The organism is Desulfosediminicola sp., from assembly GCF_048381775.1.
Taxonomy (GTDB): domain Bacteria; phylum Desulfobacterota; class Desulfobulbia; order Desulfobulbales; family Desulfocapsaceae; genus Desulfopila; species Desulfopila ganghwensis.
Window position 1 is genome coordinate 449,394 of the sequence record NZ_JBLXGE010000002.1, and the last position, 57,671, is coordinate 507,064.

The window sequence follows — 57,671 nt, forward strand, 5'->3', positions numbered from 1 at the left end:
CGAGTACAACATCGGCGGTGACGGCTTCGAAATCGACAGAATTTTGAAAAAATGCGGCATCACCAATATCGCCACGTTCTCCGGTAACTCCACCTACGACCAGTTCGCTTCAGCCAACCAGGCTGACCTGAGTTGCGTCATGTGTCACCGCTCCATCAACTATGTGGCGGACATGCTGGAGACCAAATACGGCATCCCCTGGATTAAGGTGAATTTTATCGGCGCCGAGGCGACCGCGAAATCTCTCAGGAAAATTGGCGCCTATTTCGCCGACCAGGAGTTGGTTGACAAAATCGAAGAGGTTATCGCTGAAGAGATGCCAAGCGTAAAAGCCATCTGTGAGGATGTTCTGCCACGCACCACCGGCAAGACCGCCATGCTGTTCGTCGGTGGATCGCGCGCCCATCATTACCAGGAACTGTTCAGTGAGATGGGCATGAAGACGCTCTCTGCCGGTTACGAGTTCGCCCATCGCGATGACTATGAAGGCCGGGAAGTCATTCCCAACCTGAAAGTTGATGCAGACAGCCGTAACATTGAAGAGATCGAAGTCTCGGCAGATCCCGAACTCTTTAAACCACGTAAGAGTGAAGAAGAGTTGAAAGCGCTTGAAAAATCCGGTTTTGAGTTCAAGGAATATGAAGGCCTTATCCCCGATATGGACAAGGACACCTTGATCATTGATGATCTCAACCAGTATGAGGCCGAAAAACTCGTAGAGCTGTTGAAACCGGATATTTTCTGTGCAGGCATCAAGGAGAAGTTCTCCATCCAGAAGCTTGGAATTCCGATGAAGCAGCTGCACAGCTATGACTCCGGCGGGCCATACGCAGGTTTCAAAGGGGCGATAAATTTCTATCAGGAAATCGACCGCCTCGTTACCAGCAAGGTCTGGAGCTACATGAAGGCTCCCTGGGAAGAGAATCCAGAGCTGTCTGCTACTTACGTCTGGGAATAATAGAAAAATTGTCTTTTCGTCCAATCTCTTCGTTGTGCTGATGAATTTTATCCTCGACATATAAGGCATATGTCTGCGGTAAAATTCCTCAGCACGCCTCGACCTTGAACGAAAATCCTAATTTTTCGTGGAACTAAGAGAATCACGAATAGGTACTCACATGTTACTACGACATACACCAAAAGAAGTTACAGAGCGTAAGGCTCTGACAATCAATCCGGCAAAGACCTGCCAGCCGATTGGTGCCATGTATGCAGCACTCGGCATTAAGGGCTGCTTGCCGCATAGTCACGGTTCCCAGGGCTGTTGTGCCTACCATAGATCTACCCTGACCAGGCATTATAAAGAGCCGATCTCAGCCGCAACAAGTTCCTTTACCGAGGGTGCATCAGTTTTTGGTGGCCAGGCGAACCTGCTGCAGGCTATCAATAATATCTTTACCGTTTACGAGCCTGAAGTAATCGCAGTTCACACCACCTGCCTCTCTGAAACCATTGGTGACGACCTGCCGCAGATCTTCGACAAGGCGATCAAGGAGAAAAAGGTTCCGGAAGGCAAGACGGTTCTGGGTGCTCCCACCCCAAGTTATGTCGGCTCACATGTAACCGGCTTTTCCAACATGGTCAAAGCCATGGCGGCTCTTGCCCGGAAAAGCGAAAACAGAAACGGCAAGGTCAATATCATCCCGGGCTGGGTAGAGCCATGCGACATGGAAGAAATCAAGCGTCTCGCGGCCATGATGGATGTAAAGATCAACATGTTCCCGGACACTTCCGGAGTCCTGAACGGTCCACTCAATGGCGAGTACCACATGTTCCCTGATGGTGGTACCCCGATTGAGGACATCAAGAGCAGCGGTGATGCAAGCGGTACTCTCGCCCTCGGCGAATGGTGCTCTGCCGATGCGGCACGGACCCTCGACTCCAAATGCAAGGTTCCCTGTTCCGTACTTGATATGCCGTTCGGCCTGCAGGCAACAGATCGTTTCATCGATGCTTTGAGAAAAATCGCCGGCACCTCTGTGGCCGAAGAGGTTTCTGCTGAACGTGGTCAGCTGGTCGATATGATTTCTGATATGCACCAGTATTTCTATCACAAGAAAGTAGCGATTTTCGGTGACCCTGATCAGTTGATCTCCATGGTTGAGTTCCTGGTCGCCATCGATATGTGCCCTATTCACATCGTAACAGGTACACCCGGCAAGAAATTCGAGCGCCGTATTAAAGAGATTACCAAGGACGTCCCGTATGAAGTGAATGTCAAGGCTGCCGGAGATATGTTCCTGCTCCACCAGTGGATTAAGAACGAGCCTGTCGATCTGCTGATCGGTAACACCTATGGCAAATATATGGCCCGGGACGAAGACATCCCCTTTATCCGCTGGGGCTTTCCTATCCTCGACCGCCAGGGGCATCAGTACTTCCCGACTGTCGGATACAAGGGCGGTATCAGGATGCTTGAAAAAATTCTTGGAGTACTTCTCGACCGGATGGATCGCGATAATCCGGAGGAGAAGTTCGAACTCGTCTACTAGGGGACGGGAACACCGTTGATCCAGACTTCGCTGCATACGAACACAGGCCTCTCGCTCAAAATCGCATGCAGCGATTCAACAACAGGCGAATTGATCACCATATCCAGCAGAAAAGGAAAAAGAACATGGGCAGAAACGAACAAGCTGGCGCCGGGAAACTTCCCGATTGCAAACATACGGCACCTAACCCCGGCATAGTTCAGCTCACCGTCGCACCACGGGTCAATCACCGAATCCGTTTTTCACCGCTCAACGGCAAAAATCAATCACTGATTATGCCACAGGCCGCAGTGGAAAAAATCCGGGAGCTGGAACAGGTAGGCTCCAGGATTGATGGAGTACTGATCTACGGACCGGGTGATCCTCTGGCCGAAATCGAACTTCCCCTTGAGACGGTACGATTAATCAGGCAACAGCACCCTGATCTGCCGATTAGTATTCGTACGCTGGGTATCGGAGGCCTGCAACACGCTGACAAGCTTGGCAAGGCAGGGGTAACCGAGGTTGAAGTTCTGGTGGATGCCGTCGAGCCAGCGGTTATGGAAAAAATCTACGCCTGGGTCCGACCTGGCTTCAAAACCCTGAAGCTCTCTGAGGCAACAGCAACATTGGCCAGAGAACAGTCCCATGCCATACAGGCCTTCCAGGACGCTGGCTTAAAGATTCGCATCGTCTCGACCCTCTATCCCATGGTCAATGACGATCAATTTGAATTGCTGGCCAAAAAAATGGCAGAGCTTGGTGCTGACGAGATGGTACTCCATCCGTATGCACCCGAAATCGAGGCCGATATAAGCCTTCCGCAACCCAGCCCGGAGCTCATGGCCACCGTTGTCGGCAAAATCGCCAACATCCTCCCGGCCATAGAGGGCAGACCCGCAGTGATAGAGACAGCAGGTTGTAACGAAGCAGCCAACAATCTGCCAAAACCCAAAGAGGACCGGCCCAACATAGCAGTGGTCAGCTCAAACGGCATGGAGGTGGATCTGCATCTTGGCCAGGCACCACAACTGCTTATCTACGGGCCCAGGGAAGATGGCTTGAAATGCTTACTTGAGTGCCGACCGGCACCGCAGCCGGGAGAAGGAAAAGAGCGCTGGGACATCCTCGCCGGCACCATCCCTGACTGTTTTGCCCTGCTTGCGGCAAGCGCAGGAGATCGACCACGAAGAGTTCTGGACCGGCACGGCATCAACGTGCTTATTACCCATGACAATATCGAAGGCAGTGTCGATTTGCTCTATGGCGGCGAACGCAAAAAAGGCTGCAGCAAGAAAGCGTAAAAGGTTGGACGTTGGACGTTGGACGTTGGAAGAGTAAATAATCATATTACTTTTAAAAAGGATTACATAATGGCAACACCGGAAAAACAAATACTTGTTTGTCAGAGTTTCAGATTAAAAGGTGACCCGAAAGGAATCTGCCACAAGCAGACTGATGGCTTTCTTCAATACATTGAGGAGGAAATCCTCGACCGTGGCCTCGATATGCAGGTCGTTGCGACCGGTTGCCTGAAACAATGCGAGTCTGGGCCTGTGATGGTGGTCCAGCCGGAGAACTGGTGGTTCAAAGGTGTGGACAGCGAGGAAGCTATCGACACCATACTCGACTCCATCGAAGATGGTGAGCCGGCAGCAGAATATCTGATTTCCTGAGCGCATGACCAGAAGCCAGGCAACAATACGGCCCGCCGAAACCAGAGATGTCGAGACAATGGCAGCTCTTTTAGCAGAACTGTTTGATGTGGAAGAGGACTTTCAGGGTGATGCAAAACGACAACTCAAAGGTCTCGGAATGCTGCTTGAATCAGATCAGGCCATTGTTCTGGTCGCCGAGGTACAAGGGGAAGTCGTTGGAATGTGCACCGGCCAGACCCTGATTTCCACAGCCGAAGGCGGGCCGGCCCTGCTGGTGGAAGATGTAGTTATAGACCAAAAGTTCAGGCAAAGAGGTATTGGCAGACAACTGCTTGAATCCATAGCAGACAAGGCGGGCCGCCACTCCATATCACGCCTGCAGTTACTTGCCGATCGCAACAACAGTGCAGCGCTGGACTTTTATCGCAAGACAGGCTGGAACTCTACCGATCTCATCTGTCTGAGAAGTCGCGTTCCATAGCTTGATCCCTAAAAAATAGTCTCTCAGCTTGCCGTTTTTATTGGTTTTACCAGGAGGACTCCATGCAAACAACTCTCATCCAGCCCAAAGAGCTCATTGTCTCCATTGACGACTGGCAGGATTACCTCAGGGATGGGCAACAGTTTCTGAGCACAGCCGTCGGCGCTTTCAGCAAAAAGCGAAAGGCATTTACCTCAGAGGCACTGTATAACATCACAGCCATGGCCATTGAAAAGCTGATAATGGGCTTTCTCATGAAAAATGGTGACCTGGCAGAAAACCACACCATGACAGATCTTGCCGCCGCACTTGAACGACATACCGGACCACTGCCGGATCTCCATAAAAAACTGCTCTTTCTCGACAGCTTCCAGGATATCTGCGACCCGGATGAATACCAGTACGTAGTCCCCGACGAACACCAGGTTTCGGTCATCCTGGATATTGGCCTTGAAGTTCAGCAGCTTATTTTGCCGCTGGTGCAGCAAAACCGGACCAAACCGTCATAAAACAGTTTTGCCGACACCAGAGAACTCTTTTAAAATTATCACGCACCTCATTTGCGACCACATAAACACCATGATGAGCATGAATCCCGAAACCCATCCCGAAACCGCAACCGCAGTCCCATATCGTCCACTTGGCTTGATAAAACAACTGCTCGAACACATGAATCTTGAAGCCACCCACATGTACGAAGACCTCATCTTCGTTGAGCACAACGCTTTTCTGCTGCAGATGGGCGAAAAAGGGGAAGAACTCTACGTCTGGTTCAATAGCGATTCAGTCCCTGAAGATCGACCGGAGATTCTCACCAGACTCGCAGAACCAGCTGGGTGGCTCTCGCTCAAACCCATAGTCAAAGGCATGTTCAGCATGCAGCAAAACGATCAGGATGAATCCTTTCAGCTGGAATTCCTCAGCCAGTCGTCATAACCCGAATACCGTTGCTGTCAAATCAGCTTCATTTCGGATAAAATAGCAGAGTAGCGAAAAAACACTTGTTGCCTGATAATTTCTCGTTATAGTGTCTGTCTCTATCGACGGCATTCATTCGATAGCAAAATAATTGTGAAATTCATCCGGCGACAGAGAGGTTACGCCGGATCTGTTATAAAATCGGGTTCCCTCACCCCGACCAAAAAAAAAGGACTCTTCAATGCTTGTTCTTTCTGCTGCGCAGACTAAGCGCGCCCTGGTTATTCTTGTAAGTTTTCATATTTTCATCATCGCCGCGAGCAACTATCTGGTACAGCTGCCATTCCAACTATTCGGCTTCCATACCACCTGGGGCGCATTCAGCTTTCCGTTTGTCTACCTGGCAACCGACCTTACTGTGCGTATCTTCGGGGCCAGTGAAGCACGGAAGATTATTTTCGGGGCAATGATTCCGGCCCTGATTCTGTCGTATCTGGTATCCGTGCTCTTTTTTGAAGGGGCTTATCAAGGAGCGGCCGGGCTTGCTGAGTTCAATCTTTTTGTTTTTCGCATCGCTTTCGCCAGCTTCACCGCCTATGCCCTTGGTCAACTGGTGGACATTAGAGTTTTCTCCAGGTTGCGCCAGAATAAGCGCTGGTGGGTTGCGCCGGCTGCCTCGACAGTTCTTGGCAACCTTCTTGATACAGTGATTTTTTTCTCAGTCGCCTTTTATGCCAGCACCGATGCTTTCATGGCCACCCACTGGCCGGAGATCGCCGCGGTGGATTACGCCTTTAAGCTGTTCATCAGCCTTCTGCTTTTTCTGCCAGCCTATGGAATTCTGCTGAGAATCATCACTGACAGAATCCTTATTCAACCGTTTAAAAGTGGTGCTCTTGCAGGACAATAAGCCCCGCCCTGCCAAGTCATCCTGTTGTACCTGAAGAGCTAGGTCAGTGATTGTCCGACAAGCACTGACCTGGCCTGGATTTTCCTTTTTCTCTTGCGGTAATATGTTCTTTTTTGCCTGTACCTGCCACCAGCATTTTTCGCGAACTCCAGACCTGCGCCCCCTTCCACTTTCCATGCATTTTCATATTGTTAATATGTATTCTCGACAGTTTTAAAGCATCAAGTGTATACTGCATGAATAATCCTGGATTTCTCAGCGATCTTTTCCGAATGGAAACTACGCTGTAAAAGATTTTTCAGCCCTGAAACAGTATTATGCAATTGTGATATGATACGGTTAAAGCCAGTTATACCTAGCTTACTCTCTGCACTTCGCCTGGTTATTGCCCTGATTTTTCCGGCAGTTCCTGAAAAATATTGGCTGTGGCTGGTCGTCTTTGCAGCTATCAGCGACGTGCTCGATGGCTGGCTTGCGCGTAAATGGCAGGTTATCAGCTGGCAAGGTGCTCTGGTCGACGCAATTGCCGACAAGTTTTTCGTGCTGACAGTTCTGTTTGTCTTTACACTTTCAGACAGATTTGCAGTGTATTGGATTCCCCTCGTCCTGGCTCGCGACTTGCTGGTCGCGGCTACTGCCGGTTTTCTGGCTACCAGGGGGTTATGGGCAGAATTCAAAAATACCAGGTCACGCCCGACAGGTAAAATCGCCACAGGTGGTCAATTCATCCTGTTCGTTATCATTCTGGCAGCGCCGACACAAATACTTTCCGGTTTGATACTAGCCTCCACTTGCAGCATTGTTGCAGCTTTTGATTATGGCCTGCTCTTTTGTAAATTTCTCTCAACCAGACATTCGGCAACACCGAAGAACAATACAGCATAAAGTTACTTTACCTGCTTAAGCACTCAACCTTGATTGCAACCCTCTGTCCTGTTGCTACTCCCCGACAGCGGCACACATTCAGGAGCGGGCGATGTTTGAAACACTCAGGCTTGTTCTCTTTCTTCTCATCGTAAACGCCTTACCACCGCTGATCGCCCTCCTCTCAAAAGGTCGTTTTTCGCAACCTCTGGACTACGGCAAAACATGGTTGGACGGTAAAAGAATTTTCGGCAGAAATAAAACCATCCGCGGAATTCTGGCCGGCATTATTGGCGGCACCCTCCTCTTTCCTCTTCTTGGCCAGCCAATTTCAATCGCCTTTACAGCCGCGCTTCTGGCCATGCTCGGCGATCTCTCCTCCTCGTTCATCAAGCGAAGGATGGCCTTGCCAAGCGGCAGTGAGGTGGCTTTTCTCGATCAGCTGTTTGAATCACTGTTTCCAACAATCTACCTGGCCTCAGTGATACCATTCGGGTTCTTCAAAGCTGCCGCCATCCTGCTCCTGTTTGTTACAGTCGCCTATCTCAGTTCCCGTATCTGGTCCATTTTGACCGTTGCCGACATACCGGAAGATTATCCCCGTACAGTATCCTCCGCCGTTCGCTACAAGGAATGGAAATCATGCCACACGCCCTATGCCCGCTACCATGTCTGGTTCAACCTGACCAATATTCTCTCTGACCAGATCCTGTTGACATTCTTTTTTAAAGCGACAGGCCTGTATGGGCTTGGCGAAAAAAATGCCAGATCCCTCAGGATTGAGGAGAAAATCTATTTTTTCGAATCACTCCCTGAAGAGTTCAACGGTTTTAGAATCGCTTTTCTGACAGATCTTCATCTGGACGGAATGGAGGGAATAGCAGATCTCATAAAACAACAGCTCGATACCGTTGATTTCGATCTCCTCCTGATCGGTGGCGACATACGAATGAAAACGTATGGTTCAATACAACCAGCAATTACAGAACTTCAATCACTGATGGAGGCTGTTGACGCGCCATACGGGACCTTTGGCGTACTCGGCAATCACGATTGCCTGGAGATGCTCCCGGAGATGGAAGATGCCCGGGTAATCATGCTGGTCAACGACTCAGCGCCAATCACCAAAGGCGACTCCACCATCTGGATTGCCGGAGTCGATGACCCGCACTACTACAATCTGGCCGCCCCAGACAAGGCGGTGGAAAATATCCCCGATAATGGCTTTATCATCTTTCTCTCCCATTCCCCGGAACCCTATATACAAGCCTCGTTTACCGGCGCCAGACTCTTCCTGTGCGGTCACACCCATGGCGGCCAGATCTGCCTGAAAGAAGGAAAACCGATAATCACCAACAGCCGCGCTCCGCGATTCACTGCCAGTGGGCCCTGGCACTACCAGGGTATGCATGGATATACCAGCAGAGGTGTCGGTACATCAAGTATCCCTGTTCGCTTTAACTGCCCTGCCGAAATTGTGGTGATAACTCTGGACAAATCGACTTAGTCGTTGGATAACATAAGTTTTTTTGCCTTTGTGCTTCACTGCACATTTTCCTTAGCGTGTAGGCAAAGAAAGCTATGCAAAAGTCTATAAACGGGCTATTAACTCGTCATGCCCTTGCTGCAAATCAATACCAGCTGTCCGAAGAGTTCTCAACGGCCTTCCAGGTCGCCAGTTCTTCTCTTGGGTCACATAACCATCAACCGGCATTTCTCATTATCATGAAAATTCCGGGCTCATCTCTTTTCTAATACCGCCCATGGAACTCTTTGGATACCCAGCAGAAATCGTAATTTTTCTTTTCTTCATAGCTGCAATTGCAGGCATGATTGACACTCTGGCCGGGGGCGGCGGGCTTATTGCCTTACCTGCACTCATCATGAGTGGTGTGCCGCCTCTTTACGCCCTTGGAACCAACAAACTTCAAGGTTCTGTCGGTACGGCGACAGCGAGCCTCATGATGTTTCGTAAGCGCAGAGTCAACTGGCATGATGTCAAATGGCTGATGCTCTCCGCCCTTATCGGCTCAACCATGGGCACCATCGCCCTCCAGTTTATTAACACTGAAGTGCTTACCTTCGTGGTACCGATAGTACTATTCTGCATTGCCGTTTACTTCCTGATTTCGCCAACTCCAAGACAAGACAAGGGCGAGGCCAAGATATCGAACCGTCTTTACCGAAACTGTATTGTGCCGGCAATCGGTTGGTACGACGGCATGTTCGGCCCCGGAACCGGCTCCTTTTTTGCTATGGCAGGTGTATCTTTACGGGGTCACGGCCTGATAGACGCCACCGCCATAGCCAAAACACTCAATTTTTCGACAAACATCGCCTCTCTGATCGTATTTCTTTTCGCGGGAAAAGTCGTCTGGCTGCTGGGGGCCATCATGATGACAGGGCAGATGCTCGGAGCCTGGGCCGGCTCGCATATCCTTTTTAAAATCAATCCTGCCTACCTGCGCGTGCTGGTAGTCATCATGTGTACCGGTATGTTGTTGAAATACTTTTTCTCAGTATAGGCAAACCAGTATTTCGATCCCGTTCCCTTCACATATACACGGCTGGCACAACAGATCCCCTGAGCTGCCGGGATATGCCGGTTTGGAATAGTGTCTGGGCGGAACCCGAAAAGGTACGCCCTGCCTGGACTCCGATTAATCCACAAAACGCTGTCATCTCTTTCGCCTTAATGCTAATAAACTAGAACAGCTGCCTATTCTGGTTTATTTCAGCTATCCCCCGGCTATTATTGCGGTATTTTCCAACCACTCCTTTTCTTTCTCTAATTTTTTCCCCTTGACACCCAAGAGCTAAGGTGGTTATGTAACACGTATTGAGAAATCGTGTTACCTGTTTTTGTTTACGGAGTTGCGTTAGCAAAGGACCACTCGATATGACAACACAGTATGGTAGCAGTAACAATCTGGTTATCGATTCTTTCAGGGCTTCCGGCTACTCATGCCATGACCTGAATATCGCCTGTACAACAGACCTTTGGTCATCATTGCCGGCGATAACCTCCTTCTTTTTATTTCCCCCTTCCAACACCCCATAGTTTGCTATGCATATTTCAGAAGGTGTATTATCCGCTCCCGTTCTCATCACCGGTGGTGCCTTAACAGCAATCGGCACTGCAATCGGTCTGAAGTCTATAGACTACGACCGTGTCATGCCGGTGGCCATTCTTACGGCAACGTTCTTTGTCGCTTCATTGATCCATGTGCCTATCGGCCCCAGTAGCGTTCACCTGGTACTCAACGGCCTGCTTGGAATCCTGCTGGGCTGGGCCTGTTTTCCGGCAATCCTGATTGCTCTGTTATTACAGGCTGTCTTTTTTCAATTTGGGGGAATAACCGTAATTGGCGTCAACACCCTGAATATGGCAGCGTCTGCCCTGGCCTGCTACTACCTGGTCCGCCCCTGGCTTGCCCAACCTAAAACCCGAGCTGCGGCAGCCTTCATTGCCGGTTTTGGAGCCATTCTGCTTGCTGCCATTTTTATGGCGGCTTCCCTGGCCCTTGCGGATATAGGCTTTCTCCGTGCAGCTCAGCTCTCAATTGTCGCCAACCTGCCGGTAATGGTCATAGAAGGCTTCATCACCATGTTCACGGTAACCTTTATTGCCCGGGTCCACCCAGACATTCTCAAAGGATATAAATAATGAAAATGTTCAACTCTATAGCTACGCTGTCTCTGCTGCTCATTCTCATAGCCGGCACAGCGTTCGCCCATAAGGTACGGGTCTTTGCCTACGTTGAAGGAGATGACATTGTCGGAGAGACAGCCTTCAGCGGTGGCAAATCTGCCAAAAACGTAGCCGTCGAAGTGTATAACGATGCCGACAACGCCCTGATCAGCTCAACCACTACCGATGAGAAGGGAGAGTTTTCCCTGCCCATCCCAGATCTCGCCAGGGAACAAAGGCTTAACCTGAAGATTGTCGTCAATGGCGGAGATGGCCACAGAAACAGCTGGCTATTGAATGCAGATGAGTACCTGCCTGCACCTGAAACCAACGACAGTAATCAGGTAGCCCCACCTGCAGCGCAGACACCGGCAGAGGTCAGCCCTGCCGCAAAAGGTGTTCCTGGCCTGCCAGGTGCAGAAATCCGGCAGGCAATAGATGAAGAGACACTACGTCGTATTGTCGACGAGTCTGTAGAAAAACAGTTGAGACCTGTGAAGCATATGCTCGCTCAAACCAAGGAGAAGCAGATATCACTGCAGGATATCATAGGCGGCCTCGGCTATATTTTTGGTCTTGCCGGCGTCGCGGCATACTTCTCATCACGAAAAAAATCCGAGAAAGGAGAACATTAATGATCCGCAACATGATTGTCGCCGGTTGTGCTACCGGTATACTTTTATGCGGTGCCGGGCAAACCATGGCGCACTTCGGCATGGTTATTCCCTCTGAAAATATCGTCACCCAGCAAAAGAAAAATATCGACATCAACCTGTCTTTTTCCCACCCATTTGAACTGATCGGCATGGACATGGTGAAACCGACCCGTTTCTACGTGGTTGCTGAAGGTGAACAGACCGACCTGCTCAATTCCCTGCATGAGGCAGAGGTTATGGGCCACCAGAGCTGGGCAACCAACTTTAAAGTGAAGCGTCCCGGCGTGTATCACTTTGTCATGGAACCGCAACCATACTGGGAACCAGCCGAAGACCTCTCGATCATTCACTACACGAAAACCATTGTCGCCGCCTACGGAGATGATGAAGGCTGGGACGAACCAGTCGGTTTACCAACCGAGATTGTGCCGATGCTGAGACCGTTCGGCAATTATGCCGGTAACAGCTTCACGGGGCAGGTACTTATCGACGGCAAGGCCGCCGCCAATGCTGAGGTGGAGGTTGAGTTATATAACCGCGACGGCAAATACCAGGCACCAGGCGACTACCATGTAACCCAGGTAATCACCGCAGATGAAAACGGTGTCTTTTCCTTCACCTGCCCCAAACCGGGCTGGTGGGGCTTTTCAGCGTTATCAGAGGCCGACTACACAATCAAAAATCCAGAGGGTGAGGATAAAGGTGTCGAACTGGGCGCCGTTCTCTGGACCTACCTCAACGAATACCAATTACAGTGATATTCGAACAATTCAGTCAGGGTAATTCCCTGCTTCATAGAACAGACACCAGGGTCAAGCTGGTCAGCGCCACGGCGCTGACCCTGGTACTGGCACTGACAAAGAGCTACCAGGTCGCATCGTACGGCCTGGTGCTCGCCACGCTGCTGGTTTTCATGGCCAGGCTGAACCTCAAAAGTGTTTTACTGCGTCTGGCGGTGGTCAACAGTTTTACCATCTTTCTCTGGCTGACCCTGCCCCTGACCTATCCCGGCCAGGCTATTGCCACACTTGGGCCACTTGGTATCAGCGGTGCTGGAGTGCATATGGCTTTGCTCATCACCTTGAAGACCAATGGTATCGTCCTGCTCTGCATCGCCCTGCTTGCGACTTCAAACATCGCCGATATCGGCCACAGCCTGAACAGACTGCACTTTCCCGAAAAGCTTTGCCTGCTGCTGCTCTTTTCTTATCGTTATGTATTCCTCATTCATCAGGAATTTCAACGTCTGGTACGAGCCGCCCGCCTCCGTTGTTTCAGGCCCGCCACCAATATGCACACCTACCGTACCTATGGGTATCTTTTCGGCATGACCCTGGTGAACAGTTGGCATCGCGCCGAGCGGGTCAATCAGGCGATGACGCTGCGGGGATTCCATGGTAGATTTTACAGCTTGAATGAAAAGTCCTGTTCCAGATCAGATCTGGTCTTTGTAGTTGCTATGATCTTCGTCGCCGCCGGACTCGGCTCGTTTGAGCTGCTTGTGTTGTAGTTGCCAATCTTCCTCAAGGACACACCTGATATGAAACAACCGGCAATCCTCACCCTTCGGGATATAACTTTTTGCCATTCCATACAATCGACCCCGGTTCTTGACGACTTCAACATGGAGTTTCGCCAAGGGCAGCGGCTGGGCCTGATCGGGCCTAACGGTTGCGGCAAAACAACCCTGTTTCATATCATCATGGGTTTACACGAACCCACCTCGGGGTCAATTCTTTTTCGCGGTAAAGAACTCTCCGACAAAAAGGATTTCGATATTCTACGCAAAGAGATTGGCCTGCTCTTTCAGGATGCCGATGATCAGCTTTTTTCCCCGACTGTCCTCGAAGATATCGCCTTTGGCCCGCTCAACCTGGGTGCAACCCCGCAAGAGGCGAAGGATATCGCCGTCCGCACATTGAATAACCTCGGCCTCGATGATTTCGCCAATCGCATTACCCATCAGCTCTCCGGCGGTGAGAAAAAACTTGTCTCGCTGGCAACCATCCTCGCCATGGAGCCCAAGGCTGTTCTGCTTGATGAGCCGACCAACAATCTCGACCCCGCGACCCGCCACAAGCTTATCCACATTCTGCGAGACCTCGATGTCGCCTATATCATCATTTCACATGATTGGGATTTTCTCTCGGACACCTGCGACGACATCTACTCCATGCAGAACGGCAAGGTTACCGACTGCGGCAAAGCCCATCTGCATAACCACAGCCACGCCCACGCTCATGGTGAGCAGCCGCACCGCCATGGACATGGTCGTGCGTAAGCTGCTTTTCTTCTGTTTACCCGGATATGTTCTGAAAAAATTTATTCAACCAGTTCGATCTCAACTCTCCTGTTTAGGCTACGCCCATTTGTGGTATTATTTGAGGCCACAGGCACATTGCTGCCATAGCCTTTGACCATTATCTGTCCGGGATCAACTCCCCTGCCAAGGAAATAACTCCTCAGCATATTGGCTCTGGAAAGTGAAAGACGATAGTTGTAATTCAGAGAACCATGGGAATCTGTGTGGCCTGAGATCTTGATTGTCGCGCTGGGCCGCTGTTTTAAGTGGGCAACCAGAGCCTCTAGACCTGCCAAGTCACCAAAGTCAAAGTCGCTCGAATCATGATTGAACCGCAGTATCAGCACTCCCTGTGGTACTTCTGATGCAATATTTTTCATCCGGAACCGCACCATAGGTCGTTTTTTTGCTGTTGTCGAATCACCGCTTCTTGAGTTGTTAACCACTGCGGACAGGACCGCAACAGAGGTTAATGTATCCTGAGGCGAGTCGGCCCGACTCATCTGGCCTTGCTCTATCTCATTCAGCTCGGTCTCAGTAGTACTTGGCACACCATTCTCATCAACAGCCCCCCCTTCTTCGCTCTCCCCGATCAGGATTTCATCCGCTCCAATTGTGCTCTTTTCGCCCACAGGCTGATCTTCAACTTCTGCCACGCCCCCTGTAACTGGTTGTCTGGAATCTTCAGTCAGGTCTTCCGCCGCAACCTCGGTTGAGCCATCACCTTGGTCAGTTATAGTGCTCCCTATAACGTCTTGTGCTGATTGGTCACCTTCCGGTTCTGTCTCAAATCTTTTTAAATTATTGCCTGATTGGAGTTCGATCTCTATCGGTTCCTTGACCGGTTTGTCATGGAAATGCATTTCATTGTCTTGAGCTTCCACTACATTTGAACGTACTCTCGTTTCGGTTCCTTGCCTTTTGTCGCCCGGCTCACCTTCTGCCTTGTCGGCTCGCCTCTCGTCCGGTTTCAGCGTTGTCGTCTGTTCATCAACCATTTCTGTAATGTTTGGCCGCTCAGGCACCAGTTTCTCGGTCAACCACTTGTATCCTGTCAGGAAGGTTCCCGGTGCCAAAATATAGAAAATCATTAAACCACCAAACAGTATGGCCGCAGTGGTCATTATTCCTGATAGTAGACGATTGGCCTTCTCCTGCTTGAGATCAGTCCGAAGATCATCATTACCACTGGCATATTCAGCTGCTGGAGCAGAGGGTCCGGGGTTTGCCTTCCCCCCCTCGTCTCTGGCAACAGCTACCGCGGCGACTGCCGGCTTAGTCCGTCTGGGCTGGATGGCAGGAGGAATCGGTCGAGGCGGCGGCACTGCTTTTCTGGTATATTGCGGGATTTTCAAATCATGGGCACAGATCCGCACCATGTCCGCGTCAATAACACGCCTCTCCTTCACATAACCGTTGAGCAGGCAGTGATCGCAGATGATATTTATCCGCCTGGGAAAGCCACCTGAGTAGGCGTGGATTTCGCGCACAGCCCTATCGTTAAACAATCGCTCAGTCGTGCCGGCAATTTTCAACCTGTGAACTATATACCTGCCGACCTCCACCTCCGAGAGCGGATTGAGGTGATAATTGAGGGTAAGACGCTGGGCCACGGCCCTGTTCTCAGTCTGCTCCAGCACCTGATTAAACTCATCCTGGCCAATAAAAAAAATATTGAGAAGATTGTTTCCGTCCTTCTGAATGTTTGACAGGAGTCGAATCTCTTCCAGCAGATCCTGGGTAAGGAGCTGCGCCTCATCAATAAGCAGCAGCACTTTTTTATTTTCCGCGTAAGCAATCTCCAGTAGATCACTGAAATACATCAAAAAGCGACCCTTACTCTTAAATTCCTTCTTTATGTTGAATGCCCGGGCTACATAATTAAAGAAATCGTTCAACTCCAACCTCGGATCAGGAACAAAGGCATGCAACACATCTGCACTCAGATTCCTGATCAAGGTGTTGATAAGAGTGGTTTTTCCTGTCCCGACATCTCCTGTCAGCAACATAAACCCCTTATTATCGAGCACTCCATAGGTCAGGGTTGCCAACGCCTCTCTATGCTTTTCGCCCAGCCAGATAAATTTAGGGTCCGATGATATCTGAAACGGCTTCGACTCCAACCCATAGTAGGAAAGATACATTTGTCGTTCACCTGAGTGTTATTTAAGTACAACATATTGAGAAATTTCTTTGCAACGTATGCTGAACAGACACGATCCATGCTTTATAACAAAGCAAATCTACATCGATTCCATTGAATATTTGACAAACTGATCCGAAAGCCTCTCTAACACATTATCTACCCTGGAATATCATTGCAACAGTTTGATAGAAAGAGAGATTTATCTTAACTTTTCATATCAGACCTGCACTCCGCTGCAACGCACCTCCATGCTTCAGACATTTTTGTTCCTCGCCTACATAAATGTCTATCATCATACATCATCCTACTCATCACAGAAATTCTTCACACCTCCCAGATCCCCTCGATATCCCTCTGTATTTACGATCTTTGAACATTCTCTCCGACAACTGGCACAGTGGTTGCTCTTCTCACTGCAAAGTCAGTGAACGTAACCATGCGAAGAGACCGAAAGGAAACACTATGGAACCATTACATATACTTAAAGAGCGAAAAGCCCAGATCCACCGCAAAGGCGATGCACCTTTTGCCCTTGAATGCAACAAGGATAGCCTCGCAGGTGCAGTAAGCCAGCGGGCCTGCGTCTTTTGTGGTTCGCGGGTCGTGCTCTACCCCATTGCCGATGCAGTTCACCTGGTACACGGGCCAATCGGATGTGCTGTCTATACCTGGGATATACGAGGCGCACTTTCTTCAGGCCCCGAGCTGCACCGGCTCTCTTTTTCCACTGATCTTCAGGAGATGGATGTGATTTTTGGTGGTGAGCCGAAATTGTACAAGGCACTCATTGAGCTTATCGACCGGCATCAGCCGAAAGCCGCTTTCGTCTACTCCACATGCATTGTCGGCCTCATCGGCGACGACCTCCAGGCGGTCTGCAAACGTGTTGAAAAAGAAAAAGGAATCCCCGTACTGCCTGTCATGTCCGAAGGATTTAAGGGCAACAAAAGAGCGGGCTACAAAGCCGCCTGCAACGCCATGGAAAAACTGGTCGGCACCGGTGACACAAGTGGTATTTCCAAACACAGTATCAATATTCTCGGCGACTTCAACCTGGCTGGCGAAATCTGGCTTATCCGCGACTATTACCAGCGTATCGGTATCGAAGTGGTCGCCAATATTACCGGCGACGGCCGAATCGACGATATCAAACGGAGCCACGGTGCCTCACTCAACGTCGTCCAGTGTTCCGGTGCCACCATGGATCTGGCCAACATGATGGAAGAACGGTTCAACATCCCCAACATCCGCGTTTCCTACTTCGGCGTCGAAGATATGGCCGAATCCCTTTACGAGGTCGCCCGCTACTTTGATGATGCGGAGATGATGGAAAAGGCCCGCATACTGGTTCGTGATGAACTGGAAACTTTGCTTCCCGAACTCCAGCAATATAAAGCCGCTCTCACCGGCAAGCGTGCTGCCATCTATGTGGGAGGTGCCTTCAAGGCCTTCTCCCTGGTCAAAGCTTTCCGCCTGCTGGGTATGGATGTGGTCATGGTCGGCTCCCAGACTGGTACTGCCGAAGACTATGAAGAGCTTCAGGAAATTACCGATGAGGGAACCATCATCATCGATGACGCCAACCCGCTGGAGCTCTCAGCCTTCATCCGCGAAAAGGATGTGGACATCTTTGTTGGCGGCGTCAAGGAACGCCCCATCGCCTACAAGCTCGGTGTGGCCTTTTGCGATCACAACCACGAGCGCAAGGAGTTGCTGGCCGGTTTCAGCGGCATGCTCAACTTCGCCAAAGAAGTATACAGCTCGGTTATGAGCCCCGTGTGGCAGTTCGTTCCCAGAAGAGCAGAGGAGGAAATCTCATGAGCAAGATGCCTAATTACATATCGACCACCAACGCCTGCAAACTCTGCAAACCACTTGGTGCTTCACTCGCCTTCAGGGGTATTGAGGGGGCGGTCCCCTTCCTGCATGGTTCGCAGGGCTGCGCCACCTACATGCGACGATACATTATCAGCCATTTCAATGAACCGATAGATATCGCCTCTTCTTCTCTTGGTGAGAAACATGCGATTTACGGTGGCTCAGCCAACCTGAAGCTGGGCTTGAAAAATGTCACAGCGAAATACTCCCCGGAGCTGATTGGCGTGGCAACCACCTGTCTGACCGAAACTATCGGTGATGATGTACAGATGATTATTCAGGAGTACAGGGACGAATTTCAAAGCGGTGCCGGTGAACCACTCATCGTCTCGGTCTCTACCCCGAGTTACTCAGGTTCGCACATGGAAGGATTCCATGCCGCCACCAAAGCAGTGGTTGAGCAGTTAAGCAGTGGAGGTGAACGGAACACCACCATCAACATCCTGCCGGGATTCATTTCAGCCGCCGATCTCAGATATCTCAAAGAGCTGGTCAGCGACTTTGATCTCAGCGCCACCATTCTCCCTGATTACTCTGAGACTCTCGATGGTGAAGCGCTTAACGAATATCCCCTTATTCCCAAGGGCGGTACCCCCTTATCCGCTATTGCCAGGATGGGGTGTTCGAAAAAAACTCTTGAGTGCGGGCGAACCCTGCCCGACTCAACCGCCGGGACAAGTTTAAAAGTGAACCATCAGGTGCCCTTGACCCGACTGGGCCTCCCTATCGGTATCCGCGAGACTGATACCTTTATGTCTGCTCTTGCCGAGGCAAGTGGCAATCCTGTTCCTGAAAAATATGCCACAGCCAGAGGACGTCTGGTCGACGCTCTGGTCGACGGCCATAAATACATCTTCGGTAAACGGGCCATCGTTTACGGAGAGGAAGATATGGTGGTCGGCATTACCGCTTTACTGGCCGAAATCGGTGTCCACCCGGTGCTCTGTGCTTCCGGCGGCAAAAGCGGCAAGTTTAAAAACAGCATCGAAGCAGTGCTGGAAGGGCTCAACTGCGAGCTGCCTGAGGTTCATGAAAATGTCGACTTCTTCGACATAGAGGAGCGCGCGACAGAACTCAAGGCAGACATGCTGGTTGGTCACTCCAAAGGCTACACCTTTTCCAGAAAAGCCAATATCCCTCTTATCCGCGTTGGTTTTCCAATTCACGACCGCGTGGGAGGACAACGGCTACTGCACATTGGTTACCACGGAGCCCAGCAACTGTTTGACACCATCACCAACACCATGATCGCCAAAAAGCAGGACGACTCCGACGTTGGCTACAGCTACATGTAGAGCACAGGAAATTATCGACTCAAGCAATATTCAATATCGCTTCAATACCGTTACATATTGCGACAACAGAGGCTCACAACTCCGGTCAGCCTCACTGATAAAAGGCCAATACCATGAAAGAACTCAACACCAGGGAGTATCATCGTCATCCATGTTTCAACCCTGAGGCAAAGGGCAAATACGGCCGTGTGCATCTGCCGGTGGCCCCGAAATGCAACATTAAATGCAACTTTTGTGATCGTAAATATGATTGCGTCAATGAGTCCCGGCCAGGCGTCACCTCTTCCATACTCAGCCCCGCTCAGGCCAAAAGATACATGCACAAAGTGCTGGAAAAAGAACCTCGAATCAGTGTAGCGGGTATTGCCGGGCCTGGAGATCCATTCGCGAACCCGGAAGCCACAATGACCACTTTACGTATGATTCGTGATGACTTCCCTGACACCCTGCTCTGTCTCTCCTCAAACGGAATGGGTATTGGCCCGTATATCGACGAAATTGCCAGGCTTAATGTCAGCCACGTAACGATAACAGTCTGTGCGGTTGACCCTGTGATTGGCAGTCAAATCTACAACTGGGTGAGCGACAACAATATCATTTACCGTGGCTTGCAGGCTGCGGAATTGCTCCTTAAACGACAGCTTTCCGCAATTCGCAGACTCAAGGAACATGGTTTGACCGTGAAAATCAACTGCATTGTCATACCCGGCGTAAACGACCATCACATAGAAGAGATCGCCGTGAAAATGAAAGAACTCGGGGCTGATCTTTTCAACTGCATGGCACTGTTTCCCAACGTCAATACGCCATTTGGTCATCTGGAACAACCCAGCAAAAAAGTGATGGAGGAGTTGCGCGCCACCGCCGAACAATACCTGCCACAGATGCGACACTGCACCCGTTGCCGGGCTGATGCCGTTGGCCTGCTTGGTGAGGATCGCACCGAAGAGTTCAGAAGTTGCCTAAGTGATTGCTCGAGCCATAAAACCACCAAGGCTGAAGAACGACCGTATATCGCAGTGGCAAGTCAGGAAGGAATACTGGTCAACCAGCATCTGGGAGAAGCCACCACTTTTCAGATTTGGGCCAGATCAGGCGGCACGCTCAAACAGATCGACGATCGGAAAGCCCCGACAACCGGCGGAGGCATCCGGCGGTGGCACCAGTTGGCAAAAGTACTGGGTGATTGCCAGGCTGTGTTGATCAGCGGCATAGGGGTGACCCCTGCTGATATTCTGACAAAAGCCGGCATTACGCCTGTTGAGGCTGCAGGCTTTATCGAAGAAGCGCTTCACACCGTCTTCGATGGCGGCAAGACTGAAGGTCTGAAAGGCCGCCGTAAATCATGTGCCTCAGGCGAATGCCTCGGCTCGGGTACAGGTTGCGGTTAAGCCGGAGAGTTACCAGACACACCATGATCTCAAGCTGTGTTTATTTTTTGAAGTAGCAGATCTATTACCTTCTCCTGCGGCACAACTCCCAGGTCTCTCATTCTGCCAAGAGAACCTGGTTCGAATTTCTCATGAGCATTTTGTCGAAATCAGAAGATAGTATGAGTTTTTCAGGCATTGCTGAAATCCGCCCCTCTTTTCTTCAAAATGCTCACCGAAGGTCAGTCCATCCAGTGTCATCTTCTACAGTATTTCGGCAGTAAACATAGTCCACTATGGTTTACTGCCAAAAACTTCGAACCCGACACTGCCTGAACTGATGAGAAGTTCGAACTGGAGCTGCCGCATTTCCATAAAAAATCCCCCGGAGCCTGAAAACTCCGGGGGATTTTTTTTAAATACCTTCTGCTACGATAGTGCTCTAAGCAGCTTACTGCATGTTGCTGGTGAACTGAGCTCGTCTGTTTCTGGCACGCCCTTCCGCGGTGTCATTCGGATAGGCAGGCTGTGTCTCACCATAACCAACAGAATCAAGGCTGGCCGGGTCAATTCCAACATTCTGTATCAGGTAGTTCATAACTGAATTAGCACGTCTTTCAGAAAGACCCTGATTGTAGGTCTCGGCACCGATGCTATCGGTATGACCTTCGACCGTGAGTTTCAGGCCCGGATTGAGATCGAAAATACGCTTAGTATCGTCCAATACTGAGAAGTACTCAGGCTTGATGTCATACTTATCAAAATCAAACAGCAGGTCGTTACCAAACTCCCAGCATCCTCTCTCGTTGACCTGCACACCTTTTGGCGTATTCGGACAGTCATCCCGAATATCAGGGACCCCATCACCATCACTGTCGATCAGGGTGTATGCTGAAAGGATATTCTGCCAGGCCCAACCATCGTAAGCTATGCTCACGCTATCTCCAAAAATCACCTCGTCACCAACAACCCTCGCATAGGACGGCACTTCAAGTATTTCACGAGCATTCTCAGGAAGCAACTCAAGACCATAGGCTGTGAAAATATTGTGATAGTATGTTGGCGGATAGGCGATATTATCATCATTGAAGACAGCCTCTCCGTCACCTACTTTCGCATAGGTTTTGGGAACCATACCTGCGTACTCAGGCATCAACTCAATGCCATACGCTTCCATGATCTGATTGAACTTATACGATGGATAAGCGGTGGACTCGTTCTCGAAGGTTACTGTTGCATCCTCCGGCATCTCAATAGCCATGGCAGGTGTACTGAGAGCCAGAGCTGCCAGTGAAACAAATAGTGTTTTTTTCAGCATACTGTTCTCCTCAATTCGTTTATTACGTTTTCAACCAGCAGATATTCAGGCATCCCAGATGGTGATCGAACCCTGAACTTAGAGCCCATTGCATCGCAGGGACCCGGTTTCAGCGCCAAGCGCAGACTCGCAGGCTGATTTCAAAACAGACCAGCAAACGCCAGGTCAACTGCAACACGCTGCCCTCATAACAATCCAGCACAGAGATCTAGAGGACAGAAGTTCAATCGAAATCAGACCAACATAACTTTTCACCCCAACAAACTTGCTTTTCGGAGCCGCAACACTCGACTCGCCGTAACCTGTTGATATTCACAGGAATGAACAAAATGAGCATTGCGTGTGTTAGGTAACGATAATCAATTACACTCCACAATCAAGGAGCTTTTCACAAACATTTCAGTTGCTTCTGAGCCTTTCCTAACACTATAAAATACTGATAATCTGATATTTATTTGTATTATTGAGAGCCCCGGAGCTATTGGGGGCAAAAAAAATAAATTATGGGGTTCTTCATTAGCACATATTGAATCAGCAGATTGCCAGACATGGACAAAGAAATACCGTTTATCTGCTTAGTCACACTTGAAACTCAATCAAAATCTTATAATCTTCTCACTTCAATCCTAACACACGAAGAGCCTATGAATCCAAATGTTTTTGCAGGAGGCTGCTGGCAGCCAACTCTCTCTCCGGATGTTATTTCCCCACTATTTGCGGCAGAGGTAACCGGAAAATTTCAATTTTCCCTCCTGACTTGTGAATAGCGCCCCCCTCAAAATCTCCCTGCCACCACTGCGTGTCATAAGTATTTTTTTCCAGAACCATCCGACAACCGCATTCCCCCGCCAACTCAGGCACAGCACCTGCCGGCCCAGACCACTCCATGCCTATCTATTCTTTTTTCCGATGCTTTTTTCAATATTATTTGTTTTAATGGCTAGTGACATATTCATCCCCAAAAGGTCATTCTTTTTGCTTTCAGGCTTTGCCAGACTATTTCGTATCGCCACACAGCTTTACACGCACCAATCTTGTCCATGTCGAAATACAGATATACCCCTGCTTCAAAGTAGCGCTTAAGGAATCCATACCACTGAATCTGCCCAGTCAGATTTAACCGGAGTTCGGCAGCTATCCGCGCATGCCCGGAACACTCCTTTTCTTCAACAGGCAACAGAAATTGTAATTCGCTCGGATAAAGCATTCCCATACTCCTCAAAACTTACACAGGAGGCTCTTCAGAATGATTTTTTCCAACAGGATTTCAAGAAGATGGAGCCAGACCATCGTTCTGGCTGCGGTAATGCTGATTGCTCCCAATCTATGGGCTGGTCGTCTTGGTCCGCATCTTGAGAGAGTGATCGAAACCGAAGGTGCCCGCTTTGCCGGCGGTAAATTTGCCTCCACATTCACCCGTACAATAGACGGCAAAAAAGAAGGCTTTGCCCATGTCTTCATTGATGCCGATATTGCCTCGTTAAAAAACCTAGAAGCTCTGGGGGCCGAGATCAACACGGTGACTTCAAGCGGTGTTATGACCGCTGTAGTCCCTGTCAACAAGCTTCGGGCCATAGCCGCAGTGGCCGGTGTTCACAAAGTCACTGCAGGACAACCCGTAAAGAAGATGATGGATGTGAGCGCCACCGCAACAGGCGTCAATCTACCTGACACGAGTTACCCCCGTTCCGGGGATTCAGGAACCGGCGCGATCGTTGGTGTCATTGACACCGGGATTGATATTGAGCACCCTGATTTCATAGATGCGTATGGCGATACCAGGATAATTGCCGTATGGGACCATACCCTGGACTCTACCGATGTAACCCAGACAGTTTCTCCTCCGGCAGGCTTCAGCTATGGAACAGAATGGACTTCACCATTGATCAACGGGGGTTACACCACCTGCGCGCACCGCGACAATGACGGCCACGGTACCCATGTGGCGGGTACGGCCGCTGGTAACGGCGGTGCTCCCAGTTATGCCGGGCCGTATACAGGCCTTGCCCCTGACGCCGAACTGCTGATCGTAAAATTCGACTTTGATAACGAGAAAAACCGCAACTCAGACACCGCCGTGGTCGACGCCATCAACTGGATTTTTGAGAAAGCTGCCGCAGCCGGCAAGCCATGCGTCATTAACATGAGTATGGGCAGCGACTATGGCCCTCACGATGGTACCACCGCTGAAGAGCGTGGTCTTGATGATCTCACCGGTCCCGGCAAGATTGTCTGTATAAGTGCTGGAAACGCAGGAAGTAGCTGGGAAGGCCCCTCTTTCGATACCCATGGCGGCCCAATTCATGGCTCGGGCAATGTCCAGACCAGCCATGACATCGTCATTTCCACCAACAGTAATTATACACCCACTTCGGCTGACGACTACGCCTTCTTTGACATCTGGTATCCAGGCGATGTCACAACCTACGTCCAGATTACCAGTCCGAGCGGTGTTACCTACCCGCAAAGCTACACCGGCAGTAACAAAACCCTGTGGTACACCGATGGCAAATCCGGTGGTTTCGCCACTCCGGAAGGAACGGTTTATGTGGAGAATATCTCCGGTGCAAACTCCTTCTGGGAAGCAGAAAACGGTGACAACAACATCTATATCGAAATTTCTGATTTCAGTGGCGTCAATCCCGCCTCCGGTACCTGGGTCGTCAACATCTACTCCACCGCAAGCGGCGATGTAACCTACCATGGCTGGCAGGGTTTCAGCGACAGCCTGAAACATTCCTTCGTCTGGTATGACAGCGGCAGCGCTTCCCATGTGATCGGAGACGTCACCGATCCCGACCTGGCCGACAATTCCATGACTATCGGTAAGCCCGCCACGGCAATTTCGGCTATCTCCATCGGCGCATACCAGACAAAAGCCACCTGGCCGGGACGACTCTATGATGACTGTGAAGATCCATCGTCTGCATATTCATATATAGACATGGATTACGCTACCCCGCCAATCACCTATTACAACGACTTCCACCTCCAGGACATCGCCTATTTTTCCAGTCGAGGTCCAAGTCGTGATGGCCGCAGTCAGCCATTTATCTCTGCCCCCGGTGTGGGCATTGTGGCCTCCCTGTCCCAGGTAAACCATGCCATACCGGGTTACAACTATTTTCGATGCATGAACCGTGTTGAGTACGGTGGCTACTATACCACCCTGCAAGGGACGAGTATGTCCTGCCCCCATGCGACAGGTTCAGTTGCTGTCCTGTTGGGCGCAGCCTCAGATCTGGGAATTACCCCGGCACCGGCAGACATGAAAGAAACTCTGCGCCAGGGCGCCCGCACCGACAGCTATACACACCCCGCTGCCACTGATCCAACTGAAGCCAACGACGATTGGGGTTACGGAAAAATAGATGTGACTACCTCTCTCGACTATCTGGGTACAACTCCTTCAGATCCGCCCCCCGCTCTTGACACAGTTGTGCCGGACAGTGCCGGCTGGCGTGACACCGTTACCGTGACCCTGTCCGGTTCCGGTTTTCAAACTGGAACCACTGTCGACTTTGGGGCGCTTATTACTGTTAATTCCGTAACAGTGGTCTCTGAAAGCGAAATAATCTGTTCAATCAGTGTAGTACACAAGGCCGTTATCGGCCCCCGTGATGTTACCGTCATCAATCCTGACGGCCAGAGCGCTACGCTGGTCGGAGGATTCACGGTAGTCAAGTAAGATAGTCCTCTCCGAGGCCCCTCCTGGCGTACCATCTCCTCCCAGATGGTGCGCCGCTTTTTCCCCACTTCAGCTCCTCCTCACCCGCAGACTCCATAAATCAAAGAAAAAACGTGATTTTTCTACGACCACTCACCAGATTCTGACATATTAACGTCGTTATATGGTAAAATATAACGACAGCGTAAGATACATATTCCGCCCCCTATTCTCTATCTCCCTGAATAGTTCCTGCATTTCATGGGGAGTTAAGCTTTCAAAACGATGACGTAACAATGCAGCTGTTCACTTCACGGGTGGTTTTATACCCCGAATAATTATGGAGAGTGAGTTATGGCAGAAAATATCTACTGGGCCGACACCTATGTTCAAAAGATCTGCAGTTCAGCCCAGGCAATTCGGAAAATACGGCATGGCCAGCGTATATTCATAGGCTCTGCCTGTGGCGAACCCCAGGAACTTGTCCGGGCCCTCGCCCATTGTTCAAAAGAGTTCAGCGGACTTGAGATTGTCAGAATGATGAGCATGGAAACCTCATCACTTATCGATATCGCCGACCAGACCCATGATGCCAGCCTGAACATCCGCTCCATATACCTGGGGTCTACCAGCAGCGAATCACTCTCCCGGAATAAACGCTTTATCACACCGATGAATATGTCCGAAGTGCCCTCACTCTTTACCAGCCGCAGGATGCCGGTGAACGTAGCCATGATCCAGGTTTCCCCCCCGGATGATTTCGGCTGGATGAGTCTCGGCATCTCTGTCGATGTCACCTACGCCGCGACACTGGCTGCCGATTTCGTCATAGCACAGGTCAACGACAGAATGCCCAGGGTTATGGGCCACAGTTTTATCCATGTCAACCAGGTCGATGTTGTTGTCGAACATAACGAAGAGCTGCTGACCATAGCACCAATTGAACAATCTGAAACAGCCGCCCGTATAGGCAAACAACTTTCCAGATTAATAGAAGACGGCTCCACCCTGCAGGTTGGACTCGACGCTGCCTCCCAGGCCACGGTGCAGGCACTGGAGGGGAAAAATGACCTCGGCTTTCACTCCCAGTACCTCACCGAAGACGTAATGCATCTCTATTCGCAGGGGGTGATCACTAACCGCTGCAAAGGATACAACGACGGCAAGCTGGTTGCTTCAGCCGCCCTTGGAAGCTCCAACCTCTACGAATTTCTCCACGACAACCCCGGTATAGAGTTCTACCCCTCCGATTACGTGAACGACCCATTCACCATCGCGCGCCACAACCGGATGGTCACCATGAACCGGGCCCGTGCTATTGATCTTACCGGGCAGGTTCTGGCCGAAGCCATGGCCCACACACTCTATGCCGGAGTGAGCGGTATACCTGATTTCGTGCGGGGAGCCCGCGGCTCCAAGGGTGGAAAATCGATTATCTTTTTACCTTCAACCATCAACAACGGTTCAATGTCGGCAATCACCCCATCCGTAGCGGGCGAAGCCGTGGTGGTACCGCGCGGAGATGTACATTTTGTGGCAACCGAATTCGGCGTCATCAACCTCTTCGGTAAAAGTCTGCAGGAACGGGCCATGGCACTGATCAGTATTTCTCACCCTGATTTTCGCGATGAACTGCTCGACTCAGCCAAAGAAGTCGGTCTGGTTGCGCGTGACCGCAAACTGGGAACAGCCGGAAAAGCTGTTTACCCCGTCCAGTTAGAGGATTTTGTTTATCGGGATAATCTCAAGATAACCATCCGTCCTGCCAAGCCGGTGGACGAACGAAGGATTCAGGAGCACTACTATGGCCTTGACAAAGATGATGTCGTACGCAGATTTTTTCACGAAAAAACAAGTTTTATCCGTTCCGATGTGGAAACTAAATCGCAAATTGATTATATCAGAGAACTCACGCTTATTGCCCTTGTCGGTGAAGCGGGTTTTGAGAATGTCATTGCCATTGGTGAATACCTCCTCGAAGCTGAAACCAACATGGCGGAAGTAGCTTTCTCCGTCAACACCCAATATCAGGGACTCGGCCTGGGTAAAGCACTGCTGAAGAAGATCTCAGTGGCAGCACGTGATAACGGAATTGCAGGACTTGTTGCCTATACGGTGCCGACCAACAAGGCAATGGTGAACCTGTTTAAATCACTTCCTTATAAGGTTGTGACATATTTTGAAGATGATGGTCTCAAATTGACCTGCAAGTTCGATGAGCTCAAGGAAGGACTCGAGTAGGACCCACCATAACATATTAATGATGCAGGATATGTCGCAACTATCCTCATCCTGGTAGATTAGCTGTAGAGGGTATCATGGCAAACAATCTGTATGTGGCTGCAACTGAGCCACGAAGTGGCAAATCAGCCATTACGTTGGGGCTGATGGAGCTGCTTAGCCGCAACATCAAAAAAGTAGCATTTTTCAAACCGCTTGTCCTGGTTGAAGACAGAAACAGAGAACGGGACAACACCATTAACCTTATCAAGAGTCAGTTCAATCTCTGTTTTGATTACGAGGAGATGTGCGCCTACACTTTGAATGAAGCCAGTCAACTCATTTCCCTCGGTAAGCAGGCGGAACTGATGGATGGCATCATGGCCAAGTATAACGCCCTGGCCGCCAAAGCTGACTTCATTCTCTGCGAAGGTGCCGAGTTTGAGGGCGCCTCAGCTTCTTTTGACTTCGACATCAACGTCGATATCGCCAACAATCTGGGTTGTCCGGTCATTCTCGTCGCAAACGGTAAGATGAAGAGTCCGGATGACGTTGTTCGCTCCATCAAGGTCTATCATGAGTCCCTTGAAGAGCGCAGCTGCGATATTCTTGCTACCATTGCCAACCGCGTCGATCCGAGTTATGTCGAGCAGGTGCAGGAGTTGATGAAGGTCAAGGTTGCACGTGGTCTCACTTACGCTATTCCCAACGACGAGAACCTCGGTAATCCCTCAGTCGGCGAAGTTGCCCGCCTGCTCAATGCCGAAATCCTCTATGGTGGTGAAAACCTTACCCGCCACGTCCGCAGCTTTACCATCGCCGCCATGCAGCTCAGGAATCTGCTGGAGCGTATCGACTACGGCACCCTGATTATCACCCCGGGTGACCGCTCTGACGTGGTTCTTGCCTGTCTGGCCGCAGTACACTCCATGTCCATGCCCAACATCTCGGGCATCATGTTGACTGGCGGACTGGTCCCGGAAGAGGCTGTTCAGAATGTGATCGAAGGGTTCCAGGACACAGTGCCAATCATCTCCGTCAATGAGAACACCTACGAAGCAGCCATCAGGGTTGAGCACATCCACGCTGCGATCACTCCGGACAACACCCGCAAGATCACCCAGGCCCTCGCCGTGTTTGAGCGCCATATCGACATGGATGAGTTGAGCGACAAGATCATCAAGACCAAGACCACCATCGTCACTCCGAAGATGTTCGAGTCCCAGTTGCTGCAGCGTGCAAAATCTGATAAGCAGCACATCGTTTTGCCTGAAGGTGAGTCCGACCGTATCCTCCAGGCCGCTGAGATTCTGCTGCGCCGCGAAGTGGTTGACCTGACCCTCCTCGGTAACGAAGACAAGATCAAGGAACGCATCAGCAGCCTTGGTCTTCACCTCGACAATGCCCAAATCATTGAGCCTGCCAAGTCACCGCACTTCGAGGACTATGTCCAGACCTACTATGAGTTACGCAAGAGCAAAGGTGTAACCCTCGACAATGCCCGCGATATCATGGATGACCTCAACTACTACGGTTCCATGATGATTTATAAAGGGCACTGCGATGGCATGGTTTCCGGCGCTGAACACACCACCGCCGACACCATTCGCCCCGCTTTCCAGTTTATTAAGACCAAGCCGGACTGTCCCATTGTCTCCAGTGTTTTCCTGATGTGCCTCAACGACAGGGTACTGGCGTATGGTGACTGTGCGGTCAACCCCAACCCAACCGCAGAAGAGCTTGCCGAAATCGCCATCTCTTCTGCCCAGACCGCTGCCATCTTTGGTATCGATCCGTTGGTGGCGATGCTCTCCTACTCTTCCGGAAAATCCGGAAAAGGTGAGCAGGTTGAAAAAGTGCGGCGCGCCACCGAGATTGCCCAGGAACGCGCCAAGACTGCTTTCCCCGGACTTGAGATCGAAGGGCCGATCCAGTATGACGCTGCTGTCGATCCGCAAGTCGGTAAAGCGAAAATGCCTGACAGCAAAGTTGCCGGTAAAGCCACTGTTTTCGTATTTCCGGATCTCAACACCGGTAACAACACCTACAAGGCTGTTCAGCGTTCCGCCAATGCGGTAGCCGTTGGTCCAATCCTGCAGGGGCTGAAAAAACCAGTCAACGACCTGAGTCGTGGCTGTCTGGTACCGGATATCGTCAATACTGTGGCGATTACCGCAGTGCAGGCCCAGGCCGAAAAAAAACAAATAAGCGGCAAGTAATAAAATCCGATTACCAATAAAACTCCGCTTCACGAAGTGAGGCGTGAGGAGTAAGGGGGATAGGGCTAACAGCTTAAAACCAAAACCATCCTATCATCCCGATATGCGAACCAAAAAAAGGGGCTTTCCTGTTTCAGGAAAGCCCCTTTTTTTGGCCAAGTCAGCCCTCAACATCCAACATCCAACTCGCCGTCACACCCCTGTTTCTATATCAGAAATTGTCGACCGGGCAACCTCCCTAACCGCTTTCTCAGCAAATGCCTGGGCCAGATTATTATCAATCACATAAATACAGATCTCTTTCGCACCCTGGCGTGAGTATTTGTATTTTCTGGTGAGGTTCTCAATCATGTAGGTAACGTCTTCCTGGATCTTGGTGTCGTAGGTTCTGAAGGAATCTGAATCAAAATCCCGAATTGCCATCCGGAAGTTCTCGTTTTGCAGGAAGGGCACCAGCACCTTCTCCTTGAGATTATGGACGTATCGTCCGTAGAGATGGATGAAGAGTGAAGTCTGGGTTATATCCAACTCATCACGAAGAATCTCCTGGGTCAGGGCTGAAGTCGTGTACGCCTTCTGGACATTATTCCTGAAAGCGTTGGCCTCACTCTCGGTTACCAGCAATCGTGCCTCGACCCTCCTGAAAAAATCGGCCGTAATCTCTATAAAGTCTCCAGTATAGGTGCATCTTTCGCTGGCACCCTGCTCAAAATTAACAGCGAACATATAATTCTGAATATCGCGGGAGATCTGCTCTTCGTTGTAGTAGTAGAGCGCCTCTTTTACCTCCTGCAACACAGTGTAATTGTACATCCTGAGCAGGGAATCAAGAAAACCTTCGGGCAGTAGCTCTTTGTCCTGCTTACAATACTCACGGAAGAATGTGCCCAACATGGACATATCTATCATCTTGTCGTCACGGGCAAACCTGGTGTAAAACTCATTGAACATCCGTATCGAATCACGCCCGGAAAGCCCTATCCAGCCATCATTTTCAGATTCAGCGATAACCTTCTTTCTTCTCTTGGCCGTGAACTTTTCAACATCATTGGCTTCAAGCCATTTCGGAATATTGCCGGTGAAGATTTCCATCTTCAGCAGCAGCAAATCCTTGTCACAGAACAGTTCATACTTCTCGGGATCACCGATCCACTCGAGCAGCGCTTCCGATTGGCAGCGCAACCTCGTTGCTATAATTACCCGGGCAAAGTTATGCAGCACCCTGGGCAGAAAACTCTTTTCGATTGCTTTGCCAAAGATCTCCAGGTAAATCTGCACCTCGGTTTTGAGGTCGAGAATATACGGGATTTTTATGTATTCGATACGATCAGAAAACGCCTGCAGGTCGTCCAGAATTCTCCGGTCTTCCGGATTCATCAGGGCAAAAAGCAGTGAGTTTACCCGCTCTTCCAGATCCTCAACCTTATGGATACCGTCACTGATGATATTGTGCAGTTCCATCAACCGATCCGTGTTATGGGACTTCACATCCATCAGGGCGTATATGCCGTTGTTGGTCTTGGCATACCGTGAATAGAGGTACGCTACCTGCTGGGAGCCTGCAAAAAGAGCGTTGAGGTTTTTCTGGATCACATCATTGTGGATCACATTATGCCTGAGCGGTTTATCACCAGGATTAAAAACCGAAATACCCTCTCCCAACCTCCTTCGAATGGCATAGGGGCGGGCATAGACATACCGCATGATATGTTCGGGATCCTGATATTTTTTTAACAGCCCCTGGTATATTGAGGTGCAGATAGTGCAGGGCTCATCCCGGAATATCCACTCATACTTCTTCTCGGTGAACAGCTTCCACTTGAACTCTCCATTTTCAAAGAGATCTTCCAGGAATTGGCGTCGAACATCTTTCGGTATGATCAGCAACGGGTTGTCATGGCTCGGACAGGGCACGTTGAAATAGTTTGTTGTCTGATCTTTTACATTTATGAAATTCTTTATCTCTGTCGCCGCCCGTTTCTTGCCATCATTTTCAAGGATTGATGCGATCCGGTCTGTGAACGAGCTGAGAGTCTGTCCTCCTTCCTCATAGTCATCCCTGTTTAAACGCCAGACGACTTCGTAGCGAGCCCCTTCAGGGGTGTTGGCATATTCCTCGAATTTTCTGAGCAGATTATTTAAAAATGTCGATTTGCCACTGCCGTGGGGCCCTTCAAAAATGTAAATTTTATTCTGCTGGGCGCCAACAGAGACTGAATCCACATGACGCATCAACCTGTTGGCAAAGAGACGATCTGCAAAAAACGGACGATCGGAACCTTCAACGAAAAGACGGTTACAGTTGTAATCGAGGTAGTCTATCGACTCTGCATCATCCTTATATTCATCTATTCCCTCACAAATAAAGGTACTGATCATATCGACATAGACCTGGTATACATCACGAATATTGCGCTCAGGCTGGGCTATAACCTCCTGAAGATAATCAGAAAATGTGATTAGCGCCCGCTTGGCCCAACTCCCCCTGTGCTTTCTGAGACTCTCCAGGGCTTTGTTCAGTTCTTGCATCGAAACACCTGTATATTGGCTTTGCCTTTATCCCGTCATGTTTATGTTGGCACCTTATACCCCGACTTTCATGAACATCAGCTCAAAACCCTTCTATCCCCTGCAACAAGATGAGCTTGAAACTGTACTCTTCATTGTTCCCGCGAGACCACCTTGCCCGCTTGAGTTGCGAGAAGCGGACAAGTAAGATCCGGGCTCAATCGAAACGTGCAGTTCTCTATTCCGCCAACTCCCGTGAAAGTTTACGCCCCTTCATTGTGTATTTGAACCGCTTCCAGACATACTGTTTCCGCATTTTTTCTTCAGGTCCGGCAAGAGACGGTGTCTCATCAACTTTTATGGGAATTGGCTCTGACGAGTAGAGGGCCACCGGCCCGCCCCAGAGGAACTCCACCCCCATTAAAGACCCGTCCACGAACTCACGCAGCAGTGGCTTATTTTCAAATTTATGGTCTAGCACCAAAGTACCAGCTTCGGTCACATCAACCGTAACCGACGGGGGGTGATAGAGCTGTTCAGCCACCATTTTTCGGTACTCATCCGCTTCCCTGCTTTTCACATAGTACTGCCAGGTCATCCGCTCCTTGTTCAGCTTTTTCCCCACCACAAAAAGCTTGTGCTTATCAACAAAATCCTGGTCGATGAAAGAATTTACAAACATTGAGTCTGCGTAATTTTCACGTACATAAAAAATATAATCACGACCTTTATTCTTTTGCAGGTCATACTTGCTGCGAGCATAACTGTCATAAAGCCTGCTGAACTCAAGGTCAAACTTCCCCTTGTTGGCCTTTTCCTCAAGATAGTAAAAGAGCCGCATGCCAAGGGCATAGGGGTTTAAGCCAACCCGCGGCATCGAGGTCACCTTGGCATTGATTATGGCGAACTCCACTTCATGACCTTTGATCCTGTCGTCACGGAGAAACAATTCTTCATGCCAGTAGCTGGCCCACCCTTCATTCAATATCTTGGTTCTGATCTGGGGCTGAAAATAGAGCGAGGTAGTACGGATAACCTCTATAACGGTGGCCATCCAGCGATTCTCTTCCTTTTTTAAAAACGGTGAGTGTTCTATCAGGAACTGCAGGATATCCATACGGGAGCGACCGGCATCTTGGGCGACATGTTTTTTATAGTAGGATTCCAGCTCAGTGTATTTTGACTTCACCGTCTCCAGAAACAGTTGTTCCCCTTTCTCCGGATTCTCCTTGATCTTCTTGTTGTAATCCTCTATCTCCTTCACGTAGCCAGAGATGCTCTTCTTCTGATGTTTCTGTAAAAAGACATCAAAATAATAATCCAGCATAGTTATCCTGCGACCATCCGGCCGGGCATAACCTGCCAATGTTTCGTAATAACCAACAAGGTTATCCACCGCCTTGGCAAATTCGATCACATAATCGACCCAGTGTCCTTTTTCTGAACGCAGCATGGCAATAAGCCGCTTGTCCGAAATGGCCTTGCTGGAGAAATCATAGTCCCAGGTATGGCGGAAGTAGATATTGTTCTGGAAAAAATCGATATGGCCAATAACGTGATAAAAAATCATCACGTTCAGCCAGTCCGGGTTATTGTCGTTGTAAAACGAGATCGGCGGTCTGGTATTGATTACCGTTTCATACGGATTTGATGGATAGAGCTCATACCTGCCGGTTTCTTTCAAAATTTCAACATCCTGCACCCAATAATCATAAAGGGTCGGAATCATGTTTTTCGGGCCGAGCTCGAGCATATCACGGTTGGTGACGATATACTCAAGGCTCTCATCCTGAAAGGTTAGCCCCGCATCACGGGCGCGTTCCTTACACCCTTCCATGATTTTCTTGGCATGTTGACTGATCAGTTCCATATTATTTAGATCCTGATGGGTCTTCGATATTCCGGAAATTACGCGATGAGTTTCTTTATACCGTCAATAAGTCTGGTTTCTGTGGCATCCTTACTCAGCACATCAAGACGCAAATTGTTTCGCCATTCTTCAAGCAATCCCGATTTACGCAGATAGGTCTCAACTTCTGTCTTACCCGAGATGCCATACCCGTTCTCGGCGATGGTCACCCCGATTCGAGCAGCATAGCCCAACATCTTTTTCAGCTCAGGAATCGCCTCATCACCCCTGGTATCCCAGTCATCCCCATCTGTACCGTGGAAAATATAGATATTGTAATCCTTCTCCAGGCTCTCATCTTCCACAATCTTGTTTACCAGCTTATAGGCTGCGGAAACCTGTGTCCCCCCCGCCACCTTGGAGTTGTAATAGGTGTTGAAGTCGTCCACTTCCTTAGCCTCGGTGTCGTGGAGCACGAAACGGGTTTCAACCTGCTTTTCATACTGGAAAATCAGCCATGAATAAATGAGCACATGCTGATTCACCACCAGTTCCGTGGGCTTGCCGCTCATGGAGCCGGAATAGTCGCGGACAAAGAACACAACCGCTTGTGATTCATAATCTTTTTCTCTGGAGAGAATCCGATAGACCCTGTCACGGGGCGACATGAGCAGGTCCGTAGTGTCTATCCGACCTTGACCGGAAATCCGTTTCAGCCCAATGTTGGTCTGAATTATGCGCCTGAGAGTCGCTTTTTTATCGAGAACCTGACCAAAGCCACGGTTCTTGTCTGTGAGATCCCAGGTATACCTGGTAAGAGAACGTTTTTTGCCTTTATCGCGAAGATTGGGCAGCGCGAACTGCTCGGTCAATACCCTGCCGAGGTCATAGGCATTGGACTCTATCTCGTGGGATGCAGCATCGCCCTGGCCTGCACCTGTTCCAGCGCCATCTTCCTGGCGAACCGGCTGCTCACCGATTACCTCTCCCTCTTCCCCTTCACCAGAACCGCCGTCGCTGCCACCTTCTCCTTCACCCTCCTCTTCTTCGTCAAGTCGCACCTTGTCATGAATCAATTTCTCTTCGACGGTAGTTGGTACAACCACCACTTTTTCATCACCGTCGCGGCCGGGCTTGACCAGCTTGCCAATCCGGATCTTTCTGGGAAACCCATCCTTTTCCCGCTGGGAATCCTTTTCCAGCAGATAGTCGAGGGAATGCACCGAACTGATTGGCGTAGGTTCCGGAGCTGCCCCACCATGCAACATCTGGTAATCGTTATAACCATACATGGACAGAGGCCGGATTGGTGGCTGCAGGTTATGGTACAGATCAACATCTCCTGCTTTCTCAGCCGCCACCAGTTCACGCCTGATCATCTCATCCTGCTCTTTCGTCAAGCCACGCGCTTTACAGCTGACATAGAGTTCACGTAATTTTTTCATGATCTCCGAGGTGTTACGCCAGTTCGTCTGTCTCGTGCTCAATGACACAGCGACGCTGGCAATCCACTAGTTTTCGTCCACCTGGGTACAGAAATACTCGATGGTCTTCTGGGCACAGGTTGGGCAATAACCGAGCTTATTGAGCATGGTATCGATCATCCTGTCATACAGCTTCTGGTTCTCCTCGTTTGTCCGGTTGGCCAATGCTCCGATGAGACTGCCGGCCCCGGCAATATCAGACTTCAACCGCACATCGGTTACAGCCTTGACCAGCTCCAGATTGTCCATAAAGTCATAATTCGGATCAACGGAGATCTTCTGGCCATATACCTTCCTGATCGAGGTTCTGAACGAATCTTTCTGCTCTCTTGTCTTCAGGCCGAGCCGGTCTTCCACCGAGTCGATATACCGCTCGTCAATCTTGATCGCCAGCAGTTCACCGGTCTGGGGATTTTTATACTTCCACATTTTATCCGCCCCCAGATTCTCTGCATCGATGCCTATGATCATGTTCACATAGTTCAAAACATCTTTTCGTATCGCCAGCGGTTCATCCATATACGCATTGAACATCTCTGTCAGAATACGTTCCCGGTACAGGCCCCGTGCTATTTTCAAATCGTCCAGGAATTTTGCCCGATCATTTGCCTCGCTCACGTAGTCGAGAACGATTCGCTCCAGAGACCTGAAGACATCATAGGCAAACATACATTTGCCCTCGTTGGTCTCACTTGATTCAAGCATCAGCTGCATTGTGCGGCCGAGATTTCGCTGCCCCAGCCCCTTCTGGCCAAAACGTTTGGTAATGTCATGATCCTGATTCAGGATATCAATTACCTCAGAAAGAGTTTTAAGACTCTTCTCTCCAGCGACCTCCCCCGACGCCAGCTTCATGGTTTCGATAGGTGTCAGTTTCTCGGATCTTGGCAGCCTGGTGAGAACCACCGCTACTGAAGCTGCGTAATTCAGGTTCGGGTCCTGATGCATCACATCGCCGGTCAGGGTAGTCTTCGACTCATCACCTATAGCGTAAGCAGTCAGATCACTCTGCAGTTTATAGTTGGTATTATGCGAGACATAGCAGATACGGCAGCGATCGATAATGGGCGCCTCTTCCTTTTCTGCCAGAAAGCGATTGAACTCAGAGTTGTTTGAAGTAGCGATGATAAGCGTATCAATCGGCCATCTATAACCGTCAATCTCAATGGTCCTGTTCTGGATTACGCCCAGATAGACCTGCACCAGATCTTTCTTGTTTTTGTAAATCTCATCACTGAAATGAATACCTCCGCCAGCCACCCTTGCCAGGGCGCCACGCCGCAAATCAAAGCGAAATGGATTATTGGTGTCAGTGATATGCAACAACCGCTGAATAGACTCCTCCCCCAGCAGATCTACCGCCGAAGAGGTGATTTTATCCTTGGCAGGATATTTACCGGTCACCGTGCCCAGGCTCTCAACCAGAGGCACCCTCACGATATCGATAAACTCGAGCATCTTGTCGACCTGGCCGTCCGTATAGTCCCGTATATCGTTCCAGATATAGGCGGAGCAGGCACCAAGCGGTCTGTAGTTTTCATACCACTCGTCAATCATGGCGCTGGTCGAGCGATATTTTTTCTGCAGGTACTCTTTTGACTCCCCTTTATTTTCCAAGAGGTTCATCGCCAAAATCATGGGATCTTCGTAAGTCTGGGACTCAATAATTTTGATATTGCCGTAGTCCCCGATCTTATCGAGATATTTGAACCGAAAGGTATACTTGTGGTTTCCCGGCTCTGCCAGGAAATCGCGATACATGGCACACAGGTATTCGACCAGAAAGGTCTTACCATTTCCAGGTTCACCCACCAGCACATATGCCATCTCTTTGGATGAACCGCCCTGGGCCGCATCTTTCACGAAGGAGACAAAGGAATTAATCTCATCGTACATGCCGATGATATGTTTCCTTCCTTCTCTGAAGATGTTGAAGTCAAAAGTGGTTTTACCGTTTACCACCACCTTGTCTATTTCCCGGTCGAGGATCATTCGACTGACACTTTGAAAGGCGTTTTCAAATACTCGCTCTCCCTTTTTGACCGCACCAATATGGTTATGGAGTGTATTCGTCCCTTGGGCTGGCATTATTCCCCTCCTTTGTACGATAGTTCGTAGAAGTTTGAGCGTTAGGTCATATAATTAATTATCTGCACAGATTCACTTGGAATACAAGTTGACACATATAAAAAGAGGCACAGTAAATTACTGTCTCCAACGCAAACCTGCCATCTGGCAGCAAAGCTGTTTGCCGTTTTAGTGTAGCACATTTTTGCCAGGCAGAGGTACTGCCTCAAGCAATTTTAGAATGACGTTCCTGAAGTACAATCGACAATCTTATTTGAGCATATGAACGTTTTATATTGACAGAGTTGATCAAAATTGAGAAATTAATGGATGAATTAATTACTACAATGTCAGAGTCTTGCTGAATTCTGTTCTTACAAAATTCGCAACGCATCATTTTTGATAGAGAAACAAAGGATAATGTAATGAAAAAAGTGTATACAACCGACAAAGCACCAGCAGCCCTTGGTCCATACTCGCAGGCAGCCTCTGCCGGAAATCTGGTGTTTATCTCTGGTCAACTGCCGATTGATCCTGCCACCGGGAAGTTTGTCGAAGGCGACATCGCGACCCGCACTCACATGGTTCTGAAAAACCTCCAGGCTGTCGCCGAAGAGGCCGGAGGATCCCTGGATAATATTGTGAAAACTACAATTTTTCTTACCGATCTCGATGATTTTCAAACTATGAACGCCGCCTACGCCGAGTACTTTACCGACTCACCACCGGCACGTTCCACCGTTCAGGTAGCAGCCTTGCCGCTGGGATCGAACATCGAGATTGAAGCCATTCTGGCGCTGTAATTACCAGTTAGTTATAACAACGCCCCGAGGTACTATTTTTATGAATTTTACGGTCAAAGACATTCTGCAGATGGAGGTAACTCTCGCCCTCGGCTGCACAGAACCGGTCGCCGTCGCCCTTGGCACAGCAGCTGCCGCGAGCATACTCCCTGAAAAGCAGTTCGACTCCATTGAGGTTCTGGTAGACCCCAACATCTACAAAAATGGCATGGCCGTAACTATCCCTAACAGCGGTGGCCTGGCTGGCATAAACACCGCAGCCGCCCTCGGAGCCTGCGGATGTGACCCGTTGCTGGGCCTCGAGTTATTTGAATCGCTCAACGAAGAATCCGTCCAGCAAGCCAGGGATTTACTCAAGGCTAAAGCTGTAACGGTGAAGGTACGGGAGGAGCGCGGGCTCTACATAGCAGCCAGGATTGTCTCCGGCGATTCAATGGCAGAATGTACCATAGTCGATCTGCACAACAACATTGTCAGCCTCAAGCTCGATGGCAACGAGGTGACCGATTCGCCTCTAATCGCCACCTTGCCTGAAAACGCCGGCAAAAATAAACTTGCCGAGCTTGAAGAATGGCTGAGGCAGCTCAGCCTTAACGATCTTTACGACCTGGTTGATGAACTTGATGAAGAAGATCTCGCTTTCCTGCAGGAAGGTGTCGAACACAACCTGCGCCTGGCCGAATACGGCTTAAAACACGGCAGCGGTCTTGGTATCGGCAAAGGTATCGACCGATTGCTCAAGCAGAAGCTTCTGGTCAACGACATGGCGACCTCGGCCAGAAGGCTGACCTCGGCTGCAGCAGACGCCCGCATGAGCGGCGCCAAGCTGCCGGCTATGAGCTCTGCCGGCAGCGGCAATCACGGTCTCACCGCCATTCTGCCCATCTGGGCCATCAAGGATTTTATCGACACCGATGAAGAAACGGTGCTCAAGGCGATTGGCCTCAGCCATATCATCACCGGCTACGTCAAGGCACATACCGGCAGGCTCTCAGCGGTATGCGGTTGCTCAGTGGCGGCAGGTGCAGGCGCCACCGCCGGCATCGCCTACCTGGTTGGAGGTGACGCCAACCACATCGCCGGCGCGATCAAGAATATCCTGGAAGATCTGGCCGGGGTTATCTGCGACGGCGCCAAAGCCGGCTGCGCCATCAAACTCAATACCGCAGCCGGTGCTGCGGTGCAGGCTGCGCTCTTTTCCCTGCAGGGTATCAACGTCAAAGACACCGACGGCATTATCGGCACCTCCCCCGAAAGCACCATCAGAAACATGGGAACTCTCAGCCACGAAGGCATGAGCGCCGCTGACAAGACCATCCTGCAGATCATGATCGACAAGGAAAAGAACAGAGCTTGATGCAGCTGCCCATCCCCGGTCTGACTCACTCGACCGGGGGAGTTCTCCTGCTGGAAGAAAAGTAGAGGTTCTGTAACAGCAACAAACTATCCAGTCACCTCTTTGTTCTGCTCAACAGGCAAAAAGAAAGGCGCATACCCGAAGCCGGGATGCGCCTTTCTTTTTATTCCTCAGGGTGCCTTCTCTTATTTCATGCACCACTCATAGGCGTTCTGGAACATCTTCATCCATGGAGTAACTTCAAGATGCTTCAGTCCCTCGGGCAAATAATGTGCCTGCCATGAAAGGAAAACACGCTCAGGATGCGGCATCAGCGCCAGGTGGCGGCCGTCGGCAGAGCAGAGTCCTGCCAGACCTTCCGGTGAGCCGTTGGGGTTGAACGGATAGCTCTCGGTAGCGTTACCTTCGTCATCCACATAGACCATCGGGGTCATATTGTTTGCCTTGACCTTATCCATGATCTCAGCATCCGGGAAGTGGAGCTTTCCTTCGCCATGGTCGACATGGATTCCGAAAACGGTTCCTTCCATGCCTTGCAGCATCATGGCATTGGACTCCTGCACTTTCACGGTGGCCCAGCGGGACTCGAAACGACCTGACTCATTATGAATGAAGCGCGGCTGCTTCTCCGCCGGGATATCAAGCTCAGGCACCCAGCCAAGCAGGCCGAAGAGCTGACAGCCGTTACAGATACCGAGGGTAAAGGTATCTTCGCGGTTATAGAAATCCCTGAACATCTTCTGCAGACGCTCGTTAAAGCGGATGGTGGCTGCCCAGCCCTTGGCGGAATCGGGCACATCGGCGTAGGAGAAGCCGCCTACTGCAGCGAGGCCTCTGAACTCTGCGAGGTCGATGGTGCCGGCCAGCAGGTCATTCATGCAGATATCCCAGGGCTCGAACCCTGCGGCGTAAAAGGCACTGGTCATCTCGCGATCTGAATTGGAACCCTCATCACGCAAGATAGCTACCTTCGGCTTATCACCAGCCTCAAGTCGCTCAACCGGAGTCGCAGTGGGCTCAAATGGCAGTACATAGCCTGGACCTTTACGATCGTAGATATTGCACTTTTCCTGCTCTACACAGTTCACATTGGCCTGCAGACGCTCGAGCTGGTAACTGGTCTCTTCCCAGAGGCCACGCAGCACAACCATCTCTTCAGCAAGAACTGAACCACCATTAACCGCAACCTTGATCTGCTTTTCAGTTGTGGTGTTACCGAGCACCGCATTGGCGACACCGGCAGTTTCAAGCAACTGCTGTACAGCCGCAAGATTTGCGTCGTTGCACTCAACCACCATACCGACCTCTTCTGAGAAGAGCGCTTCGATGGCACCAGACTCCGTTGCCAGATCGATATCAATACCGCAGTTACCGGCGAAAGCCATCTCGAGCATGGTGGTGATAAGACCGCCATCACTCCTATCGTGACCGGCACTGATGAGTTTTGCCGCAATCATCTGCTGCACCGCATTAAAAGCCGCCTTCAGACCTGCAGGGTTTTCCACATCGGGGCTGTCCGCACCAAGCTGGCGATGGACATGGGCCAGAGCTGAACCGCCCAGGCGATTTTTGCCTCCGGTCGGATCGATGAACAGCAGTACGGAATTGCCTGGGTTCTTGATATCCGGTGTCACCTTGGCGGTGATATCCGGCATGGTGGCGTAAACGGAAATGGTGAGTTCACGCGGAGATTTTACAGTCTCTTCACCGACCATGGTGGCCATTGAAAGACTGTCTTTGCCTCCATCGACCGCGATACCCACCTCGATCATGGCGTCGCGCATGGCTTTGGCAGCATCATAGATGGCCGCACCCTCGCCCGGCAGTTTCGGTGCCCACATCCAGTTGGCTGAACATTTCACCTGGTCGATTGCATCAATTTTGGCCCATACCAGGTTGGTCATAACCTCACCAACCGCCATTCTGGCACCTGCCGCAGGGTCGACAAGCATCTTGATCGATTGCTCACCGATCGCAGTGGCAATACCGGTTTTACCGAGATGACTCTGGGCCACAACTGCCACATCGGCCACGGTCAGCTGCAGCGGGCCACAGCACTGCTGCTGGGCAATAAGGCCGGTTACCGCACGATCCACCTTGTTGGTGAGAAAACGCTTGGAACCAACCGATACCAGACGCAGCACCTTGTCCAGTGCATCACGTACGGTGAGGTCTGCCGGCAGCTCAACAGGATTGGAAGCGATCCTGGTACGGTTATCGGTAAAGGTCTTCTGGGGTATTTCACCCAGCAGGGCATCCAGATGGATATCCACCGGAGTAGAACCATCGTTGGAATCATGTACCACGAATCTCAGATCGCCGGTCACTTCGCCCAGCACTTCGCAACCAACCTTCTCACGAGCGCAAATCCTCTTAAATTCCTCAATATTCTCAGGACGAATCAAGAGCCCGCAGCGCTCCTGGTATTCGGCAACATAGATTTCCAGCACAGACATGGTGGGATCACCCACCCGAACGTTTCTAATCTCAACCCGACCGCCGGAATTCTCAACCAGCTCTTTCATTACGTTGGCGGGACCACCTGCGCCCTGGTCGTGCATGACGTCGATCAGGGTCTTGTCACCCATCTCGTTACAGGCACGAATGACACGGCTCATCTTCTGCTCCATCTCAGCGTCACCACGCTGGACGGCATCGAAATCGAGCTCGGACTCGTTTTCACCCTGCATCATCGAAGAAGCCGCGCCACCACCGAAACCGACTCGATAGGCCGGGCCACCCACCTGCACGATGAGCATGCCTTTTTCTTCTTTTTCCTTCTCGGAGTGGCGATCATCAATCTGGCCGATACCGGCGGTGAACATGATCGGCTTCAAAAAGCCCCAGCGCTCCCCGTTATCAAGACGCATATCAAACGAACGGGCGAAACCCTGGATCACCGGCTCACCGAACTTATTACCATAATCGGAGGCACCGTTACTCGCCTCGATCATAATCTCCAGCGGACCGGCGAGGTTATTAGGGACCGGTGCATCGTCTTCCCAGCTGAGAGGGTATCCTGGAATATTGAGATTACCGACGCAGTAGGCCGCAGTTCCTGCCACGACATAGGCCCCTTTGCCCGTACCCAATACGTCGCGGATACGGCCACCCGTTCCTGTCTCGGCACCCGGGAACGGTGCCACGCCGGTGGGGAAGTTATGGGTCTCGGCGGTGAGCAACGGATTATAGGTCGCATTTACTTTTTTAAATGGAGAGGGCTTACCAGGCTCAACCGGATGCAATGTGGTGATTTCGTAGCCCTTGATGGCGCTGGAGTTATCTTTAAAAGCAATGGAGGAACCTTTCGGGTTGGCCTTTAAGGTATCGACCACCAGATCAAAGAGAGTATCCGGATACTCTTCGCCATCGATTACCTGCTTACCCTTGAAGTAACCGTGGCGTGAGTGTTCAGAGTTGGCGTTATTGAGATCCATGATCTCAACGATGGTCGGGTTACGCTTCAGTCTGCCCACGAAATAATCGTAGTAGAGGTTGCGATCCCATTCATCCATGGAAATACCCGGAATATTCAGCAGGCCGTCAGGCCCCTCGCTGATCAGGTCTACATCGTATACCTGTTCCGGATCCACGCCTGTCTCAAAGCTTGCCAGCGGCTCCGGGTAATGACACTCGGTCATCCGGTCATGATTGGCGTCGATAAACTGCTGGATATCCTGGCCCTCCGGCACAATGTAACGGCGGGATCTCTCAACCCTGGTAATAATGTCAAGGCCGGTCGCCCTGCAAATGGAAACCATATTCGACGACCAGGCGGTGGCGAAATTCATGCGCGGTCCAAGCTCGACAACACGGTCACCCGCCAGAACCGGAGAGGTGGAGACAGTCTCCGCCAGAAAGCCATCGGCCAGGATCAAGCGTACCCGTAGCACTTCTTCATCCGTTAACTCGCGGCTGGATTCTATGTTAAAACAGTAGGCCCGGCTATCGTCAATCTTCCGATACAAACGTGTGATTTTCACACTCATTTTCGCATCCTTTTATTTGGAGGTATTCCTGCAGTTACAACAATTTTCCCAGACTGGTTTGGACTGCGGGAGATGGTTTTTAAAGTGAAGATACTTCAGCTTTGCTGGTGAGTAACATCTTAGCTGCAGAAAAACATCTCAACATAGCATTTTTTACCAGAAATATCTTGCTCAAAGTGTATTTAGCGGTGGTTTTCAATCAGAGTATCAGCCCTCTGAGATTATTGCAGAGAGTCAGTGAAACAACTATCAGCCTTGAATATCTCATGAAATAATTGTACGTTCCCGAACGTATTTAGCTGACTCGACGAGCAGACAGTTTCATTTCTACCCGCTTTTTTTAATACATCAGGATAACAATAGTCATGACATTACAATCTTCATCCTCAAACTCCGCAGGTCTGCTTCTTTCCCCGGACCACCAGATCGTTTGTGCCAAACTCAGCAGATTGAACGCCCCTGACGTCAGTCAGCGCGCCGCCGCCCTTATCCTGCTCGATCAGGGCACGACCCAGGCTGAAACCGCCGAGCAGTCAGGACTGAGCATCGGTCAGATCCGCTACCTCGTTAAGCGTTTTAAAGAAAAAGGTATGGAGATGTTTCCCGCAGACGTTCTAAAAAAGGCTGCCGACAGCGAGCCGGTGTCATTGAATGCAGCGCCTGAAAAAGCAGCTGAAGCTCAGAAAGCGATTGCCCCGGATGGCGCCGAAGCAACCCCAGAGTCTACCGATACCTCTGCACGCAAAAGCCAGGATCCCTCTGCCCCAAGGCCTGGCAAAATCAGCAAAAAGGGCTCTAAAAAACGCCCTAAACGACCAAAGCCGATTAAAAAGAAAAAGAGCAAGCGCAAGCGCAGAAAGAAAAAACAGGGCTGATGCCCCAATCTCTCTTTTTTCAGTCTGACGCACTTTTCATCCGCACATTCGACATTGAACTGCTGCGCTCGACAATTTTGTCGAGCGCAGCACCCATCCTGCCCATCCGCCGGCACTTCCCCACCGATACCTGCACACACTTCCTGCACCTTATTCTCCTGATTTATCGGTCTATTCTTCAAAAACACTTCATTAATATCACGTTGTGGCAATCCGGTACGGGATTTGTATCGGCAACACAGATAATAACCTGAATTTCATACCGGCATTGAGCCAGAACCATCAGCTGCGACTTTGCCCGAACCAATGACAATTTTGCTCGATACCACCGATCTGTTTTGTCTGCAACTCAACCTATCAGGAGATAACACATGAAGAGAATCACCCTGCTTTTTCTGGCTGCCACCCTGCTTTTCACCGGTCAGGCCTTTGCCAAAACCTATGGAAATGGTATCAGCGAAGGCGAATCCACCGCCATCTCTAGAATTCTCGATGCACCTGACGAATATCTCGGCAAAATAGTAAGAGTTGAGGGCCTTATAATCGAAGTGTGCGCCAAACGAGGCTGCTGGATTTATGTGGCAGGAGATCGCCCCAATGAAAAGATCCAGGTAAAGGTCACCGATGGTGAAATCGTCTTTCCCATGAGTGCTACCGGCCGGGTTGGCATTATAGAAGGTATTGTAGACGAGGTGAAACTTTCCCGGGAAGAGCTCATCAAGTACCAGCAACATCTTGCAGAGGAAAAAGGTAAACCATTCGACCCCGCCTCGATTGATGAAGGAACACGCTTTATCCGCCTGATCGGCCTTGGCGCTGAAATTAACGAATAACCGGTGCCCCATATGAAATGGCGTCGCTGGAACAACATAATCCACCGGGATCTCGGCTACCTCTGCTTTGGACTCACCATTATCTATGCGATTTCGGGAATTGCGGTAAATCATATTGCAGACTGGAATCCCAATTACCGGATTGAACGAATTCAATCTACCATCAACCCTGCCCCCTTAGTCGGACTGACCGGTGATGGTTTAATCAGGAACATACTGACCCAACTCAAAGAGAGTGGCGAAATCAAGGGAAGCTATCAGACAGACGATACGACTCTGCAGATTTTCGTGGTAAACAACAACATTACTGTCAACCTTCGCAGCGGAGAAGTTTTCGAGGAAAAGAACCAACCGAGAAAAGGGCTGTACCAGATGAATTTTCTGCATATCAATCATGCCAAAAAGCTCTGGACCTGGGTAGCTGATCTCTATGCGCTGGCGCTGATGATCGTTGCCGTCACCGGGCTTTTTATACTGCGTGGTAAAAAAGGCCTACGCGGCAGAGGCGCCTGGCTGACCGGGGCCGGAATCGCCCTGCCTATATTTTTCCTCTGGCTCTATCTGTAAAAATCCCCTGTAAAACAGTAGTTCATTCTTCCCTCCCCGAGCCCTGTGCTAGTTCTCTTGCACAGGGCTTTTCAGGTCCTGTAACACCCTTCCCTCTCTATTATTTTTTGGTTAGCGCCCACCCCTTTGCCTACATTTTAATTGACAGATGTGGCACCGCACCACTATCATTTAGCCGGTCAGCTAAATGAGGTTCTAATACAATGATTGAAAACATAATCACACTAACCAAGGCATTTGCAGATGGTAACAGGATGAGAATCCTGATGGCGCTGCAGCATGCAGGCGAACTCTGTCCCTGCCAGATCACCGAATTGCTTGAGGTGAGCGGTGCAACGATTTCCCGACATCTTGGGGTTTTGCAGCGATCTGCAATAGTCGAGAGCAGGAATGTCGGCAAATGGGCCTATTTTCGCCTCAAAGAAGATCAGGAGCACCAGACGATGATCACCTGGCTATCGTCCCAGCTCGAGTCAACGGAGCAGATACAAAGGGACAGAGAGGCACTGACTGCGATTCTCGCCCTTGACCCTGAAGATATATGCAGAAAGCAACGAGGGACGGAATGTTGCCCCGTACCGTCTGAAGAAGGAAAGGAGGATAAATAGCGTGCCCGTTAACAAACCGAATGTCCTGTTTCTCTGTACGGGAAATTCCTGCCGAAGCCAGATGGCTGAGGGCTTTGCCCGTCACCTGAAAAGTGACAGGATGAACGCCTTTTCGGCAGGAATAGAATGTCACGGCTTAAATGAGAATGCCGTGGCTGTTATGGCGGAAAAGGGGGTGGACATCTCAAGCCACACCTCAAAAGTAGTCGAGGAACTGGGCCAGATTGAATTCGATTACGTGGTGACGGTATGTGGTCATGCCAACGAGACCTGCCCCATGTTCAGAGGTGACTGCAAGGTTATCCACGTGGGTTTTAACGATCCACCCCAAATGGCCCTGGCCTTTGAAGATAAAGAGCAGAAGCTCGAATGTTATCGAAAGGTTCGAGACGAAATAGAAGTATTTATCAAGACTCTGCCTGACAACCTGCCGGGCTATACGGAGAAAGGAAATGACTGATCAGCACAACTCAAACGAGCGTCGGATGACTTCGATTTTCGAACGTTATCTTACGCTCTGGGTAGGAGCCTGTATTGTCGGCGGCATCCTGCTTGGCAAGATTGCACCCGACTTTGCCCACACTCTGGACGGGATGGCAATCCATGTCAACGGGGCCCCGGTGGTTTCTATCCCCATCGCCATCTGCCTGTTTTTCATGATGTACCCGATCATGGTCAAAATCGACTTTGCCTCAGTGGTCAAAGCTGGCAAGAGTGCCAAGCCGGTTCTGCTGACCCTCTTTATCAACTGGGCGGTAAAACCTTTCACCATGTACGCCATCTGCATTTTCTTCCTTGGCTTTTTGCTCAAGGGCTTTATCGGGGAGGCCGCGACGGATCTGGTAAAGATTCCCTTCGGGCTTGATCTTGATGTCGGCGCAATTCATGGCGCCGGTACAGTGGTAATGCACGAGGGCCTAAAGATGCTCGAAATTCCGCTGTGGCGCAGCTATCTTGCAGGCTGCATTCTACTTGGCATCGCACCATGTACCGCGATGGTTCTGGTCTGGGGATATCTCTCACGCGGAAACGACGGCCTCACCCTGGTGATGGTTGCGGTAAACTCCCTGCTCATGCTGCTGCTCTACGGTGTCCTGGGTGGATTTCTTCTTGGCGTGGGCAGACTGCCGGTACCGTGGCAGGCATTGCTGCTCTCCATCTCCATCTATGTGGCACTGCCATTGGTTGCCGGATATTTCTCAAGAAAGTGGCTGATTCAGACCAAAGGCAAGGTGTGGTTTCATGAAAAGTTCCTGCACGTCCTGACTCCGATCACCATTATCGCCCTGCTCACCACTCTGGTGCTGCTCTTTTCTTTCAAAGGCGAAGTGATCCTGCAGAACCCACTCACCATTCTCTGGATCGCCATTCCGCTTTTCATCCAGACTGTGCTGATTTTTGCTCTTGGTTACGGCCTGGCGAAGGTCTTGAAGCTTTCCTATGAAGATGCGGCACCCGCTGCGATGATTGGTGCTTCAAACCATTTTGAAGTAGCCATCGCTACTGCGGTTATGCTTTTCGGCCTCTCCTCGGGTGCAGCCCTTGCCACGGTTGTCGGTGTATTGATCGAGGTGCCGCTGATGTTGATGCTGGTACGTATCTGCCTTAAAACCCAGCACTGGTTTAACCATCAGTAACTCGTATTCAGAATGTCATTCTCCCCACTTGAGGGGGGAAAGACAACAACCATACCCCTGTTTTTTTTAATCAATTCAGGCAGGGCCGGATTCATTTTTATTGGCCGTAAACTATAGCAGGCTATGTTTACGGCCAAAACACCGAATAAGCTGGTGGTGTACCGTGGCTGATGAGAAAGCCGGATTCAGCCTCTGCTCAAGATCATATGTTCAACCTGGGGACCGACTTTTTTCCAGTCAACGCAGGGACGGGCAAATTTTCTCGGAAAGATCAATGGACAGCCAAAAGCCGCATCATCTATATAAAGTTCGCCATACGCCTTGGGACTGGCGGTCCAGCTATCCTGATCGGGATTTCGGTTAATGCCATACAGCTCAACCCCTTCACGCCGCAGATAATCCACGGCATCCGTAAGCAACATTCTCCCCGCCTGATCCGAGCGCATGGTGAAGAGGATTATTCGGCCGCCACATTTATGAAGCCTCTTCAGCCACTGGATAGCTCCCGGCACCGGTTCACCAATATCGGGATATCGATGGTCGACAATGGTTCCATCAAAATCTATGCACAAATACATTTCCCCTCCCGCACATATATCTCATGAAAATAACCAGCAAGCTATTTTCATGTTTTGTAATTGCAAAATATTAAGCCTACTGCCTGAACATTTCATACGGGTACAATACCCAAAGAGCAGCTCTATAGTGTGTTGAAGATTCGCCCCTGTGGACCATGTCGACAAGAGCTGCTCTGCGGCAGACCACTTCAACTCGTTCTATAAATCGGCTGAACATCGCTTGATACCAAATCCTTTTGCTACAGTACGTAAATGTGCTGCATTTTGCAATCAATAGCACACACCATCACCCTGTTTATCGTTGTCATTTTGACGTCTTGAGTATGCATAGCCTGGCAAACATGCTGACCTGATCACCACTTTGTTGTATAGTGATGCTTTAAATCGCAATCTTCTAAATTTAACTTATGGCATCAGCTTCATTACGCTTTAGCATTCTACTACCATGACGCCCATACCAAGCAGAACAGAGCATTACCGGACCATGCGCTTCAACCGTATGGAAATTGCAGGCTCGCTCGGCGACCTCGGAACCCTGTTGCCGTTGACCATGGGAATGATCCTGGTCAATGATCTCTCCGCGGTTGGCACTTTTTTCGCAATAGGACTCTTTTATCTGCTGGCCGGATATTATTTTAAAATCCCGGTTGCCGTACAACCTATGAAAGTGATCGCCGCCTATGCCATAGCCACGGGCATGACCGCGCAACAGGTAAGCAGCTCAACCCTGCTGATCTGTATATTCATGGCCATAATAGGTCTCACAGGGGCTATCACCCATATCGGCAGACTGATTCCCAAATCTGTGGTTCGCGGCGTGCAGCTTGCGACTGGCGTGCTACTGATGAACCAGGGGATTCACTTTATACTGGGAACTTCCGCCTCGCAACAGGCCACCGGCCTTGCCGAACCGTTTTTCCGACTGCAGCACATTGGCCCTGTACCTGTTGGCTTTCTACTCGGTATCGTGGGCTTTTTCATAACCCTGGCCCTGCTGAACTCCAAACGTTTCCCGGCCGCTATCATCCTGATCTCGCTCGGCCTGCTGGCGGGATTCTGCTTCGGTGACTACGAAAATCTCATAAAAATCCAGCCCGGCATTTATCTCCCCCAGATTCTGCCCTATGGCTTTCCCTCTTCTATCGACCTGAGCTTTGCGCTCTTTGCCCTGGTGCTGCCGCAGATCCCCATGACTCTCGGCAATGCCGTTGTCGCCGCCACAGAACTCTCCAAAGAGTACTTTCCGGGGGCAGCAGAACGGGTGAGTTACAGATCAATGACTCTCAGCATGGCCTTTGCCTCCGGTCTCTGTTTTTTACTGGGAGGAATCCCACTTTGCCACGGTGCCGGAGGGCTTGCCGCCCACTACCGCTTTGGTGCCCGAACCCATGGCTCTAATATTGTCATCGGCACCCTGTTTATTATGATGGCAATTTTTCTCGGCCCCCATGCCATCGCCTTGCTGCATCTCTTGCCTATGGCGATTCTCGGCGTGTTACTCCTCTTTGCCGGTGTTCAGCTCGGCATGAGCATTATTGACATTGAGGAACGTGCAGATCTCTTCGTTCTCTTGATAATGCTGGGCCTCACCCTTGTTCTGAACCTGGCCTGGGCATTTGTCGCAGGTGTTCTGCTCGCCCACGCCCTGCGCTCGGGCAAGCTGCATATTTAAAGTGTTAATGCCATGAAACCCTATTCCATCCCGGCGGCCCCGGTAGTCGTTGAACAGATTGTCAAACGCAGCCAGTTCATCTGTTATATAGAGCATTGCCCCACCAAGGCCGACGCCGATGCGTTTATACGCCGTATCAGCGAGAAGCATCCAGACGCAAACCATAATTGCTGGGCCTGCGTGGCCGGTAACCCCGGCGACCCTGCCGGGTATGGTATGAGCGATGATGGTGAGCCCCGCGGCTGTGCCGGAAAGCCCATGTTCAACGTACTGCATCATTCCGGGATTGGTGAGATCTGTGCCGTGGTCAGCCGGTACTTCGGTGGCATCAAGCTGGGAACAGGAGGTATGGCCAGGGCCTACAGTTCAAGTGTTCAACTCGCCATGGATCAGTTGGACACAAGAGTAAAGATAAACTATGCCAGGATAGCCCTGACTCTGCCCTATTCATTACTTAAAACAACTGAACACCTGATCTCGGAGGTGGAAGGTACAGTTGCAGACGCGGAGTACGCCGCTGACATACAGCTTATTGCTGAAATTCCGGAGAGTATGGAAGAGTTGTTTCAGGAAAGAATACGTGAAGCAAGCCAGGGAACAATACTTTACCAAAAAGACTGACGGCTGGGCGAAAGCAAGCGAGAATCTGCAAAATGGAGCACACTCAACCGGCTCATTTCTCCGATACTGCTTTCTCCTGCCGGCGCTGGATCAGCTCAAATAGCTGAGCCGGCCCACCCCGGAATATACAATACAGCCCAAGGCCGATCACAAAGAGCGCGGTGAGCACGGAATCGTACCCTGTGTTGGAAAGTAAGCCAGTTCCGCGCAACAATTCCCAGCCTGAATACATCATCACCATGCCGATGCCTATGCGGCAAAGGTTCATAACCACGAAAGTGACTTTTTCTGCAAAACCCATGTTTCCTCCTGCAGAGGTCTGTTTTCCGGTCCGATACAATTCGACCGCAACAGCACTCTATAAGAGAAATTTAATCATGGACGTATAACTCGTCGACTTCATCCCAGGCGTCCGGGTTTCCTTTTCTCAGCTGAACCAGCTGCCTGAAGTAATATACCAGGGCCACGATATAGCGCAGCTTGCACTCGATCGAGCAACGCGGATCACCGGGCGACATCTCATAAACCTCTTCATCACTGAGCACGATGATCTTTTCGATCTCACTCAGCAGTTCGAGTTTTCTGATCCGCAGGAAGCGCTCAAGAGGCAGCACCACCGTCGGTGCATAGTTAAGCGCCTCCAGTCTTGCTGCGACCTCTGCAACTGTCCTGGCGTCGGCGATATCATTCAAGGCCCGCACCTCGTCCTGGAGTGCGCTCACCTCAAGCAAAAAATCAGATGCCGTTATCATCATCTCCTCCCTATAACACTCGCTAACATCTCAATCCATTACCACAGATGATTTTTGCACCTACAATGAACAACTCTCAATCAACATCCATAATACGCCGCTACAGTCTCTTCTCAGTATACAAATTCCATTGGGAATTACCCGGGTCATACTGATAATAAAGTCTGTATTCAGTAGCCTTTCTCTTCACCAACTCTATACACGACATTATAAAGACATAATTCCCGCCGGATCGCCCCATGTAGCGTACCTTAGGAGACCTAATCCCACCACGGTCAAGGCCTGGGTAATGTTTCGTAAAGATATCTTTGTAATTTTCCACCAGGTAGTCACTGCCACTGTTTACCTGAGCCTGTTCCCGGAGACGGGCGTTTTCTCTTCTGGCCTCTGCCTGCATCGAAGAAAGTGCTTTATCGGAACTGAAGCCGCTGCGGCTGATAAGCACCACTATTGACCTGTTACGATCAGCCGCCTGCTGATATTTTTTCTGCTGCTCCGCTGCGGCAGCCTCTGACCTGAGACTATTCACCCGAGCCAAGAGCCTCAATTTCTTAATCTTACTTAAGGTGGAAATGGTATTTTCCGGCAGCACCCGACGGTCTGTCTCGAGGATGTTTACCACCTCATCATAATATTTAGCTGCGCTCTGCCATTTGCCCTCATTATAGCGTTCATTCGCTGCACCAAGTGCCCTCTTAAGACGCGTTTCTGCAGCAAGACCCTTCAACTCCGAAAGCTCTGTCTTTAATTCATTTTCTTCGGCAAGCAATATTGCAGAATCAAGCTCTGCAAGTGCCCCTCTGAGGTCTCCTGTGGCAATCATGGAGGTGGCCGTCGTTCGCAGGCTGTCAATTTCGGTCAAAGCGTCGGCTTTGGCGAAAGAATAATAGATCCCGTTATGGGCAATGTTCCCCGCAAGCCCCTCCCGTATCTCTGTTGACTCGATGAATGACGCCAATCTGCTGGCCTGCTCCTCCCTGTCGAGCTGAAGCATGAAAACCCTGTCGAGTTTAATCAGAGCCCGCTCAGCACCTTCCAGCGCCTCACTGAATTGCCGCTGATCCATGAGCTTTCGACCATCTTTAACCGAGTTTTCCGCACCACGGATATACATCATATCGTGATAGTAAACACCGGCCCCGGCCAGAGTGGCCAGCAAGCCCATCGTGAGAACGAGACGCTTGAACACGATCCCAAAGGAGGATTCGCTCCGTTTCTTCTCGGCCTTGTCCGGGTCCATATGATATTTAAGCTCGGCGAGAGGAAGTTTACCTTCCTTTTCCCCATAGAACCTGGCGGCCTCCTGATTGAAGGTGCCATCACTGCTGTATATTTCACCGCGAATCATATCGGCGATGTATATTACCAGATCGGCCAGCGATTGATTCCTCTGCCACTGGTCAGCGATACGGACTGCCTGCTCATCAACGTCTGGATGGTACGTGGCGGTAAGGGGTTTTACCGTTGGCGGGAAATGTGGATAGCCAAATGGAAGTTCTATCTGGATGCGATGCCGCCTTCGCACCTCGATCTTGCCTTTATCATTATATCCGTAACCGAACAGCTTATATTCAATAATGTACTTCTCGGGCGGCTCCTTTTCTGTCGAGACTATGGTGATTTGCGGGTAATGCCGCAATCTCTTTTTAAGAGCGTCATAGTCGTCGGCATAGGCGCCATGAGTCTGTGAATTGTTCATCCCTTTCAGATACCTCTCCTCGTTCCGGCGTGCATATCCACCATCTCTTTCCCCTCGATGCACACTCACCCAAAATTCGATTTATTGTACCAGAGGCTACGAGACAAGGAAACCTTAGAAAATTTTAAACTTTTTCAGTTGTTCCCTCAGCAGCCCGATGATTTTCCAATCTCTGATTTCATAGCTAACACAAAGTAACGACTCAAATTACCCGCGATCCTGATCAACAATTGAATATTGGCAGGATTTACCTGTATAATAGATCATATACCCACACCTATCTACGGATAGGCAATGCCGCGGCAGATGATTTTTTTTCTGCGATACGGTATTGCCCAATACCACGTAGCACTTCAGGAGGGATGACCATGACAATTCTACAGGAATTAAACGATTTTCAGAAAATGTGGACCTGGCTCAGCTCACACCCCGCACATGACCAGAACTATTACATACAGCACGTAATCAGGCTGGACACCCCCTGGAAAAACTCCTGCCCACTGTGTCATACAGATTCAGGCAAATGCCGTGAATGTGACCCGTTATGGCAATCAGATTCAGGAGGGCTGTGTGATGATCAGGACTCTCCGCTGAGCCGGTGGCAACAGACTTCGATACACGACCCGGACAACAGGACCTGGTTTGCCAACAGGGTCTCTCTGCTGGCCATGCGCGCCATCAGATCCCGCCGCCAGCTGGAGCAGAGCCAAACAGAACATGCTTAAAAAAGCACCTCACCTTTTCCCATGCGCTGAACGAACTGTAAGAATACGCTCTGGTTGCCGTAGCAGGGTTTCCAGAGCGGTCTGTCTTTTGCTGGTATCCTGTTGCCGGATTGCCATTGCCAGAGCTCGTCTGGTTCCGACGAAAACCGCCAACTCGCGCGCCCGGGTGAGCCCTGTATAAATCAGGTTGCGGTAAAGCATCTTGAAGTGCTGGGTCAGAACCGGCAGAATTACCACCTTAAATTCACTCCCCTGCGATTTGTGAATGGTTATGGCGTAGGCCAGATCCAGCTCGACAACATCTTCCCTTTGATACCGTACCTCCCTGCCGTCCGGATAGAAAGCAACTACACAACTGAGGGTATAGGTATCTATCTCGATAATTTTGCCGATATCTCCGTTGAAGACCGCGAGATCATAGTTGTTGCGGCGATGAATGACCCTGTCCCCCACCCTGAAAACACGCTCACCAACCTGCAACTCCGGTTTATCTTCGGCTGGAGGGTTGGCCGCCTGCTGGATAACCTTGTTGAGATTATTGGTCCCGAGGCTGCCGCGGGTCATGGGGGAGAGAATCTGAATTTCACTTTCCCGGCCATAATATTTTGGAATCCATTCCAGATAGAGCTTCACCACGGTGTCTACAGCCATCAGGCCGTAATGCAGGGTGGACCAGGGATGAACCTTTTTCAAGACCCTTTTGAGCTCTTCTATGCCACCTTCGGCTTTGGCAAGTTGCTGCAGATCAACATGGGCAAATTTCTTTGGCACCTGAAATTCTTTCTCATAGGCAGAATGAATCACCTCCCCGGTGCGGAAGTCATATGGAGTTTCATTGGTTGATAGCCCCTCAAGCTGGTTTATCCGCAACTTGAATTGATTCTTTACCCTGGTAACGAAACTCATCTGCTCCTGGGTCGGCTCATCTGAGTCGAGAAAAATGCAGTCGGTACCATCTTTCCAGACTTCAGGATGCTTAAACGGCGACTCAATCATCGGAGTCTCGCCACTGTTCATCTGGTGGGCAAAGCCGATAATCTTCGATTCCCTCGCTTGCCTGAACACCTGGGTCAGGCGAAAACAGGGTACAACACCGGAGGCAATGATATCATGTAACACATTACCCGCCCCAACGGAGGGAAGCTGGTCGGCATCACCGATAAAAAGAGTCTGACAACCTTCCGGCACCGCTTTTAACAGTGACGCGGTGAGCGATATATCGAGCATCGAGCATTCATCGACGATCAGGAAATCCGCCTGCAACGGTTGCTCCTCGTTACGTTTAAAGGCTCCACCCTGCCATTCCAGAAGCCTGTGCAGGGTTTTCGCTTCACGGCCGATCACCTCCCCCATACGCTGGGCGGCCCTGCCCGTTGGCGCAGCCAGCAACACCCTGTTGCCCATGGACTCAAGCAGATGAACGATAACCTGGGTGGTGGTGGTTTTTCCACAACCCGGACCACCTGTTAAAATAGCAAAGCGGTACTGCACCACCTGGCGCACCGCTGCCATCTGCTCATCACTGAGCTGAATCTTCTGCTTTCCACAGTAATCAGTAACCCAGCGTTCAACCCGCTTTTCATCAACACGTACCCGGGCCTTCATGGCGGAGAGTCTCGCTGCCACGGTTTCTTCATCGTAAAAGAGCGATTTCGAATAGTAGCAGGAGATTTCTTTCCCCTCAGATTCAGCAAGTTTTCTCAGCCTCAGATGGTTTTCTTCCTCCATCTTGAGCAGGATCGAATCAATTCGATCCTCAAGATCAAGGCCAAGCAGTTCCTCAATTTCGGCCAGGATCTGCTGCCGGGTAAGATAGCAATGGCCCTGCTCCCTGCTGGCAGCAAGCACGTGTCTGATGGCCGCTATAATACGCTCTTCGCTATCTTCTGAAAAACCGATACTCAGCGCCACTTTATCCGCCGAGAAAAAACCGATCCCATAAAAATCGTTCGCAAGACGGTATGGGTCGCTGCTCACCGTCTCAATGGCTTTGTCTCCATATTTTTTGAAAATACGCACGGCAAAGAGTGTTGAAATACCATGGCCCTGCAGAAATATCATTACATCCCTGATCATCCGGTGTTCTGACCAGGCGTGCTTGATCATGTCCAATTTTTTGGCGGCGATACCGCCAACCTCGGTGAGCCGATCAATCTCACCCTCAAATACCTGCAGCGTCTCATCGCCGAAATGGGCAACGATCTTCTTTGCTGTTTTAGGCCCCACCCCTTTAATCAGGCCTGAGCCAAGGTACTTTTCCAGAGCTGCTGCCGAAGCAGGTTTTTTTTCAATGGCTTCAGTCGCCTTAAACTGCCTGCCATATTGGGGATGATGGGTCCAGCAACCATGGAACTCCATGGTTGCCCCGGCAAAGACCTTGGTCTGGTGCACTGTGACTGTCAGCTGCTCTCCCATATTCTGATAGGACTGCACCCGAAGCACAGACCACCCGTTGACCGGATTATGGTAGGTAACGCGCTGAACTATTCCCTGGATTTTTTCAGAAATGACTGTCATGGGTTGAGAAAAACATATCAATCCCCATTCGAAAAGTGGAAAGTATGAAAAATGAATCCGATGCCCCCTGAAGCTCAGCTTTAGGAAGTAAGGGGTGAGAGGTTAAGGGTAACAGTTTCGAGCTAAAAAAGAATTCACTGCAACTCGATAAGATGAATCGATAGCGAATTTACTTTGAAGTGTTCGGTATCACCCTTCAATACCTTGACGCCTGTCCTTTGAAAGAGCCGCCATCAGCCCGGATAATATCAACCTGACTCACAGCGTCGTCTATGTCTGCGGCACTCATCTCATCCTCACCGACACAGTACAAATCACTATCATTAGCCAGGTGGCATGATTCAGCGACCGCCGTAATGGTCCTCGCCCTCTTGATGTGGTTTTTGTAAGCAAACATTGCAAATTCTGCCAACAGGCCAATCATGACCACTACCACCAGCAGTTCAATCGAAGTAAAACCTTCCCG

Annotated in this window: 50 protein-coding genes (1 of these 50 only partly in view); 35 read left to right on the plus strand and 15 right to left on the minus strand. The window is 50.4% G+C overall.

The window, feature by feature from the left end; genetic code table 11:
- From nifD to ACN5NT_RS04955, 8 genes are all read left to right on the plus strand, one after another.
- A protein-coding gene (nifD, locus tag ACN5NT_RS04920; protein WP_136795462.1) for a nitrogenase molybdenum-iron protein alpha chain crosses the window boundary here: on the plus strand, positions 1 to 958 show its 3' portion. It extends 680 nt beyond the left edge of the window; the window shows 958 of its 1,638 coding nt (coding positions 681-1,638); its start codon lies off the left edge, out of view; it ends in the stop codon at positions 956 to 958.
- A gap of 160 nt (positions 959 to 1,118) precedes the next feature.
- A complete protein-coding gene (gene nifK / locus ACN5NT_RS04925; RefSeq protein WP_136795463.1) occupies positions 1,119 to 2,492 on the plus strand; it encodes a nitrogenase molybdenum-iron protein subunit beta in 1,374 nt (457 codons plus the stop codon).
- Between the two features lie 125 nt (positions 2,493 to 2,617).
- On the plus strand, positions 2,618 to 3,775 hold the full coding sequence (locus ACN5NT_RS04930; protein WP_419174677.1) for a NifB/NifX family molybdenum-iron cluster-binding protein: 1,158 nt from the start codon (positions 2,618 to 2,620) through the stop codon (positions 3,773 to 3,775).
- 69 nt (positions 3,776 to 3,844) lie between these two features.
- The gene (locus tag ACN5NT_RS04935; protein ID WP_136795544.1) at positions 3,845 to 4,147 is read left to right on the plus strand and encodes a (2Fe-2S) ferredoxin domain-containing protein; all 303 of its coding nucleotides are present in this window, start codon (positions 3,845 to 3,847) and stop codon (positions 4,145 to 4,147) included.
- Positions 4,148 to 4,151: 4 nt separating this feature from the next.
- Positions 4,152 to 4,610, plus strand: a complete 459-nt coding sequence (locus tag ACN5NT_RS04940; RefSeq protein ID WP_419174678.1) for an N-acetyltransferase family protein — start codon at positions 4,152 to 4,154, stop codon at positions 4,608 to 4,610.
- A 62-nt stretch (positions 4,611 to 4,672) separates the two neighbouring features.
- Positions 4,673 to 5,119, plus strand: a complete 447-nt coding sequence (locus tag ACN5NT_RS04945) for a hypothetical protein (RefSeq protein ID WP_136795466.1) — start codon at positions 4,673 to 4,675, stop codon at positions 5,117 to 5,119.
- Positions 5,120 to 5,198: 79 nt separating this feature from the next.
- Positions 5,199 to 5,546, plus strand: coding sequence for a hypothetical protein (locus tag ACN5NT_RS04950; protein WP_419174679.1), 348 nt, complete (start codon positions 5,199 to 5,201; stop codon positions 5,544 to 5,546).
- 223 nt (positions 5,547 to 5,769) lie between these two features.
- A complete protein-coding gene (locus ACN5NT_RS04955; RefSeq protein ID WP_419174680.1) occupies positions 5,770 to 6,438 on the plus strand; it encodes a 7-cyano-7-deazaguanine/7-aminomethyl-7-deazaguanine transporter in 669 nt (222 codons plus the stop codon).
- A 43-nt stretch (positions 6,439 to 6,481) separates the two neighbouring features.
- On the opposite strand, the gene ACN5NT_RS04960 is transcribed toward ACN5NT_RS04955, so the two are convergent.
- Positions 6,482 to 6,676, minus strand: coding sequence for a hypothetical protein (locus tag ACN5NT_RS04960; RefSeq protein ID WP_419174681.1), 195 nt, complete (start codon positions 6,674 to 6,676; stop codon positions 6,482 to 6,484).
- 92 nt (positions 6,677 to 6,768) lie between these two features.
- Here ACN5NT_RS04960 and ACN5NT_RS04965 point away from each other — a divergent pair, with 92 nt between their 5' ends.
- The 9 genes from ACN5NT_RS04965 to ACN5NT_RS05005 all read left to right on the plus strand — a co-directional run bounded on the left by ACN5NT_RS04965 (position 6,769) and on the right by ACN5NT_RS05005 (position 13,930).
- Positions 6,769 to 7,323, plus strand: a complete 555-nt coding sequence (locus ACN5NT_RS04965; RefSeq protein ID WP_419174682.1) for a CDP-alcohol phosphatidyltransferase family protein — start codon at positions 6,769 to 6,771, stop codon at positions 7,321 to 7,323.
- Positions 7,324 to 7,414: 91 nt separating this feature from the next.
- Positions 7,415 to 8,809, plus strand: a complete 1,395-nt coding sequence (locus tag ACN5NT_RS04970) for a CDP-archaeol synthase (RefSeq protein WP_419174683.1) — start codon at positions 7,415 to 7,417, stop codon at positions 8,807 to 8,809.
- Between the two features lie 256 nt (positions 8,810 to 9,065).
- Positions 9,066 to 9,827, plus strand: coding sequence for a TSUP family transporter (locus ACN5NT_RS04975; protein ID WP_419174684.1), 762 nt, complete (start codon positions 9,066 to 9,068; stop codon positions 9,825 to 9,827).
- Between the two features lie 374 nt (positions 9,828 to 10,201).
- Positions 10,202 to 10,363 (plus strand): hypothetical protein, encoded by a 162-nt coding sequence (locus ACN5NT_RS04980; RefSeq protein ID WP_419174685.1) that lies wholly within the window; start codon positions 10,202 to 10,204, stop codon positions 10,361 to 10,363.
- A gap of 6 nt (positions 10,364 to 10,369) precedes the next feature.
- Complete coding sequence (gene cbiM / locus ACN5NT_RS04985) at positions 10,370 to 10,969, plus strand: cobalt transporter CbiM (protein ID WP_419174686.1); 600 nt, start codon at positions 10,370 to 10,372, stop codon at positions 10,967 to 10,969.
- Positions 10,969 to 11,628 (plus strand): hypothetical protein, encoded by a 660-nt coding sequence (locus ACN5NT_RS04990; protein WP_419174687.1) that lies wholly within the window; start codon positions 10,969 to 10,971, stop codon positions 11,626 to 11,628. Before cbiM ends, ACN5NT_RS04990 begins: the two co-directional genes overlap by 1 nt.
- Entirely contained in the window at positions 11,628 to 12,407 is a 780-nt protein-coding gene (locus tag ACN5NT_RS04995) for a DUF4198 domain-containing protein (RefSeq protein WP_419174688.1), read from the plus strand. Before ACN5NT_RS04990 ends, ACN5NT_RS04995 begins: the two co-directional genes overlap by 1 nt.
- Entirely contained in the window at positions 12,404 to 13,159 is a 756-nt protein-coding gene (gene cbiQ / locus ACN5NT_RS05000) for a cobalt ECF transporter T component CbiQ (RefSeq protein WP_419174689.1), read from the plus strand. The genes ACN5NT_RS04995 and cbiQ overlap by 4 nt, the downstream gene beginning before the upstream one ends.
- Positions 13,160 to 13,189: 30 nt before the next feature.
- Complete coding sequence (locus tag ACN5NT_RS05005) at positions 13,190 to 13,930, plus strand: energy-coupling factor ABC transporter ATP-binding protein (RefSeq protein ID WP_136795477.1); 741 nt, start codon at positions 13,190 to 13,192, stop codon at positions 13,928 to 13,930.
- Between the two features lie 41 nt (positions 13,931 to 13,971).
- Here the strand turns inward: ACN5NT_RS05005 and ACN5NT_RS05010 are convergent, their stop codons facing one another.
- Positions 13,972 to 16,095 carry an AAA family ATPase gene (locus ACN5NT_RS05010; protein ID WP_419174690.1) on the minus strand — a complete coding sequence of 708 codons (2,124 nt, stop codon included), beginning with the start codon at positions 16,093 to 16,095 and terminating at the stop codon, positions 13,972 to 13,974.
- A gap of 464 nt (positions 16,096 to 16,559) precedes the next feature.
- Between ACN5NT_RS05010 and nifE the strand changes: the two genes are divergently transcribed.
- From nifE to nifB, 3 genes are all read left to right on the plus strand, one after another.
- Positions 16,560 to 17,918, plus strand: coding sequence for a nitrogenase iron-molybdenum cofactor biosynthesis protein NifE (nifE, locus tag ACN5NT_RS05015; protein ID WP_419174691.1), 1,359 nt, complete (start codon positions 16,560 to 16,562; stop codon positions 17,916 to 17,918).
- A complete protein-coding gene (locus ACN5NT_RS05020) occupies positions 17,915 to 19,270 on the plus strand; it encodes a nitrogenase component 1 (RefSeq protein ID WP_419174692.1) in 1,356 nt (451 codons plus the stop codon). Before nifE ends, ACN5NT_RS05020 begins: the two co-directional genes overlap by 4 nt.
- A 113-nt stretch (positions 19,271 to 19,383) precedes the next feature.
- Complete coding sequence (gene nifB, locus ACN5NT_RS05025; RefSeq protein ID WP_136795481.1) at positions 19,384 to 20,661, plus strand: nitrogenase cofactor biosynthesis protein NifB; 1,278 nt, start codon at positions 19,384 to 19,386, stop codon at positions 20,659 to 20,661.
- Between the two features lie 430 nt (positions 20,662 to 21,091).
- Here nifB and ACN5NT_RS05030 read toward each other — a convergent pair whose 3' ends face one another.
- Positions 21,092 to 21,958, minus strand: coding sequence for an OmpA family protein (locus ACN5NT_RS05030; protein ID WP_419174693.1), 867 nt, complete (start codon positions 21,956 to 21,958; stop codon positions 21,092 to 21,094).
- Between the two features lie 548 nt (positions 21,959 to 22,506).
- Here ACN5NT_RS05030 and ACN5NT_RS05035 point away from each other — a divergent pair.
- Positions 22,507 to 22,725, plus strand: a complete 219-nt coding sequence (locus tag ACN5NT_RS05035; RefSeq protein WP_419174694.1) for a hypothetical protein — start codon at positions 22,507 to 22,509, stop codon at positions 22,723 to 22,725.
- A gap of 185 nt (positions 22,726 to 22,910) precedes the next feature.
- On the opposite strand, the gene ACN5NT_RS05040 is transcribed toward ACN5NT_RS05035, so the two are convergent.
- A complete protein-coding gene (locus ACN5NT_RS05040; protein ID WP_419174695.1) occupies positions 22,911 to 23,165 on the minus strand; it encodes a hypothetical protein in 255 nt (84 codons plus the stop codon).
- Positions 23,166 to 23,204: 39 nt separating this feature from the next.
- On the opposite strand from ACN5NT_RS05040, the gene ACN5NT_RS05045 reads away from it, so the two are divergent.
- The 3 genes from ACN5NT_RS05045 (at position 23,205) to pta (ending at position 30,064) form a co-directional block, all read left to right on the plus strand.
- The gene (locus ACN5NT_RS05045) at positions 23,205 to 25,646 is read left to right on the plus strand and encodes a S8 family serine peptidase (protein WP_419174696.1); all 2,442 of its coding nucleotides are present in this window, start codon (positions 23,205 to 23,207) and stop codon (positions 25,644 to 25,646) included.
- A gap of 333 nt (positions 25,647 to 25,979) precedes the next feature.
- Positions 25,980 to 27,866 (plus strand): GNAT family N-acetyltransferase, encoded by a 1,887-nt coding sequence (locus tag ACN5NT_RS05050; protein ID WP_419174697.1) that lies wholly within the window; start codon positions 25,980 to 25,982, stop codon positions 27,864 to 27,866.
- 77 nt (positions 27,867 to 27,943) lie between these two features.
- Entirely contained in the window at positions 27,944 to 30,064 is a 2,121-nt protein-coding gene (gene pta / locus ACN5NT_RS05055; RefSeq protein ID WP_419174698.1) for a phosphate acetyltransferase, read from the plus strand.
- Between the two features lie 192 nt (positions 30,065 to 30,256).
- Here the strand turns inward: pta and ACN5NT_RS05060 are convergent, their stop codons facing one another.
- The 4 genes from ACN5NT_RS05060 to ACN5NT_RS05075 form a co-directional block, all read right to left on the minus strand.
- Positions 30,257 to 32,593 (minus strand): serine protein kinase PrkA, encoded by a 2,337-nt coding sequence (locus ACN5NT_RS05060; RefSeq protein ID WP_419174699.1) that lies wholly within the window; start codon positions 32,591 to 32,593, stop codon positions 30,257 to 30,259.
- A gap of 217 nt (positions 32,594 to 32,810) precedes the next feature.
- Positions 32,811 to 34,442 (minus strand): SpoVR family protein, encoded by a 1,632-nt coding sequence (locus ACN5NT_RS05065; RefSeq protein ID WP_419174700.1) that lies wholly within the window; start codon positions 34,440 to 34,442, stop codon positions 32,811 to 32,813.
- A gap of 38 nt (positions 34,443 to 34,480) precedes the next feature.
- Positions 34,481 to 35,866 carry a DUF444 family protein gene (locus tag ACN5NT_RS05070; protein ID WP_136795489.1) on the minus strand — a complete coding sequence of 462 codons (1,386 nt, stop codon included), beginning with the start codon at positions 35,864 to 35,866 and terminating at the stop codon, positions 34,481 to 34,483.
- A 66-nt stretch (positions 35,867 to 35,932) separates the two neighbouring features.
- Positions 35,933 to 37,993, minus strand: a complete 2,061-nt coding sequence (locus tag ACN5NT_RS05075; RefSeq protein ID WP_136795490.1) for a serine protein kinase PrkA — start codon at positions 37,991 to 37,993, stop codon at positions 35,933 to 35,935.
- A 404-nt stretch (positions 37,994 to 38,397) separates the two neighbouring features.
- Between ACN5NT_RS05075 and ACN5NT_RS05080 the strand changes: the two genes are divergently transcribed.
- The gene (locus ACN5NT_RS05080) at positions 38,398 to 38,775 is read left to right on the plus strand and encodes a RidA family protein (protein WP_136795491.1); all 378 of its coding nucleotides are present in this window, start codon (positions 38,398 to 38,400) and stop codon (positions 38,773 to 38,775) included.
- 40 nt (positions 38,776 to 38,815) lie between these two features.
- Entirely contained in the window at positions 38,816 to 40,132 is a 1,317-nt protein-coding gene (locus tag ACN5NT_RS05085) for a serine dehydratase subunit alpha family protein (RefSeq protein ID WP_419174701.1), read from the plus strand.
- A gap of 185 nt (positions 40,133 to 40,317) precedes the next feature.
- On the opposite strand, the gene purL is transcribed toward ACN5NT_RS05085, so the two are convergent.
- Positions 40,318 to 44,121, minus strand: coding sequence for a phosphoribosylformylglycinamidine synthase (gene purL, locus ACN5NT_RS05090; protein WP_419174702.1), 3,804 nt, complete (start codon positions 44,119 to 44,121; stop codon positions 40,318 to 40,320).
- Between the two features lie 365 nt (positions 44,122 to 44,486).
- Between purL and ACN5NT_RS05095 the strand changes: the two genes are divergently transcribed.
- The 6 genes from ACN5NT_RS05095 (at position 44,487) to arsB (ending at position 48,641) form a co-directional block, all read left to right on the plus strand.
- The gene (locus tag ACN5NT_RS05095; RefSeq protein ID WP_419174703.1) at positions 44,487 to 44,996 is read left to right on the plus strand and encodes a helix-turn-helix domain-containing protein; all 510 of its coding nucleotides are present in this window, start codon (positions 44,487 to 44,489) and stop codon (positions 44,994 to 44,996) included.
- Positions 44,997 to 45,367: 371 nt separating this feature from the next.
- Positions 45,368 to 45,829, plus strand: a complete 462-nt coding sequence (locus ACN5NT_RS05100; RefSeq protein ID WP_419174704.1) for a DUF4920 domain-containing protein — start codon at positions 45,368 to 45,370, stop codon at positions 45,827 to 45,829.
- A gap of 12 nt (positions 45,830 to 45,841) precedes the next feature.
- Entirely contained in the window at positions 45,842 to 46,396 is a 555-nt protein-coding gene (locus tag ACN5NT_RS05105; protein ID WP_136795496.1) for a PepSY-associated TM helix domain-containing protein, read from the plus strand.
- A gap of 203 nt (positions 46,397 to 46,599) precedes the next feature.
- The gene (locus ACN5NT_RS05110; protein ID WP_136795497.1) at positions 46,600 to 47,004 is read left to right on the plus strand and encodes an ArsR/SmtB family transcription factor; all 405 of its coding nucleotides are present in this window, start codon (positions 46,600 to 46,602) and stop codon (positions 47,002 to 47,004) included.
- A gap of 1 nt (position 47,005) precedes the next feature.
- Positions 47,006 to 47,464: an arsenate reductase ArsC gene (locus tag ACN5NT_RS05115; protein ID WP_419174705.1), complete on the plus strand. Its 459-nt coding sequence runs from the start codon at positions 47,006 to 47,008 to the stop codon at positions 47,462 to 47,464.
- A complete protein-coding gene (gene arsB / locus ACN5NT_RS05120) occupies positions 47,457 to 48,641 on the plus strand; it encodes an ACR3 family arsenite efflux transporter (RefSeq protein WP_136795498.1) in 1,185 nt (394 codons plus the stop codon). Before ACN5NT_RS05115 ends, arsB begins: the two co-directional genes overlap by 8 nt.
- Positions 48,642 to 48,826: 185 nt before the next feature.
- Here the strand turns inward: arsB and ACN5NT_RS05125 are convergent, their stop codons facing one another.
- On the minus strand, positions 48,827 to 49,219 hold the full coding sequence (locus tag ACN5NT_RS05125; RefSeq protein WP_419174706.1) for a hypothetical protein: 393 nt from the start codon (positions 49,217 to 49,219) through the stop codon (positions 48,827 to 48,829).
- A 445-nt stretch (positions 49,220 to 49,664) separates the two neighbouring features.
- On the opposite strand from ACN5NT_RS05125, the gene ACN5NT_RS05130 reads away from it, so the two are divergent.
- Complete coding sequence (locus ACN5NT_RS05130; RefSeq protein ID WP_419174707.1) at positions 49,665 to 50,891, plus strand: putative sulfate/molybdate transporter; 1,227 nt, start codon at positions 49,665 to 49,667, stop codon at positions 50,889 to 50,891.
- A gap of 12 nt (positions 50,892 to 50,903) precedes the next feature.
- Positions 50,904 to 51,512: a YigZ family protein gene (locus ACN5NT_RS05135; protein WP_419174708.1), complete on the plus strand. Its 609-nt coding sequence runs from the start codon at positions 50,904 to 50,906 to the stop codon at positions 51,510 to 51,512.
- Positions 51,513 to 51,564: 52 nt separating this feature from the next.
- On the opposite strand, the gene ACN5NT_RS05140 is transcribed toward ACN5NT_RS05135, so the two are convergent.
- From ACN5NT_RS05140 to ACN5NT_RS05150, 3 genes are all read right to left on the minus strand, one after another.
- Positions 51,565 to 51,813, minus strand: a complete 249-nt coding sequence (locus ACN5NT_RS05140; protein ID WP_419174709.1) for a hypothetical protein — start codon at positions 51,811 to 51,813, stop codon at positions 51,565 to 51,567.
- A 70-nt stretch (positions 51,814 to 51,883) separates the two neighbouring features.
- Entirely contained in the window at positions 51,884 to 52,264 is a 381-nt protein-coding gene (locus ACN5NT_RS05145; protein ID WP_419174710.1) for a hypothetical protein, read from the minus strand.
- 100 nt (positions 52,265 to 52,364) lie between these two features.
- Positions 52,365 to 53,963: a ubiquitin-conjugating enzyme E2 gene (locus ACN5NT_RS05150; RefSeq protein WP_419174711.1), complete on the minus strand. Its 1,599-nt coding sequence runs from the start codon at positions 53,961 to 53,963 to the stop codon at positions 52,365 to 52,367.
- A gap of 368 nt (positions 53,964 to 54,331) precedes the next feature.
- Here ACN5NT_RS05150 and ACN5NT_RS05155 point away from each other — a divergent pair, with 368 nt between their 5' ends.
- Positions 54,332 to 54,688, plus strand: coding sequence for a hypothetical protein (locus ACN5NT_RS05155; protein ID WP_419174712.1), 357 nt, complete (start codon positions 54,332 to 54,334; stop codon positions 54,686 to 54,688).
- 9 nt (positions 54,689 to 54,697) lie between these two features.
- Here ACN5NT_RS05155 and ACN5NT_RS05160 read toward each other — a convergent pair whose 3' ends face one another.
- Positions 54,698 to 57,205, minus strand: a complete 2,508-nt coding sequence (locus ACN5NT_RS05160; protein WP_419174713.1) for an AAA family ATPase — start codon at positions 57,203 to 57,205, stop codon at positions 54,698 to 54,700.
- A gap of 196 nt (positions 57,206 to 57,401) precedes the next feature.
- Positions 57,402 to 57,602 (minus strand): hypothetical protein, encoded by a 201-nt coding sequence (locus tag ACN5NT_RS05165; protein WP_419174714.1) that lies wholly within the window; start codon positions 57,600 to 57,602, stop codon positions 57,402 to 57,404.
- Positions 57,603 to 57,671 lie beyond the last annotated feature (69 nt).

Coding starts and splice junctions, on each gene's coding strand:
- purL (WP_419174702.1), bottom strand. CDS start 44,121: ATGAGTGTGAAAATCACACGTTTGTATCGGAAGATTGACGATAGCCGG.
- ACN5NT_RS04935 (WP_136795544.1), top strand. CDS start 3,845: ATGGCAACACCGGAAAAACAAATACTTGTTTGTCAGAGTTTCAGATTA.
- ACN5NT_RS05155 (WP_419174712.1), top strand. CDS start 54,332: ATGACAATTCTACAGGAATTAAACGATTTTCAGAAAATGTGGACCTGG.
- ACN5NT_RS05050 (WP_419174697.1), top strand. CDS start 25,980: ATGGCAGAAAATATCTACTGGGCCGACACCTATGTTCAAAAGATCTGC.
- ACN5NT_RS05125 (WP_419174706.1), bottom strand. CDS start 49,219: ATGTATTTGTGCATAGATTTTGATGGAACCATTGTCGACCATCGATAT.
- ACN5NT_RS04995 (WP_419174688.1), top strand. CDS start 11,628: ATGATCCGCAACATGATTGTCGCCGGTTGTGCTACCGGTATACTTTTA.
- ACN5NT_RS04950 (WP_419174679.1), top strand. CDS start 5,199: ATGAATCCCGAAACCCATCCCGAAACCGCAACCGCAGTCCCATATCGT.
- ACN5NT_RS05030 (WP_419174693.1), bottom strand. CDS start 21,958: ATGCTGAAAAAAACACTATTTGTTTCACTGGCAGCTCTGGCTCTCAGT.
- ACN5NT_RS05085 (WP_419174701.1), top strand. CDS start 38,816: ATGAATTTTACGGTCAAAGACATTCTGCAGATGGAGGTAACTCTCGCC.
- ACN5NT_RS05020 (WP_419174692.1), top strand. CDS start 17,915: ATGAGCAAGATGCCTAATTACATATCGACCACCAACGCCTGCAAACTC.
- ACN5NT_RS04980 (WP_419174685.1), top strand. CDS start 10,202: ATGACAACACAGTATGGTAGCAGTAACAATCTGGTTATCGATTCTTTC.
- ACN5NT_RS04990 (WP_419174687.1), top strand. CDS start 10,969: ATGAAAATGTTCAACTCTATAGCTACGCTGTCTCTGCTGCTCATTCTC.
- ACN5NT_RS05080 (WP_136795491.1), top strand. CDS start 38,398: ATGAAAAAAGTGTATACAACCGACAAAGCACCAGCAGCCCTTGGTCCA.
- ACN5NT_RS05150 (WP_419174711.1), bottom strand. CDS start 53,963: ATGAACAATTCACAGACTCATGGCGCCTATGCCGACGACTATGACGCT.
- ACN5NT_RS05075 (WP_136795490.1), bottom strand. CDS start 37,993: ATGCCAGCCCAAGGGACGAATACACTCCATAACCATATTGGTGCGGTC.
- cbiM (WP_419174686.1), top strand. CDS start 10,370: ATGCATATTTCAGAAGGTGTATTATCCGCTCCCGTTCTCATCACCGGT.
- ACN5NT_RS05110 (WP_136795497.1), top strand. CDS start 46,600: ATGATTGAAAACATAATCACACTAACCAAGGCATTTGCAGATGGTAAC.
- ACN5NT_RS05165 (WP_419174714.1), bottom strand. CDS start 57,602: ATGTTTGCTTACAAAAACCACATCAAGAGGGCGAGGACCATTACGGCG.
- ACN5NT_RS04965 (WP_419174682.1), top strand. CDS start 6,769: ATGATACGGTTAAAGCCAGTTATACCTAGCTTACTCTCTGCACTTCGC.
- ACN5NT_RS05100 (WP_419174704.1), top strand. CDS start 45,368: ATGAAGAGAATCACCCTGCTTTTTCTGGCTGCCACCCTGCTTTTCACC.
- ACN5NT_RS04975 (WP_419174684.1), top strand. CDS start 9,066: ATGGAACTCTTTGGATACCCAGCAGAAATCGTAATTTTTCTTTTCTTC.
- ACN5NT_RS05040 (WP_419174695.1), bottom strand. CDS start 23,165: ATGCTTTATCCGAGCGAATTACAATTTCTGTTGCCTGTTGAAGAAAAG.
- ACN5NT_RS05070 (WP_136795489.1), bottom strand. CDS start 35,866: ATGAAAAAATTACGTGAACTCTATGTCAGCTGTAAAGCGCGTGGCTTG.
- arsB (WP_136795498.1), top strand. CDS start 47,457: ATGACTGATCAGCACAACTCAAACGAGCGTCGGATGACTTCGATTTTC.
- ACN5NT_RS04970 (WP_419174683.1), top strand. CDS start 7,415: ATGTTTGAAACACTCAGGCTTGTTCTCTTTCTTCTCATCGTAAACGCC.
- ACN5NT_RS05060 (WP_419174699.1), bottom strand. CDS start 32,593: ATGCAAGAACTGAACAAAGCCCTGGAGAGTCTCAGAAAGCACAGGGGG.
- nifE (WP_419174691.1), top strand. CDS start 16,560: ATGGAACCATTACATATACTTAAAGAGCGAAAAGCCCAGATCCACCGC.
- ACN5NT_RS04955 (WP_419174680.1), top strand. CDS start 5,770: ATGCTTGTTCTTTCTGCTGCGCAGACTAAGCGCGCCCTGGTTATTCTT.
- ACN5NT_RS04930 (WP_419174677.1), top strand. CDS start 2,618: ATGGGCAGAAACGAACAAGCTGGCGCCGGGAAACTTCCCGATTGCAAA.
- ACN5NT_RS04960 (WP_419174681.1), bottom strand. CDS start 6,676: ATGCAGTATACACTTGATGCTTTAAAACTGTCGAGAATACATATTAAC.
- ACN5NT_RS05005 (WP_136795477.1), top strand. CDS start 13,190: ATGAAACAACCGGCAATCCTCACCCTTCGGGATATAACTTTTTGCCAT.
- ACN5NT_RS04945 (WP_136795466.1), top strand. CDS start 4,673: ATGCAAACAACTCTCATCCAGCCCAAAGAGCTCATTGTCTCCATTGAC.
- nifK (WP_136795463.1), top strand. CDS start 1,119: ATGTTACTACGACATACACCAAAAGAAGTTACAGAGCGTAAGGCTCTG.
- ACN5NT_RS05130 (WP_419174707.1), top strand. CDS start 49,665: ATGACGCCCATACCAAGCAGAACAGAGCATTACCGGACCATGCGCTTC.
- ACN5NT_RS05140 (WP_419174709.1), bottom strand. CDS start 51,813: ATGGGTTTTGCAGAAAAAGTCACTTTCGTGGTTATGAACCTTTGCCGC.
- ACN5NT_RS05135 (WP_419174708.1), top strand. CDS start 50,904: ATGAAACCCTATTCCATCCCGGCGGCCCCGGTAGTCGTTGAACAGATT.
- ACN5NT_RS04940 (WP_419174678.1), top strand. CDS start 4,152: ATGACCAGAAGCCAGGCAACAATACGGCCCGCCGAAACCAGAGATGTC.
- ACN5NT_RS05010 (WP_419174690.1), bottom strand. CDS start 16,095: ATGTATCTTTCCTACTATGGGTTGGAGTCGAAGCCGTTTCAGATATCA.
- ACN5NT_RS05045 (WP_419174696.1), top strand. CDS start 23,205: ATGATTTTTTCCAACAGGATTTCAAGAAGATGGAGCCAGACCATCGTT.
- nifB (WP_136795481.1), top strand. CDS start 19,384: ATGAAAGAACTCAACACCAGGGAGTATCATCGTCATCCATGTTTCAAC.
- pta (WP_419174698.1), top strand. CDS start 27,944: ATGGCAAACAATCTGTATGTGGCTGCAACTGAGCCACGAAGTGGCAAA.
- ACN5NT_RS05035 (WP_419174694.1), top strand. CDS start 22,507: ATGGACAAAGAAATACCGTTTATCTGCTTAGTCACACTTGAAACTCAA.
- ACN5NT_RS05105 (WP_136795496.1), top strand. CDS start 45,842: ATGAAATGGCGTCGCTGGAACAACATAATCCACCGGGATCTCGGCTAC.
- ACN5NT_RS05065 (WP_419174700.1), bottom strand. CDS start 34,442: ATGGAACTGATCAGTCAACATGCCAAGAAAATCATGGAAGGGTGTAAG.
- ACN5NT_RS05095 (WP_419174703.1), top strand. CDS start 44,487: ATGACATTACAATCTTCATCCTCAAACTCCGCAGGTCTGCTTCTTTCC.
- ACN5NT_RS05160 (WP_419174713.1), bottom strand. CDS start 57,205: ATGACAGTCATTTCTGAAAAAATCCAGGGAATAGTTCAGCGCGTTACC.
- ACN5NT_RS05145 (WP_419174710.1), bottom strand. CDS start 52,264: ATGATAACGGCATCTGATTTTTTGCTTGAGGTGAGCGCACTCCAGGAC.